The sequence below is a fragment of the Paenibacillus sp. FSL A5-0031 genome (assembly GCF_001956295.1).
Classification (GTDB): domain Bacteria; phylum Bacillota; class Bacilli; order Paenibacillales; family Paenibacillaceae; genus Pristimantibacillus.
This window is the reverse complement of record NZ_MRTD01000002.1, coordinates 290,857-348,527: the sequence shown is the minus strand read 5'-3', so window position 1 is coordinate 348,527 and position 57,671 is coordinate 290,857. Positions and strand designations below refer to the sequence as shown.

Genomic DNA, 57,671 nt, shown 5'->3' with positions numbered 1-57,671 from the left:
GTCGAAATGGGGCGAGCAGCATCAAGAAAGAACGGCTGAGCTGCACGAAAAATGATAGAAATGGCTGCTCATAGTTCCCAAATGGGTACTACGTTACATAAAAGTGCGTACTTTTTTTTTCATCCGTAACTCTCTAGAATAGGCCTTGTCAGTGAAATAAACAGAACCTATGAGGAGTGAATATAGATGAAATTGCAATTAGCGCTGGATCTTGTTGATATTCAAGGGGCTATTGAAGTTGTGAAGCAGGTTGAATCTTTTGTTGATGTCGTGGAAATTGGTACGCCAATCGTAATCAATGAAGGCTTGCATGCGGTCAAAGCGCTTAAGGAAGCTTTTCCTAACCTGACCGTACTTGCGGATTTGAAAATCATGGACGCAGGCGGCTACGAAGTGATGAAAGCTTCTGAAGCTGGCGCGGATATCGTAACGATTCTTGGTGTTGCAGAGGATGCGAGCATCAAGGGTGCCGTCGATGAAGCGAAGAAACAAGGAAAACAAATATTGGTTGATATGATTGCCGTTAAAAACTTGGCGGAGCGTGCGGCTGAAGTCGATGCACTCGGCGTTGATTATATTTGTGTTCATACGGGCTACGATCTGCAAGCGGCTGGTCAAAACTCCTTCGAGGACTTGCGCACTATTAAAGCAGTGGTCAAAAATGCAAAGGTAGCTGTGGCAGGCGGCATTAAGCTGAACACCTTGCCGGAAGTTATCGCTGCTGGTCCAGATCTTGTCATCGTAGGCGGCGGCATTACGGGACAAGCCGATATTAAAGCAGCAGCTGCCGAAATGCAGCAATTGATTAAACAAGGTTAATTCGAATGATGCCAAAAGAGAATAATCTAGCTGCTATTATGCAAGAGCTGAATCAAGCCTCGGGTCAGCTGGCAGAGGAACAATTGGAGCTGCTCACTGAGGCTGTTGGCTCGGCAAGACGCGTATTTGTGGCAGGAGCAGGCCGCTCGGGACTGATGATGCGGGCGTTCGCGATGAGACTGATGCATCTCGGCTTGGATGTGTATGTCGTTGGTGAGACGGTTACGCGCAGCCTTAGCAAAGGAGATCTACTTCTGATTGGCTCCGGCTCTGGCGAGACAAAATCGCTGGTGCCGATGGCGGAGAAAGCGCGAAGCTTGGAAGCTGCGGTAGGCGCATTAACCCTCTCGCCGGCATCGACGATCGGCAATTTGGCTGACATCGTCGTCAAGCTGCCAGGAGCCCCGAAGGATCAGGCAGCGAATGAAGCGGCTACGATTCAGCCGATGGGCTCATTATTTGAGCAAATGCTGCTGATTGTATGCGACGCTATTGTTTTGCGATTGATGGAGAAGCAGGCGTTGAGCGGACAAGCGATGTATGGCAATCATGCGAATTTAGAATAGCTGTAGTTTAGAAGGGACTTTCTCTAGGGCGCAATGCGGCCGGGGATCGTCCCTTTTTTTATTTCTAACTTTCTAACGACTAGGATCTATTCGTAATAACGGCTCGATAGCGAAGGCGATACGCAAGCGAAGGCTTTCAGTGGGATCTTTGAGCTTAATGCCCATCAGCTTCTCGCATTTGTCCAATCGATAAATAACCGTATTGCGGTGCACAAAAAGCCGCTTGGACGTTTCGACGAGCTGGCATTGTGTATCGTAATACATATTCAGCGTCCGCATCAGCTCCTTTTGCTCGGTTTCATCAATAGAAGAGAAGCACTGAAACGTTTCCTCGTAAAACTGCTTCAGCTCATCATCGGGAATCATACGGAAGAGATAGCTGATATCCTTGGATTGATAGGACTGAACAAACCTCGTTTTTTTCATCTGGTAACCGATTTGCAGCGCTTTGACTGCCTCATTATACGACAGTCCGATATCTAATACGTTAGTGACCGGATTGCCGACGCCAAGCGAGATGCTAAGCTGGGATTGCTCAAACAGCTGAGACGTCATAGCGGATAAATGCTTGAGGAACGTACCCTCCTCCCACTTGGACTCTTGAATGAACAAGAGCATCCCGAACAAATCATTTTTGGTAAACATAACGAACACTTCACCCAGCAAGGAAAAATAGCGCTTAATCAGCTCATATTGCACATCACGCTCAGAGATCAGGCGCTCGTCGAACAGAGCCGCAGCATTAGTTGTTTGGCTCTCTCTAGGATTTGTCTGCTCATCCTTCTTTGCCGCTAAAAGCAGATATTTCCCTTTTTGCTTGAGACCGTATTTTTTGCCGCGATGCAAAGCCTCTTGCTCAGAACCGATAAAACCATCAATTAAATCGGAGAAAAATTCATTTTTGTACCGACGTGAACGCTCCTTTACCGCCTGTAGCTTCGACATCTCCATGCCTATGACATTCGACGCCTGCTCTAGCGTTAAGTCATGTTGGTTTGATGGTGCTTGTTTTGGCTGAAAGGTAATCAAATAACCCTCATGCCTATACGTGAATATCGGATAGATCGCTACATGGCGGTATTCGTGTAAAGCGGGATCAAGCAAGCAGTGGTGTGCTGCAGTTTGAAGAGAGGGCTGGCTGCTTAGAACGGTTTCGACTGCTGACACGAGAGGCAGAAACTTAGGCAGCTTGAAGTGATGCGAGTGAGACGTAACCTGGAGTTTGCTGCTAAGCAGCACAACAGGCGAGTGAAGCAGCTGCGTAAGGGCAGTTACAATTTCGGGAATACCGTTTCCTTTCATGATCATTGAAGCAAATTGTTTGTGGACGGTCAGCGAATGCTGCAGTTCATCATTTTTATTATCTAAAATAACGCTCGTTGAGCGCTGCAAGATTTCTCCGAGCGAATGCTCAACCGAAGAGATTTCGATAATCGGAAACGGGATACGATTAGCCGCATCCTTGATCTTTTGGGGAATGTCGAGGGCAAAACGTCTCGTCTTTACCGCTAGGCCAGAGCATTTCAATTGATTCATCTTCAATATCAGATCGAGTAGAGCTTCAGGATTTTCCTTCATAAAATAGCCGTTTGTAAGCAGCAGCTCGCCAGGCTTTAAAAAATGAATGATGTCGGGGGCATCCATTATATTAACGGTTTCAACGACACGGGATAAGCCGCTGTGGCCTGCAATGACCGTTGATCCAGAAAATATTGGGTGTAACAGCAATTGTTCGAGCAGCATTCTTATTCATCCCTCTCCGGTTTAGTTCCTGATATAAAAGCTAGCAGTAATCAAGAATGCTGTAAAGAATAGGTTAGACGTTTCATCTAAAAATATAAATAAGATTTGTATTGAACGTACAATGACAGTTCGTAGGCAAGCAGGTATGCTCTTTTCAAGGGTTTATATGCCAAATAACAATTGAAGGGTGAGCCTCTCCGTAAGGTTTGTCTCATCGTCCACATGATAATCGGAGGTGAGGACATTGCTGGATTTACTCCTTACACAAGTTCGTTTACAGAATGAAACAAGGCTCATGGATATTGGAGTGCGGCAGGGAAAGATCGAGTACCTAGCGCCAAGCGGGAGCGAATTTGTACCCGAAGCACAGCTCATAGAGCTCGCTGCTGGCGGGATGCTGCTGCCGGGTTTTGTAGAGCCGCATATTCATTTGGAGAAATCTTATCTGCTCTCGCGAATGACTCAGGAAGCAGCCTCTTTATCTGAGGCGATTCGCATGACCGCGGATATGAAGCATGACTTCACCCCGGCAGATATGAAGTCGCGCTCGCTTGCTGTTATTCGTGAAGCGATTCGCAGCGGTGCCACGCATATGCGCTGCCATGTGGAGGTTGATCCTATCCTTGGTTTGACAGCCTTTGAGGCTGTACTTGAGCTGAAGGAGAAGGTTAAACACGCCCTTGATATACAAATTGTAGTGTTTCCTCAAGAGGGCATATTCAAAAGTCCAGGTACGGCTGAACTCATGGATGAGGCCATGCGTTCCGGAGGCGATGTGGTAGGCGGCATTACGTATCAGGATGATAACCTTGAAGCGCACCTGCAGTATGTATTCGAACTTGCGGAGAAATACGGCAAACCGATCGATTTTCACGCTGATTTCTCGGATAACCCCGAACAGCTTGCAATTAATAAAATTGCTGACAGAACGATTGCAGCAGGGATGCAAGGCCTTGTCTCCGCAGGGCATGTAACCTCGCTCGGTTCGCTGGAACGCAGGCAAGCGGAAGTTGTTGCTGATCTGATTAAGGAAGCCGATCTTCATATCATGACACTGCCGGCCACCGACCTGTTTATTGGCGGCAGAGGTGATCAGGAGAAGCAGCGGCGCGGGCTAACGCCGGTAGGTATGCTGCTTGAGAAGGGGGTGAACGTTGTTGTCGGCGTTAACAATATACGCAATCCGTTTACTCCGTTTGGCAAAGCAGATCCGCTGGAGATCGCATGGCTGCTTGCAGTAACCGCATATATGGGCGGTGAAGGCGATGCTCGCCAATTGATTAAGATGCTGACAGTGGGAGCCGCAAGAGCGCTTGGGATCAAGAGCTATGGACTGCAGCTGGGCTCAGAAGCTGATATGGTGTTATTTGCAGAACCGTCTGAACGGGACATTCTGCTCGGTAAGCCGGAGCACAGAACGGTATGGAAACGTGGTGTTAAGGTGGCAGAGACTCGTGTCACGAGCAGCTTGCAAGGTTTTTTACAAGCCTAAGCGTTGATATAGAATGTCCGTATAATTACAAGATGCTCGTATGATAACAGCCTAACTAGGCACATATTAATCCAATAAAATGGCAGAGGGTGGAAAAGTTGAACATCACACAACTAAATCGAGTTCTTATTAATGATCAATTATTTGATATGACATTAGACTTACAGAAGGGTACGATTTCAGAAATAACGTCATGCAATAATGATTCTGCTGGCGTGAATACAGGAAGCGTAAGGGATGCTGAGGGATTGCAGTATTTGCCTGCGACGACCGATATGCATATCCATTTGGACAAACATTTTTTGGGCGAGCCGTGGAAGCCGCTGCAGCCCTTTATCACATTGCCTGGACAACTGGCGTTTGAGAAGTCCATGCTGGCTTCACTGCCGACTACGGCAGCCGAACGTGCGCGTCGTCTAATCGATTTGCTCCTCAGCCATGGCACCACCAAAATTCGGACGCATGTAGATGTTGATCCAGAGCTCGGCATCTCGCATTTGGAGGATGTGCTAACCGTGCGGGAAGAGTACCGTGGAGTTATGGAAATGGAGATCGTTGCATTCCCGCAGCAGGGTTTGCTTCGATCCGATTCCTTGCAGGTGATGAAGGAAGCTATGCGTGCTGGAGCCGAATATGTCGGCGGCGTTGATCCGGCGGGGCTTGATCGCAAAGTCGATCGGAGTCTTGAAGCTATGTTTGAGCTTAGTGCAGAGTTTAATGCGGGCGTTGACCTTCACTTGCATGATCCCGGCCACTTAGGTCTATATACGATAAGCCGCTTTGCTGAACTGACGGCACAAGCGAATAAAGGCGGAAGAACAGCAGTTAGCCATGCGTATTGCTTAGGGCAAGTGAACGAAGGAGAGTCTAAAGAGCTCGCTCAGCAGCTTAAGGCAAATGACGTAGCGATCATTACGAGCGTTCCACTCGATAGACCAATGCCTCGCGTAGATCAGCTTGTAGCAGAAGGCGTTCGCGTACACGTCGGCTCGGATAATATTCTCGATGCTTGGAGCCCATTCGGCAACGGCGATTTGCTAGCAAGAGGTGCGAAGCTGGCAGAAAAATTCGGCTGGATACTTGATGACGAGCTGCTGCAAACCTATCCGCTTATTTCAGCGGGGACACTTGCGCCCAAAGCAGGCGATCCTGCCAGCTTTATGCTGGTAGCTGCGCTGAATGCGAAGCATGCACTGGCTTATGCTCCGGCTCGCACCGCGGCTTTCTCTAACGGGAAGCTGGTAGGCGGCAAATGGGCGGAAGCGATGACGAAGGCATAAGCACAAAAAGTGAAACAATTCAGTACTGCCGCTTGTTCAAATGGTGTTCATTATTTTTCTGTATGTCAGCGCAGTGGCGCCAAAAGTTTCGATAGGGCAAGTGGCAAATTCGGATCGGACGTTTGATATGCGTGTTTAGCTTAAAGTAAGCAGTCGTTTGGCGCACTTCACTAATGAGGCAGGTTCTATAATACGATATGAAATAAGGGAAGAGTCAAATGGGTAAACTAGCGATTGGCTTGGTTTACCTATTTGACGTGCAACCAAAAGGTGTTATATAATCTCGTTACGAAACCAAATGGTTTCATATTGTTGTCTATAAACTGCCAAGATACATTAAATGGAGGTCATGAGTTGGAAAACAATAATACACAAGGTACGCTGTCTGATATTAGACAAACGCTGATACTTAACGCGCCGATTCAAAAAGTATGGGATGCTGTTGCAACATCCGAGGGTATTGCCGCATGGTTTATGCCGAACAATTTTCAAGCGGAGCTTGGTTATGAATTTCATTTGGAAGCGGGACCTTTCGGAAATTCCCCCTGCAAAGTAACCGTGCTTGAACCGCCGACTCGCCTAACCTTTGAATGGGGCAAGGATTGGTCACTCAGCTTCGAACTGTCTGATTTGCAAGGTAAAACGGAATTCACCCTTGTTCACTCTGGCTGGGATGCGAACAAAGTTACTGAGTTCGGACAGTCGCATGCAGAGGTTCGTGATCGCATGTCAGGCGGCTGGGTTGGTCTTGTTCAGAAACTTAGCGCTTATGTAGAGGCCTAATATGGCTGAGCCCGCACCAAAGCATGATGTGTTTCAGGCTATTGCTGACCCAACGCGTCGCAAGCTGCTGCATTTGCTTGGGGATGAGGAGCTGCCGGTTACCGTTATAAGCGGTCATTTCACGATGAGCCGTACGGCGGTTTCGAAGCATTTGCGTGTTTTGGCGGATGCTGGACTCGTTAAGGATAGGAAGGTTGGACGGGAAACGCGTTACCGGCTCGACCCTGAGCCTCTCCTTGAGCTGAAGCGATGGCTGGCCTATTATGAGCGTTATTGGGAAAATAAACTGTTTGCGCTTAAGCGCTTTGTCGAAGCAGATGAAGATTCATCTGCGGACCCGTTTGGCCCGCTTACGGTCATAGAAAAGGATTCCAGCAAGTGAGGTCAGAGTGCAGCTGTGATAGAAGAGGGTGCGCCTTATGTAGATTTATCTACTTTAGGCGCACCCTCTTCTTTTTGGGTGCGGACTAAACAGATCGGTTTGCGTGTGAAAACAAGGCTAGTGAAAAGTAAGGCAGCGCTTTTGCTCTGTTGAAGCCATTATAATAGAAATCCCCCAATTCGTCGGAATTGGGGGTATTGTTGTTAATCTTGCTGCAAAAAACGCAGCTCACAAGCAGTCGTCTGATGAGTCGCTACATTGCAGGTAAGTGCAGTGTAGATGGGAGCGGGTCTGCTGCGAGGCCTTCGTTTTTAAATAGCTTTGCGCTAGCGCAGCAGTGACAAGTCAAAGCTTGGGACGAGCCCTTCTTCAGCAGCACGGCCAAGCAGTGCAGTTATCGCGGCATACCCGTCGTCACCAAGATTTCCAGTAAACTCATTGACGTATAAATCGATGTGCGCCTGCGCAACGTCTGGTGAGAGCTCCTGCGCATGCATCATAATATAGGGGCGAGACTCCTCGGGATTAGCCCATGCATATTCAACAGATTCGCGAACCCAATTGGTAATGGCATCTGTGTCCAGCGAGCGCTTGGCAATGATGGCTCCAAGCGGAATTGCCAAGCCTGTATCTGATTCCCACCAGCTGCCCAGATCAGTCAGCATGCTGAGCCCATATGTGGGATAAGTGAAGCGGGCTTCATGAATAACGAGTCCCGCATCGATTTGACCATCGCGAACGGCAGGCATAATTTCGTGGAAGGGCATGACGACAATTTCGAGATCCCCGTTCGGAATATGCTGAGCCGCCCATAATCGGAATAAAAGATAAGCGGTTGAGCGCTCACTTGGTACAGCTACTCGTTTGCCTGCTAGATCAGAAGCATTTTTTATTTCTCCGGCAGTTAATACGAGCGGTCCGCAGCCTCTGCCCAGTGCGCCTCCACAAGGTAGAAGCTTATAATCTTCCAACACCCAAGGGAGTGCAGCGTAAGATATTTTCATGACTTCGGGTCCTTTGCCTTTTGCGGCCCAATTGTTCGTAATATCGATATCGGCATAGGTAACGTCCAGCTCAGGTGCACCCGGAATAAGCCCGTGCGCCCAAGCATGGAAAACGAAAGTATCATTTGGACAGGGTGAATAAGCGATATTCATTTTAAAAAACCTCCCGTATGGCTTTACTAGCTGCTTCTAATGAGGCTAATGCTTCTCCAATGCGCCATGCGGAGCGATCCCGCGGTCCAACCGCATTGGATATCGCGCGAATTTCAGTAACTGGAATACCAAGTGCGGATGCAGCTACTGCTACGCCATGGCCTTCCATTCCTTCCGCAGACGCGCCGCTGATCCGCTTGCTTAGCGCAGCAGTGGTCTCAGCCGTACCTGTTGCTGTTGTAACGGTAAGAATAGCGCCGCTGCAAACCGATAAGCCGGCTGATTGAATAGCAGCATACAAACGATCATTCCAAGTCGTGCTTACAGCAATACGTGCTGAACCGAACCCCAGCTCGTCCAAGCTAAGGAAACCATCCTGCGTCTCGGCACCTAGGTCAGCAGCAACAATGAGGTCGGCAACGACTAATGAGCCTATCTCTGCTTTTCCGACAAAACCGCCGCCAATGCCAGCGCTTATAACCAAATCGTAGGATTCAGCTGCCGCCGTTAAGTACGCCGCTGTGCGTGCTGCCGCCGACGCTGCGCCTACTCCAGCCGTTATGACGTCGACACGGTTTAATTCATCTAGCCCGCGAAGAACCGCATCGCGCTCGGCATCAACCGCAGTCACGATCAGCACTCGTTTACTGCTATTGCGCCATTCCTCACGAAATTTCAGTATCGAATCGTTATGTGAATTTTTAATCATGATGACGTTAACTCCTTTAGTAGCCTTCCGGAACGACTAGCCTTTAGCTATCGTATCATTCACTAGATTATCGATGCAAATGCGAGCCTACCCAATCGTGATTTTGCCTTCAGGGTAGCGGTAGAGCTCTTTTTTGGTACGCGTGTTAAGCGCAAAGGCCAACGTGACAGGCCCTAGCCGTCCGACAAACATAAGCAAAATAATAATAATTTTTCCGATTTCACTCAAGTGGCTCGTTAGTCCTGCTGACATGCCGACCGTACAGTAGGCCGAGGTCGCTTCAAACAATATGGCAAGAAAAGACCCTGTCTCTGTGATGGAGAGAAGCATGGTCGCCCCGCAAATAATCGAGAACGCAATCATAGTGAACATAATCGCTTGATGAATTTGGGTTTTGGAAATGCGATAACGGAACAAGACAACATCTTCTTTTCCCCTCATCATCGCTACGATTGCTCCAATGAGAATAGCGAAGGTCGTTACACGAATACCGCCGCCCGTTGAGCCGGGGCCCGCGCCGATAAACATAAGCAGAATGATGAAAAACTGAGTGACCTCTCGCAGCATGCTGGGATCAACCGTACTTAAACCAGCTGAACGAGCTGTAACCGATTGGAACAAGGCGCCAAGAATTTTTCCGATTGCGGTTAGCGGGTGAAGCGTACTGGAATTGGAAAACTCCAAGGCAAAAATAACAATCGCGCCAACTACGGTGAGAAGGCCGGTAACTGACAAGACAACCTTGCTATGTAAGCTGAGCTTTCTGTTTTTTGGATAGTTCACGAGCTCTGATATGACGATAAACCCGATTCCGCCAAAAAAGATCAGCAGCATCGATACGATATTTACAAACGGGTCCTCTACGTAATGGATGAGACTGCTTGCCCGTTCGGGAAATTGGGAAAACAAATCAAAGCCAGCATTGTTGAAAAAAGAAATACTATGGAAAATGCCAAAATAAATCGACTTCCCGACCGGCATTTCCAGCATGAAATAGCTGCTAAGCAGTAGCGCCCCGGTTAACTCGATGACTAGAGCGTAGAGTAGAACTTTACGAATCATGCGTACGATGCCTTCTGTTGAGCCATAGTTCATGGATTCTTGCAGCACGAGCCGCTCCCGAAACGAAATGCGCTTGCGAAACAGCAAAGCAAATAAGGTTGCCATCGTCATAAAACCTAATCCGCCGATTTGGGCTAATGCGATGATGACAACCTGACCGAATGTGGAAAAATGAGTGCCGGGATTTAATACAGTAAGTCCTGTTACGCAAATTGCGCTGGTGGACATAAACAAAGCGTCCAGATAAGAAAGCGAAACGTCATTCGAATAAGATATAGGCTGCGATAAGAGCTCGGCGCCAATCAATATGAGAAATATAAAGCCGAAGGTCATCACTTGCGGAGGACTTGGCCGAAAACGCAATATGTCGCGCAAGGCGGCAAATTTAAACATGAAGTCATCCCACCTATCTCTTTCATGCTAGTATGGTTATTTTTGTTGATTTGCATGTACACGGTCCTGATTGGACAAATGCACAGCGTTTCTTCCGCTATGCTTGGATTGGTAGAGTGCCACGTCTGCTTCACTTAATAACGCTTCAAGCGGAACATCGGCGGTTTTTGCCTCAGCGACCCCGAAGCTAGCGGTTATGGATATCGCTCTAGCCGCGCTGTAGAGCGGATTTCCGGCAATGGCTGCACGGAGCTGCTCAGCGATTTGACCAGCTTGTACAAGTGATGTATTCGGCAAGCTTATAGCGAACTCTTCTCCGCCATAACGTCCGAATAAGGCATCAGCCGGGAGCGTTTGCTGGCAAATCATAACGACATGCTGCAATGCAAAATCGCCTAAGCTATGCCCATAACGGTCGTTGATTTGTTTGAAATAATCGATATCAAACAAAATAAACGAAAGCGGCTGCTTCGTTTCATGGGCAGAGGAAAGCAGCTGTCTGCTTTTTTCCATAAAGAAGGTTCGATTATAAATAGAAGTAAGCCCATCAATTTCCGCGAGATGGCGCAGCTTATTCTGAAGCAGCGTGTATTCCGTCACATCGATCATCACGATGGTTCTGCCAGCAAGCTGGCCATTTGGCTTTAATAAGTTGGAGGCTCTTATCCGGTAGTAGAACGTTTCCCCGCCTCGAATCCATTTGAACTCCTGCTCGTACTCTCCGGTTTCGTCCATTCCGAAGGAAAAGGCCCCTGATTCGGCTCCGCGCTTCCAGATGTGATCCAGCTTCTGGCCAATCGCTAAAGGAGTAAGCGCAGGAATAATCGTTGTGGCTGCGCCATTAAAGTCCATGATTTGGTTTTCTAAATTAAGAACGAGAACGCCGTCGCGCATGCTCTCAAAAATATGTTCCCGCGCGATAGGCGCAACGGTCAGCAGCGCAGTCGAGAATATGGATGTAACATACAATATGGATGTCACACACATAAGAATCGGAACAGGGTCCATCCCAAGCGGAGTTTGACCAAGCACATACATAAGCGCACCTAGCATAGGGAGCGAAATGCCTACTGCCAGTGTGAGCATTTGCTTGCGATAAATGGATTTTGTCTTCTGCCAATGGCGCGCTAATATAAACAAGCTGGCGAGCATAGATCCAAAAGTGTATCCGCCATGCACGTAATACCAGATGCCAGGCACTACATCCACCACTGTTGTAGCAACATGAGGCCGCAAATATAAGTTTTTATAAAAGAGATTATGATATTCGTTGGTAGTAACCATGAGCAGCGTTATGGCAGGAATAACGAATAAGACCCATGATTTTTTGAACGTATTGAATTTATTTAGCCCAACATAGTGCATGATGAGCAGGAGGCTGCAAGGAGCGATAAAGGGCATGCCTATATATTCAATGTTTAACCAAAAGCGGATTTCTTGAAGCGAATCGCTGGCAAGCTCAAATGCGAAAGCAAAGGTGTATACGGCTGATAGAGCGGTCATCCACATAAACACGCTCATGCCCGAAAATTTAGTCTTGTTGTAATAAGCATATATGGCAAGCAGCACGCTAAGAACGCCTGAAATAATGACAATAATAATATACTGTGACATAGGGGAATTCATAGTCATGACATAAGCGACTCCCAATGTAGCGGAATGATAATACGTACTTATTAAAAAAAACTATGGATGGGTAATAGGCTACGGACACATTTTACCATAGTAGCTTAATTTTCTACAAAATAATATAAAACCGGACAGCAAGGTCGTTATCCTAGCTGTCCGTTGGCAATGATATTTCAACGCAGGTGCCTGAGCCAAGCTCGCTGTGGAACACAATGGTGCCCTTATGCGCAGCGATAATCTGTTGGCTTACCATAAGGCCGAGACCATTTCCGCTCGTTTTATTCGTAAAGAAAGGCTCTCCTAGGCGAAGCAAATCACTCTCGGCAATTCCGCAGCCTTGATCGATAAATTGCAGGATGATTACCTTATTAGCATCACACGCCACTTTTACGGAAAGCACACCGCCGCTGGTCATCGATTCAATGCCGTTTTTCATAATATTTACGAAAACCTGCTTCAGCTGATTAGCCTCGCCAATCACCTCAGGAAGCTCGGCTTCCGCGAGCAGGGCAAGCTGCACATTGCTCATCTTTGCCTCTGAATCGAGCAGCATCATAATATCGCCAACGAGGCGGATGATATTCACAGGCTGATAGATCGTGGCCTGCGGCTTAGCGAATACGAGAAACTCGCTCACGATCATATTAATCTGATCGAGCTCGCCAAGCATAATCTCAAGATGAGCTGGCGATAACGAGCCGGTCTGCTTGTGCAGCTGTACAAAGCCACGCAGTGTCGTAAGCGGATTGCGAACCTCATGCGCCACGCCCGCAGCGATTTGACCAACGACCGATAGCTTCTCAGAGCGCCTAATAATTTCTTCTGTTTGTTTGCGTGAAGTAATATTCCGAGATATAGTGGCAATCGCAATAATGGTGCCCAGCTCGTCGCGAATAGGAGAAATCGTAATGCTGAGATCGATGAGATTGCCGGATTTACTGTAACGCACAGTTTCATAGTCTGTTACAGAGCCGCCTCGCAGTACAGTGGCCTCAAGCTCTTGGTGTGAGCTTAAGTAGCCTCGCGGAACGTTATCAAGCGTGATGCCAAGCGCTTCTTCTTGGCTCCAGCCGTACATTTTTTCAAAAGCGATATTGACCTGTATGACATGGCCTTCCAAATCAGTGACATGAATGGCGTCCGATGTATGATTGACGAAGGATTCCAAATACTGCTTCGTGCTTTGCAGCTCTTCCGCAGCAGCTTTAAGCTGAGTTGTATAATGATTTAGATTATTGCCCATCGTGTCGACACGAGAGGCAAGCAAGCCTAACTCATCCTCGCTGCGTATCGTAATGACTTCCCCAAAATCTCCTGCAGCAATCGCGTTTACTTTACGAATAACTTGATTCAGACCGCGCAGCATGAAGCCGGCTATGAAATAGCTCGCAATCATCGTAATAAGCACGAGCCCAAGTGAAATGACAAATTGCATAACCAGCAGCTGATTAACGGGTTTTTGAATCGCTTTCTGATCAAAAACAACGCTAAACACATAGTTTTTGTTCGTCTTAATCGGGATAAAGTTTTTGATAACCGGAACGCCGTTGATGTTTCTTTTGACAGTAAGGCTCTTACCGGTTTTATTGACTTGTTGAATATTTAAAAAATCGTTTGATTGATCCTGATAGTTATAGTCGCCAAACGGGATGGCTCGAACGTCGAGGTTGTAAACGGGAATGCCTTGTTTGTATTTAATAATTTTGTCCTTGCCGTAAAACTCAAGGTCGAATCCGGTAACTTCTAGAATATCGGATTGGTCGGCAATGATCTTGTTAACGATTGCATCTGTCCCAATGGTATAGTCGAAATCAAGCAGCACCTGAGCGTTGACGTATGGATTGATGATATAGTTTGTTGAACCGTCATGGTAATAGCCCCATTTGCGAATTTCGGACGGATCCGACGTTGAGAAATTAAACGGGCCTGACCAGAAGTTTTTGAGCTTCTGACCTTGTACAATGTTTACTTCATGTTTGTCGAAAAGCTGTAAAAAGGCAACATGCCAATAATCCCAGGTTTTTGAGCTCATATTAATTTCATTGGGATCTGAGGAACGTTTCGCAACAACATCGTTTCCAAAGCGCTGCCATAATGTAATATGATCGACGCCAAGCTGAGCGCTAAGCTTGACGAGCTGCTCATTTGTTACATTTTTAATTTCGGGATCCAGCTGTGACTTTGCCGCTAGAGAGGCAATGCGCAGCTTGTCGCCAAGCGTGTCCTCCATGTACTGGCGGGCGTTCTCTGACGCTTCGACCGTACTGCTTATTTGCTTTGCAATATTAGTAAACTGAACTTCTAGATTAGCCTCAGCTTCAGTTTTTGTTGTGTAGTAATAGAGCAAGGTGCTTAGTGTCAGTATGACAGCTACTATTATGGATATGGAGAAGGATAGCTTAGCTTTAATCGACAAAAATAATTCCTCCCACGGTCTAAGATGCTCCTACTTACAATTAGACACGGAATGACAAAAATCCTGTTTAGGCGCACAGAAAAAAGGAGAAACAGCGATCGTTTCTCCTTTTATGAAGCAATACGGATTTTGGTACCTATGAACAAACATTCGTTGCCATGTATCGGCTAGGCGCGTGAGAATTGCTCTTCTTCTAAGTACTGCTCAGCTTCCTCGTAGGTCTCGAAAGCGGATTCCAGATTCAAATCGGCATATAGATACCAAAGATCTTCTTCAAACAGCAGTGTTAGCACAGCATTGTCCGGTCCGATCCAGCGCTCTTCTTGCGGTGCCTTTTGCTTTTTCTTTTTCTTCGATTCCGGTTTCTCTGGCGGTGCGATGGATAGAGAATGGATCGATTTCTCAATAAGCGAGCGAAGCTCTTCCTCGTTGAAATCGCGAATGTTGACTAGGCCTTTGTCATCGGTTGCTACACCCTTAACTAAGCCAGCGAAAACATAACCGTTTCCGTTCGGATGTAGATGGTGCACGACCGACTTTTTCTCATGTGCGCTTTCTTCGTAATGGAAGTTCGTGCGGCCAAGTGAAACATCCTTCCGTTCTAATTCAGGAAAGCCTTCAATTATTGCAAGCTTTTGTTCAAAAGACAACATCTTTTATTTCCTCCTAAAGGTTTGCGCAGCAAACCACTTCGTAAGCATAATCCTAGGTTTGCGAAGCAAACCACTTCGTAAGCATAATCCTAGGTTTGCGAAGCAAACCACTTCGTAAGCATAATCTTAGGTTTGCGAAGCAAACCACCTCGTAAGCAGCATGTGCTTAGGTTCGCGATGCATGTGATTATACCATACCATAGGAGGGAGTTGTTAAATGTCTTTCTTCTTCGTCAGCAGGATGACAGCGCCGCAGAGAATAAGGATGATCGCAATAATCGGCTGGCTGAGCAAAAACTTGCTGTAGAGGGAGCCAATGGAGAAGACGGCGAAGAAGAGAATTGACAACACAGTCAAAATGTTAATGGGAATAAGCAGCCATTTGTTCCGATTGCCGAACCAATAAAATTCGAACAAGCCAACGGCGACGGCGAGAATAAAGCCCGGCCACATGTACCCCCAATTGTTGAATAACATAGCGATCTGACAAACGACACCTGCAGTGAACAAAATGCCTCCCGGAATTAATAGGCCTGATCCACGTCTGCCAATCATAGAAAAATACAGCCAGTGAAAGAAAAGCCCAACGGGTATGACGAATAACGATGGCCAGAAGTAGGCAAATATTTTGCCTGGGCCGAATTCTTCGCCTTGGTTTAGAAATAACACAGCTCCGAGCAGCAGGAGGACAAACCCGCTAATGGTTTTTAGCTTCATTGTTTTATTGCACCCCAATCAACGTTTTATTAAAATATAAGAAAGTATATTAATTGCTCCTACTTTTCTTATATTTCTCTGTCAAAGCTGCTTCAGTATCCAGAGGATGCTGAAGGCGTTTTTGCTTGGCTGAATTCAGCATAGCATACAATGAAATTAACTGTCCTCCTGCTGTAGGTAAAATGGTTAGCTGGACTAAAGTCTAGTACTCACTCCTCCTCTGCATAGGGGTTGTCAGTGCTGGATGACAATTTGGCGCTCCGAGGGATGCAGAGAAAAGGATTCATCTATTCCGTCGGGGATAATGCTTAGCCGCTCAGACAGGCGATTGCCCTCAAAGGCCATCATAAAGGGAATGCCCAGTATGGCTATAACAACGAGTAGAACGCCAGTATGGCGCAATTTGCGCAGCCAAGGGCGGTAAACGGGTGGTGCCTCCGCTGCAAGCTGGTTGCGGTGAGTTTGAAGCATCCAGACGATGCAAGCAATAAACAAAAAGAAGGTGGTCGTCATTGTCACGAAAGACCAGCGGAATGAATGAGGCGGAATAAAAGCAAAATAAAGCATGGCAAATGAGCAAAGCGGTGCTAGCTGAAAGGGAACAATAAGTACGGGATCGGATGCTTGGCGGCGCCGTGCTACATCATTAGCCTTCTCAGTCCGGGCGTTCGTTCGCCGTATGAGCCTGCGCATTTTTGGGTATGAACCAAGCCAAATGAGCAGCACTGGAATGATGGCAAACGGCGTGTGAATGAGCAGCCGATGTGTCCAAAACTGAGGATGCGTCATCGAAGCCAGTATTAAATCCGCTCCAGCAATTCCCACCGTAAGAAAGCTTAAGCAAACAGACCAAAATAACAGCTTTCGTGTTTTGTAATTAAGCTGCTGCTCGGTTTGGCTATAAGCAAGTTTTGATGCTTTGGCAGCAACGATTAATGAAAAAATGACAAAGAGCATTAACGTGCCGAGTTCAAAATAAATGAATAAATAATGCATGGAATGAGCCCCCTGAAAGTAATGATAGCACCATATACAGTTATATTATAGAAGCGATTTTACTAGTCGTTATACATCTTATCTAGTTCATCTGTTATGCAAAACCGCCGTAAGTCGGAACGAAGTACTAGACCTCTGGCGGGGAAAAAAAGTCGAAGAAACGCAAATGGAATCGAACAATACAAAATGCGAAAATAGTTCCTATGAAACGACATTTTACACCTCTTGTTTAGTTCTATGAAAGCGCTACAATTAAGGTAATAAGAAGTAGGAGGTGAATAAACATGAGCCAAGAAGAAGAAGTAGTTCAAGAAGGCGTGGAAGAAACCGCTGAACTGATTTCGGAAGAGGCTCCAGCTGAAGAAGTAGTAGAAGCTGTTGAGGCTGAACTGGAAGAAGAAGTGGAAGAAGCTGCTGCAGCTACGGAGGAAGAAGCCTCTGAGGAAGCAGAAGAAGAGTCAGCTGAAGAAGAAGCAGCTGAGGAAGAGTCTGAAGAGCAATAATGATATCTATCATTTTATATTATAAAGAGAAAGACTGTACTTAGGTTGCTATGGCGACCCAAGCACAGTCTTTTTTTATTGTAAAGAAGGCTAGCTTATACTTATTTCTTAGCTCTATTTTTAAAAACCACGATTAAACCGCCAATAGAAATGCCAACTATAGCCCACGCTGCAATAAACAATATTGAATTCATGAGGTACACTCCTTATTTGTTACTGTATCGCTGAATAAAATTAGACACCTATTATAACATGTTTAATAGTTGATTTTTCTTTCTAACTGTGAATCTTCTGCTTCTAAAAAGGTAACGACTCGGCATCATAGGAAGGTTGTTTTAGTAGAAGAAATACAAAAAAATTATTTATGTAAAGGTACGATTCTAACGTGCAATAAGCTATTTTATATGCTACGATACCTTGTGTTTTACTTTTTATATTAGAAGAAGGTGACAGCATGACAACAGCAGAGGCTGGTAATGGAACAGGGCAAAAGGATCAGAAGGGCTTAAGCTTATTTTTTCTGACATGGCCCATATTTTTAGAAATCTTTTTGTTTATGCTGATGGGTATTGCAGATACGCTGATGCTGAGTGCAATTTCGGATAATGCTGTATCCGGCGTTGGTGCATCAAATCAATATTTGCATATAGCAATCTTACTATTAGAGGTAATCGGCAACGGGGCATCCATAGTAGTTGCGCAATATATCGGTTCTCGCAAGTATGTAGAAGCTGCCAAAATATCAGCGCTCGCAATCTCGCTCAATCTAGTAGTCGGGATATTTATAAGCCTTATGTTCGTGTTGTTCGGCGGACATTTGCTGCAAACGTTAAATTTGCAAGGTGAAATACTTGAACATGCGAAAAGCTATTTAGCCATTGTAGGCGGCATGATTTTCCTTCAAGCTATCATCAACTCGATATCGGCCATTATTCGTGTACATGGTTTTACAAAGGAAGCGATGTTCGTATCGCTTGGCATGAATATCGTTCATATTATCGGAAACTATTTGCTTATTTTTGGGAAATTCGGATTTCCGGAGATGGGAGTTCAAGGTGCAGCGCTGTCATCGGTCATTAGTCGTGGTTTAGCGCTCATCGTCTTCTTCTGGATGCTGTACCGGATTATGTCAGTACGGATTGAAATCAAGTATTATATTGCATTGTCCAAGGAGTATATCCTCAAAATACTGAGAATCGGCATACCGTCTGCACTGGAGCAGGTGATGTATCAGGCATGCCAAATCGTATTTTTGTATTATGCTACGTATCTTGGCGCGGCCTCCTTGGCGGCGAAAAACTATGCGAATAACATTTCGATGTTTACGTATCTGTTTGCTTTCGCAATTGGCATGGGTACTGCGATTATCGTAGGCAGGATGGTTGGTGCAGGCGAGCAAACGATTGCCTACCGTCAAGTATGGAAAAGCGTGCGCGGGGCAAGTGCGGTAACCTTGCTTGCCGTGTTGCTCGTTATTTTGTTCCGCGAGCCGCTCATGCGAATGTTTACGGACGATGAGGAAATTGTTCGGCTAGGCATAAATGTGCTCCTGCTGAGCATCGTGCTGGAGACTGGCCGTACGATTAATATCGTGCTTATCAACTCACTGCGTGCATCAGGCGATGCAAAGTACCCTCTGTATATCGGAATGGGTTCTATGGTCGCAATGAGCTTGCCGCTTGGCTACTTCTTCGTATTCCAGCTTGATCTGGGCCTCGCTGGTATTTGGCTGGCGATTGCAGCAGATGAATGGCTGCGAGCCGTTATTATGTTCTTCCGATGGAAGAGTAGAAAATGGGAGAAATATGGGCTTGTTAAGCGTGATAATAAGGAGAAATCCGCAGTTTTGGAGGGTTAAGATGAGCTAAGGCAATGCTGCTTGCTCAAATCATAATGAATAATTGACATCAGAGAAGTTTAACTACTTCACTGGTGTCTTTTTTTTGTAAATGCAATTGACATAAATAGGATTACGCAATAATATATAAATATACATAATATAAGTTAGTAAGTTTTAAAAAGTAAGTTAATAATTTTTATTGGAGGAATTTTAAAATGGCAAAATCACAATGGACGGTTGATTCCACGCACAGCAGCATCGATTTCTCGGTAAAGCATATGATGATCGCAAAAGTAAAAGGTACTTTTCATGCGTTTGAAGCCAATATTTCCGCTGATGCGCATGACCTGACTTCAGCTGATATCCAGCTTACGATTGATCTTGATAGCGTGGACACACGAAACAAGGATCGTGACGCACATTTGCGCAACAATGATTTTTTTGATATCGAGCAGTTTCCGAAGCTTGTATTTACTGCAACGGCAATCACAAAAACAGACGACGGCGAATATTCCGTTGTTGGCGATGTGAGCCTTCATGGTGTGACACGTTCCGAGAAATTTGCAGTCAGCTTCGAAGGCGCAGGCAAAGACCCTTGGGGCAACGATAAAGTAGGCTTTAGCGCGACGGGCAGCCTGAAACGCAGCGACTACGGCTTAACGTATAATGCTGCTCTTGAAACGGGCGGCGTGCTCATTGGCGACGAAGTGAAGATTTCAATCGATATTGAAGCGATTCATCAAGGCTAATGGATTAAGAAGCATATTTATTAACGGCTCATCGGGCATTTGCCCGGCGGGTCGTTTTTTGTTGCTGTAAAACGCTTTCAGCGGTAGGATAAGTAAAGGAACAGCTAGTGAGAGTAAGGGGATATGCAATATGGAGCCAAATGCATCAACACATATAAGGAACATCGGAATATTTGCTCACGTTGATGCGGGGAAGACGACTACAACAGAGCAGATTTTATTCCATAGCGGTCGCATTCGTTCGCTTGGCAGTGTGGATGCAGGCACGTCACAGACGGATTTTCTAGAAGTGGAACGCTCAAGAGGCATATCGGTACGTGCAGCAGCAACTCGTTTTACTTGGCAAGGAGTAACGATTAATCTGGTCGATACACCGGGGCACGTCGATTTCCTATCTGAGGTCGAACGTTCACTGCGCGTCATGGATGGAGCGGTGCTTATTCTGTCGGCAGTCGAGGGTGTGCAGGCACAGACAGAAGTCATATGGCATGCGCTGCGCGAACGAAACATTCCAACTCTTATTTACGTGAACAAGCTGGACCGAATCGGTGCAGATCCAATAGGAACGATCCAGCAAATTAAGCGTTTGTTATCCAATCAAGCAGCGCCAGTTCAGGCTCCGCTTGGTATCGAGGATCGTTTCAGCGGTGCGGTTAGCCTGCTCGTTTCGGGAATATCAGGGAGTGAGACGGAGGAAGCGCAGCTTTATTTGCAGCAGCTGGAGGAGACCGTAGCAGAGCAAGATGAATCGCTGCTTGTTCAATATTTGGACAGCGGCACACTGCCCAAAGCAGAACTGAATCAACTGCTGCCTGAGCTCACGCAGCGCGGTGAATTATTTCCAATTCTTTTTGGCGCATCGAATCGTGGGATAGGCATCGAGCCTCTCATGCAAGCGATGATTACGCTGCTGCCGCCGCCCCAAATCGTCTCAGATGGTCCGGTGTCGGGCGTCGTCTTCCGTATTGAGCGCGATGCAGCGATGGGCAGAATCGCCTATGTCCGCCTGTACAGCGGGGTGATTCGCAATCGTGATTCCGTCCGCAACGAGACGCAGCAGATCGAAGAGAAAATTACGCAGATACGCAAAATCGATGGGCAAAAGGCCGAGGATGTAGGGCTGCTCGCGGCAGGCGATATTGCAGCAGTCTGCGGCTGGACTCAGGCGCGCATTGGCGACATTATAGGCAGCGCTGAGTTTGTGCCCGGTGAGACGCGGATGGCTGTTCCGCTGCTGACGGTACAGGTGCGCTGGAGCAACGAAGCCGAATATCCGGCTGTCGTTGCAGCGCTGCATGAGCTGGCGGATGAAGATCCGCTGCTCGATTTGCAATGGCTGCAGGAGCAGCGCGAGCTGCACCTGAAAGTCATGGGGCCGATTCAGATTGAGGTGCTCACGCATGTGCTGAACAATCGGTACGGCTTAAAGGCTGAATTCGATCAGCCATCGGTTATCTATAAAGAGACGCCTGCTCAATCAGGCGAGGGTTTCATTGCCTATACGATGCCGAAGCCATGCTGGGCAATTCTGCGGTTTCATATTGAGCCTGGTGAGCGCGGGAGCGGGATAACGTTCAGCTCCGTTGTCCGATCAGAGCGGCTGCTTGACCGCTATCAGAACGAGGTGGCAAGAAGCGTGCCCGAAGCGCTTCAGCAGGGGCTCTTTGGCTGGGAGGTAACGGATATAAAGGTTACTCTCGTTGAGGGTGAACATCATGTATGGCATACGCATCCGCTAGATTTTGCAGTCGCAACACCGATGGGCATTATGGATGGCTTGTCGCGTATTGGAGTAAAGCTGCTGGAGCCAATGCTGTCCTTCCGCCTCTCTGCCCCAGAAGAGACGGGCGGCAAGCTGATGAACGAGCTCATTCTAATGCGAGGTGAGTTTGATACGCCAGTTGTCAGGCAGGAGAGAATGGAAATTGAAGGGATTATTCCCGTTGCTACGTCGCTTGAGTTTCCTGCGAGATTTGGATCATTAACCAAGGGCAGAGGTGCGCTTGCAACCTTCTTCGCAGGATACCGCGAATGTCCGCCTGATGTAAAGGCGGAACGGGTAAGGCGAGGCGTCAATCCGCTGGATCAGTCAAAATATATATTAGCTGTTCGAAATGCGCTATCCAGCTCATAGCCGCAAGAAGTAGAAGGAGAGGGTTTTATGTTGAAGAGAGTGAATGAGCTTCCGACGGATAAAAGAATCGCTGGCATACATAGTATTCCTTTGCTCGAGGATGGCTCTATCGTGATGGTGTGGGATCGCAATGAGCAGGCGCTGACGACGGTTGGCGGAAGAATTGAACCGGGCGAGAGCATTGACGAGGCGCTAGATCGGGAGACGGTGGAGGAAGCCGGACTGCTGCTGATGCCGGAGAGAATACCTGTTGCCTGCTGGTATTGGACGGAAACAGATACGTATACCGTATTTGTTGTTGCGAAGGTACATAGCTTCGTTCCGATGCCGGAAGGTTTCGAGACCACTGGGCGCGTCACCTTTAATTTCGAGACGGCTAAACAAGTCGTGAATCGATTAGAGGGGCATGGTCAACGTATACTTATATTAAATTATGCGGAAGAAGCTGCCTCTCAGTTATTTACAACCGAAAACCCATGATCTTTACTCTAACGAACTGTACTATGCTTATTATGCAAAAAACTACGTTTGTTTTATTTTAACGAACCTAATTGACGCTATAGCATGCCATGTATGGTGTTACGAGCTATTTTTCTCAAAATAACGATTCTGGAGTTCGTTACAATTTTAATTCCTTACGAATGGTTTAAATAAGAGTGATTAGGTTCGTAAGCTATAGGAATGATAGGAGAAGGGCATCGCTATGCTTGAGCCCCTTCAAGCTCCTTCAAAAAAACAAAGCAGGGTCTGTTTCAAGCGTAGGTAATCCTACTTCTGAGACAGCCCTTTATTTGTTTATTATGATTCTCATGCAACTCTGTCTCTATCTTTTCGTCATAATAAGATACAATATAGGAAGGTGGAGCCAAATGAGGAAGTTTGTGTTTTTAATGAGCATTTTTTTCGCGGTAAGTTCATTTATTACGTTAGGGACTGCTCATGCGGATTGGGCGCATCGTTTCGTTGTGAACGACGGCAAGTCTTACATAGTTTCAGATACTCAAGTGGAATCCACACAGATAGGCGCTAAAATCGGTAAGGTTACTTCCTATTCAGACGAAGAAGGAACGTACTCTGGCAATTTCTCAAACGTTTATCCGAAAGGAACGGAATACTACGCAATCAAGGAAATATCGATAAATGAGGCCATTGCGATAAAGCAGGACGATGGTTCTTTCATTAAGGCAGCGTATGGGAGCGAATATGAAGGAAAAGCAATTAATTTAAAAACAGTGCTGTTTTATATAGGCGGCCTATTTTTGTTGATTATCGTTTTTATGCTTGTGAAAAATAATTGGAAGCGAAAAAGAGGCTGATACGATGAGCACAAAACACTATTTTGCTATATGGTTAGTTATCCTGTTTTTCGAATTAGGGTATCTGTTCGATTTAACCCATCGTGTGCACGATACAGAGGATACTCTAGTTATTATTGTTGTTATCGCCGTTACGCTTGTTGTGGGCAATACCTTCATAAGAAGCGTGAAAAAATAATGGCTCTGTCCGAATAGAGGGAATTGTATGATAACCAAGGTAGTATCAGTGCTGCTGGGACTTCTATTTTATCGCTCCCCTGTATTTAAGTTCACAGAGGACGAGGTTAATGAATATGAAAGATTGTATTCCGATGCTGTCCGCAATAAATCTGGAATAATGTACGCCAGCACATTTCCCAAATTCCGTTTTATTCAGTATATTGCAATGACGAAACCAGTCATAATGCACGGGTCAAATCATAAAAATATTGAACAATTCGAGTTAAGAAAGCAGACGCTTTTTAACGGTAAATATGTAGAAGCCATATTTGGCACAAAAGATGGCATTTGGCCATTGTTTTATGCGGTTTTTGATCGGAGTAAGGTGGTAGGCAACTTTCGAAATGCTTGTTTAAAAGTAAAGGCATCTCAGAGCTATTATTTCTTCTCAATCACAAGCGAGACTAAGAATAAAGTACCTTGGACGAGCGGAATGGTTTACATTTTACCACAGGATACGTTCAAAATGGTTAGTCATTCAGTCGTATCTTTTGACGAGTGGATTAGTGAATCACCGTTGCTGCCCATTACAAAAATAGAGGTAGATCCCCAAGATTTTTACTTTATAGATAAGGTTGCAACCCATAAAGCAGAGGAATCGCTATTCATTTCATGGATTTTCTATAAACGCAGAATTAAGCGGAATGTGAAGGTGCTTTCATGACGATTATACATATGGAAGGTGCGAGTGCAGTTGGCAAGACGACCACCTCAAGCGCGTTAGCATTAAAATACGGCGGTTATCATATTCCCGAAGTAAATACGTTGTGGAAACGTCCAGAAATCGAGTATCCTGAATGGTTTTTTGAGCGTCAACTTGATCGCTTTAGAATAGCGCAGGAAAAGAGTAAGGACCATCGTTTCGTTGTTATTGACATCGATCTATTTCAGCCTTTCTGGTACAACTGGGCTTTTGGGTTTACTCTCTTTGGCGGACAGTCGCTTGAGTTCCTAACGGATTATTTCCGTAAGCAATTGCTTGCCCGCAAGCTTGGCTTTCCAGATAAGTATTACCTATTGAACATAAATGAGGCTGAGCTGCGTAAACGCAAAGAGGGTGATGCAACTAGAAGGCGAAGCGGGTTTGAAATGAATTTAACATTTATTGAACCGCAAAGGCACTATTTTGAAGCTTTAAATTCATTTATTCCGGGTTTGGTCAGTTTCATTGAATCCGTATCGATTGAAAATAATGTACAACAAATTGTTGAGACAATGCCCTCAAGACCCCAAGAACACACGTATTCTGTAGAGTTGTTTGATTTTATGATCAGTTGGCTTCGCGAAAATAAGGCTTCTGATTTACTAAAAGGATAAGAGAGGTTGGGTGTTAATATGGAGCTATTGTATGACCGGTTTGTAATAAGCGATGATAAATCAATGCTTAAGATCGACACCATATGCGGCTTCTTGGCTAGAAGCTATTGGGCGAATAAAAGGTCATTAGAAATGATAGAAGAATCTATAAATAACTCGGTCTGCTTTGGCGTTTATGATGGGGACAAGCAGGTTGGTTTTGCTCGTGTAGTGACGGACTTTGCGACTATGTATTACCTATGCGACGTTTTTGTCGATGAGGAATATAGAGGCGCCGGGCTAGGAAAGAAATTAGTAGAAGTGATAACCGAGCAGTTTGAAGGAATGATGGGTCTGCTTGGTACGCTCGATGGTCATGGACTATACGAAAAGTATGGCTTTATGAAAAACACGGAACGTTTTATGAATAGAAGGCCTCGTTAACAAATGGATACTCTATAAATACAGAATTAAGCGGAGCGCGAAGGTGCTTTCATGACGATTATTTACGGTATGCAACAACACGCCATTTGAGGGAGCCCATAAGGGCTCTTTTTTTCACTGGGCGCAAACACCGCAAGTTAGGTCAATCCATTGGCTTATGTCATGATGAAGGAGAGTTATCAGCTTTATTTTCAAGCTTGCTCCTACGGACTATTCGCGTTATCTTGAGAGGTATGTCGAATCAATTTTTAAACAGATGAGAGCACTTGGGGGGCATATCGCGTGAACAAATGGATTAGAGGCTTAACTCCAGAAACGTTCAAAAACAGAATATTGATGGCTTTTTTGCTGTTAGTGCTAGCTCCATTCGTTTTATTAGTTATTTATAATTTCAGTGAAACGGAAAGAGTTCTACAGGAGGAAGCCTCCGCCAAAAACGAGGATCAGCTTCTCGATATCGAGAAGTCTTTCCTAGATGTGCTCGGGCTTGTTATGAAGACAGGTCTGCTATTAGAACAGGATGACACCATCCGCTCGGTTATGAAAAATCCGGAACAGAAAGATCCGCTAACTCGGAAGGAACTGGTGGAGAATAAGTTCGCAAGCATTGAGAACAGCTTCTTCCTGACTGGTGCAACGGTGTATTATACGCTGGTAGATAAACAAGGTTATGCCTATACCTCCTTTGCTCCTCGTGAGCCACTGAATTACTCCTCGATTACGAATGAAGCATGGGTAAAGATGCTTTCCTCCAATGAAGGGGAAAGCTCCATTTGGAATGCAAGCGATACCAATTATGTGAGTTCGGTTATTAAACCCAATCAAAATATGCTTAGTCTCTATCAGATGCTCCGCGATGAGAATCTCAAAGAGTACGCCTATGCCCGTATCAGCATCGATTATGAGCAATGGTTCAACAAGGTGATGAGAGATAGGCAGCGCGAAGGCATTTATTATTTATTGGATCATACAGGAAAATCAATGGTGCAGTCTGATGCCGATGAAGCGATTGATCCTGCCATTTTATCAGCGATGCTCGAAGTAAAAGAGCCCTCTGCATCTGCTTCCATTGTTAGCCAAGATGAGAAGGTATTGTATACGTTCAGCCGTATTGCTCAGTTAAATGGGTTTATTGTGAAAAAAGTACCCTTGTCCTTGCTGTTTGAAGAAGTGGAAACGTTGAAAAAACGCTTTTTCGCTATCTTCGGTTTGATTACGCTTGTGTTTGTCATGATGACCTATTTTATTTCTTCAACGATTACCGTTCCTCTAAAAACGCTGCAGCGAAAGATGGAGATATCGGTCAAGACCAACCTCAAAGTAAAGCTGCCAGAACAAGGGCGAGGTGAAATTCTTGCACTCACGCGAAGCTTCAATACTATGATTGACGATATAAATGGCTTAATGGAACGGCTTCAATTAGAGGAACGTCAGAGGCAAGTCGTCCGCTTTCAGGTTCTTTTATCTCAAATGAACCCGCATTTTCTCTTGAATACGCTTAATGTTATTAAAAGCATAGCGCTTGAGAAGGATGAGGATGACATTTATGAAATTTGTGTTTCGCTCGGAAAAATATTAGAGACGACATTGAATGTAGAGGTTGATCTTATCCTGCTGAAAGATGAGATTGCGCTTATCGATTCCTATATGCGCATACAAAGCGCGCGCTTCGGTGGGCATATTACAGTCAGCTATGAACTAAGTGACGAGCTAAACTTTGCACTGGTTCCGAAATTCTGTCTTCAGCCTTTGGTAGAAAACGCCATTATACATGGGTTTGGAGGGAGACGGAGTGACGGCCGAATTGAAATCAAAGCAGAGGCGAGACATGATCTTTTGTATCTTGAAGTGGCGGACAATGGAGTAGGGGTAGAACGTGCCAAAGAGAAGAAGGTGTTCCGTAAGCGGAAGAGCATCGGTATTCAAAATATTCGAGAAAGCTTGGAGCTTCTTTTCAAAAATCAGAGTACAGGCTTGTCCCTTGCCTCATCAGAAGAGGGAACAAAGGTTATGATGCATCTCCCTCTATTATTATCGAAACCCTATTTGAAGGAGGCTGACAGCGATGTGGACCGTATTGATCGTTGATGATGAACAGCATGCAAGAGCGAGTCTCAGCAAGCTGATGAGCAAAGCCAATCTTCCTTTTGAAATTATAGCCACTGCTAATGACGGCGAGGAAGCGTTGCAGGCGATTCGAGAATTGCAGCCGGACGTGGTCATTTCCGATATTGATATGCCCATGATGGATGGAGTAGAGCTGCTGAAATCTGTCAGGAAAGAAGGGCTTGATTGCCGATTCGTTATGCTTACCTGTATGAACGAATTCGAGTATGCAAGGCAGTCGCTGGAGTTCGGGGCATCCAGCTATTTACTTAAGCTTTCAATGGATGTGAGCGGGTTGAAGCAGGCGCTTGAGAAGGTAACCCTTGAACTAGAGCAGCGAGAGCAATTAAGAAAAGCAGCCAAGTGGTTTCCGAAGAAGAATACGTCTGAACCTACGGATCATCCGGAGATGAATAAAATTATTCGCCATATTGAGGAGCATTACGCTGAGGAAATCACATTAAAACGTGCAGCTGAGCTCATCTCTATGGATGCAAGCTATGTGAGTGACTTGTTTAAGAAAAAAACGAGCCAAACCTTTATTCACTATGTACAGAACCGCCGAATCGAGGCAGCAAAGATGCTGCTTGAGGAAACAAGCCAATCGATAGGTGAGATTGCAAGGCAAGTAGGATTCGAGAATGACAACTATTTTATTAAAATATTTAAGCGATGGTGCGGCATGACGCCAAGTGAATATCGCAAAGAGCAAAATAAATGATCCAAAGAATGTATCATGAATCGCCAAATATCGTTCCTTACCCCGTGAAATGCCCGGTGATAAGATTTAACTAAGCAATTAAACAAGTTTGTAGGGGGCAAAGAAATGAAAAAAAACAGAATGTTGATCAGTGCTCTTTCTCTTATTCTTGTCATGGTTCTGATCGCTGGATGCGGTGGGAACAACAAAAATAATGTTTCGGGGACACCAACAAACAGCGGCGCCACAACAACCAAAAAGATTAAGCTTACGCTATGGGGCGGCGTGCCTCCTGAAGCGGGACCTCAAGCGGTTGTTGACGCATGGAATGCCGAGAATCCCAATGTACAAGTGGAATATGTTCGGTTCGTTAATGATGATGCCGGCAACTTAAAGCTGGATACCGCTTTGCTTGCTGGGCAAGATGCAGATATTTATATGAACTACACCCTCTCTCGTCTTCAAAAGAGAATAGATGCTGGCGTAGCCGTAGATATGAGCGCAAAGACAGACTACAACATTGACGAGCAAATGGGTCCTGAAGCAAAGCAATGGATGATTAACGACAAGTATTACGGCATGCCTACAAAGAAAAACATGGCGTTCATTTGGTTGAACAAAGATATGCTTGATGCGGCAGGTTTGCCTATTCCTCCGCTAGATTGGACGTGGTCCGATTTACAGGATTATGCACTCAAATTGAAACAACCTAATGTATGGGGCCTGCTCCAGCATGATGCTGCATTCACTACGCAATTCGACGGTACGATTGGTGGAGACGGTTATGTGAAAGCAGACGGCACATCGAACTTCGACAATGCTTATTGGAAACAAGGGTTTGAAATTTTGCACAACATGATGTTCAAGGATAAATCAACTCCGGAATATGGCGAGCAGCTGACCAGCAAGATGCCGGTGGATACGATGTTCCTAAAAGGCGAGACAGCGATGCTGACAGCTGGTGAATTTATTTTCCGTAATGCGAACAATCTAGTCGATTTCCCGCATGATTTCAAAATTGCTTTTGCACCAATTCCGCGTATCTCCAAGGATCAAACCAACTTCAAATATCCAGGCGGATTGGGCGACGTGATTTCGGTTAACGCGAAATCCAAAAATCAAGAAGCGGCTTGGGAATTTGTGAAATGGTACGCTGATGGCGGAATGCTGCCAATGGCTCCGGGCGGACGCATTCCGTCATCCAAAAGTGTAGACAGCACGGAAGCGATCGATTTGCTCCTAAAAGGGTATGAAGAAAATTATGATCGGGATTCTCTAAACAAAGTGGTATTCGGCAAATTCGAATCATTCCAGCTTAACGTGCCTCAGCAAGTGATCGATGCGCGCAAAGAAGAATATGAGAAGTATTTCCTCAATAAGCAAGATATCGACACGACGTTGAAAAATATGGCAGAGCGGCACAACGAATTCATCAAGAAATAAGCTGCGTAAAGAAAGTAAGAAGGAGCAGCCTTGTCCTTCTTACTTTTTTTTACGGGTGAACGAAGAAAGGCGGGTTGTTATGAGTAAAACGAGCTGGATGCGCAAGCAAAGCTGGTTGGGTTATGTGTTTATTCTTCCGAATATGTTGGGCGTATTATTGTTTTTTGTCGTACCTGCATTATTTTCCTTTGGACTGATTTTTACCGATTATCAATTTTCGAATCCAAATGTCTCGTTTACGGGAATGGACAATATAAAGCGAATGTTCCAGGATGATCAGTTTTATAATGCGATTAAGAATACAGCGATATTCCTTTTTTCTGTTCCAGTATCGCTTGGACTATCCTTTATCGTCGCTCTCGTTCTGAATAAGAATGTATATATGAAAGGGCTGCTGCGGGGGATGTTTTTTCTTCCCTATATTTCTAGCGGGGTAGCTGTTGCATTCGTTTGGATGCTCTTGTTTCAGCCCTCTCAAGGGCCCATCAATGAAATACTTCGCTGGATTGGCATTGTATCGCCGCCAGGCTGGTTCGCTGATACCGAGACTGCGATGTATGCGATTGACATCATACAGATCTGGTTCTTGTTAGGCTACAACATGATTATTTATCTTGCTGCGCTTCAAGAAGTATCGCCTGAGCTGCTGGAAGCAGCGAAGATAGACGGCGCGAAGAGCCGGACGGTCACATGGCGAATTGTATGGCCGCTTGTTAGTCCGACTACCTTTATGCTGCTCATTACGGGCTTAATCATGACGATGAAATCCTTCTCCATCATTCAAGCGATTACACAAGGCGGTCCGAGCGGAAGCACGACGATCTTGTCGCTATACATTTACAAAACAGCCTTCAGCTATTATGAAATGGGTTATGCTTCAGCGATATCATGGTTCTTATTCGCTATTATTATGGGGATAACCGTTATTCAATGGATTAGCCAGAAGCGCTGGGTCCACTATTAGAAAGGGGAGTTTTCAATGAACAATCTAGTCAGCTCTGTCAAAACCAAGATGCCGTTAACTGTACTCATGCTCATTTGCGGCGTGTTCATGATACTTCCGTTTCTATGGATGGTCAGCACGTCCCTGCAGAGTCCAAGCGAAGTATTTACAAGATGGCTGCCCTCTAAGCTTGATTGGAGAAGCCATGAACGAATTTGGACAGGTGACTATAACTTCATCACCTATTATTTGAATTCACTTAAAATCTCCATTATTAGCACAGTTGGCGCAGTGTTTCTATCCGCTTTCGCTGCTTACGGTTTTGCGAGAATCGAGTTTAGAGGCAGGAATGCCATGTTTCTCGTCTACTTGTCCATGATGATGATACCGCCACAGGTTATTTTTGTTCCGAAGTTCATCATGTTCAACTGGATGCATATATACAATACGCATTGGGCGCTTATATTGCCGGGCTTGTTCTCGATTTTTGGCGTGTTTATGCTAAGGCAATTTTTTATGAGCATTCCGAAGGAAATTACGGAATCTGCCTTTATAGACGGCGCCGGTCATTTTCGCATTTTCTTTAAGCTTGTTCTTCCTTTAGCGAAGCCGGCACTAGCTACCTTTACGATTATCGACTTCTCGTGGCACTGGAATGACTTTGAGAACGCGCTCGTATTTTTATCCAGCCCCAATTTATATACGATCCCGCTTGGCTTGCAAAATTTTATTTTGGAAAATAACGTCGATTACAACGGCATGATGGCTGCGGCTACCGCTGCGATTGTCCCTATGATCCTAATTTTTATCATCGGTCAAAAGTATATTATTCAGGGCATATCGGGCTCTGCTGTTAAGGGCTGATCACTCACAAAGAAAAGGAGCGTTATGATATGAGATCTGAAATCATAAAGACAGAAGTAACCGTCATTGGCGGCGGGCTCGCCGGCGTTTGCGCTGCCATTGCAGCGGCAAGAATGGGACAGAGAGTATCCTTGGTACAGAACCGGCCTGTCTTGGGCGGCAACTCCAGCAGCGAGGTGCGCGTTTGGGTATGCGGCGCTACAGGGCATGGCGTGAATCGTTATGCCAGAGAAACGGGTATTATGGGTGAATTGTTTGTAGAAAATCAGTATCGCAATCCTGATGGCAATCCTTATCTTTGGGATCTGATCGTATTAGAGGCCGTTAAAGCGGAGAAAAACATTGAGCTGTTCCTCAACACGGATGTACATGAGGTTGAGGCAACAGGCTCAGAGGTGGATCGTCAGATTCATTCCGTGACAGGCTGGATGATGGGGTCTGAACGCAAAATTCGCTTCGAGAGCAAAATGTTTTTAGATTGCACCGGAGACGGTCTGGTCGGTTTTCTAGCAGGAGCAAAATTTCGAATTGGACGGGAAGCGCATCATGAATTTAAGGAGGATTGGGCTCCTGAAGCTGCGGATGACATCACGCTCGGAAGCACGATTTTATTTTATACAAAGGATGCAGGCCAACCAGTCAAATATATCCCGCCAAGCTTTGCCAAGGATATTTCCCAAACCTCCATACCGGTACGCCGGGTAATGCGAAGCGGAGATTCGGGCTGCCACTACTGGTGGATTGAATGGGGCGGGGAGCTCGATACCGTTCATGAGAACGAGAGAATACGGGATGAGCTGTGGTCCGTTATTTATGGAATCTGGGATTATATTAAAAACTCAGGAAAGTTTGAAGCGGATAATATGACTCTGGAATGGGTAGGATCTCTTCCAGGCAAACGGGAATACAGGAGATTTGTTGGTGATTATATCCTCAATCAGAATGATATCGTGGCGCAGGAGCAATTTGAGGATCGAGTAGCGTTCGGCGGCTGGTCCATCGATTTGCATCCACCAAAGGGAATGTATGCGGAAGAGAGCGGCTCCAAACACTTCCATGCAGATGGTACGTACCATATTCCGTTCCGCTCGCTGTATTCCAGCAACGTTAATAATTTATTGTTCGCTGGCAGAAATGTTAGTGCGACACATGTTGCTTTTGGCACAACTAGAGTGATGGCTACTTGTGCGGTAATGGGTGAAGCGGCTGGGACGGGAGCTGCCCTCTCTGCTATGAAGGGAATAACGCCCAGAGAGCTAAGTCAGTCTCATCTTGCAGAGCTGCAGCAAACACTCCTTAGACAAGATGCTTCCATTATTGGTATTCGCAATGAGGATGCTGGCGATTTAGGGAGAAGCGCCCAAGCAGCTGCTTCGAGTACGATGAGAGACGTGCATATAGATGATGCGTCTAAGGTTTATTCTTTACTGAATCCGGTCGGAATAACGTTCCCAGTCACTTCGGAGCTAAATAAGCTTTCTCTGCTTGTTGATGCTTTGGCGAATACAGAAATGACGATTGAAATTCATTCTACCGGAAAAAAAGAAAACTATATTCCAATGGGACTTATATCCAAGCATACCGTGAAAGTAACGCAGGGAACGAAGCAGTGGGTTGATTTTGCACTTGATTATAAGGCGGAGGAAGCGATCAATTTATTCGTTGTCATTCAGTCGAACCCGGAGCTGCAATTGTATACGTCTGAAACGCCGCTTTACGGTGTGTTGTGCTTCGAGAATAAGATCGATTCATCCGCTGATTTCTCCAGTTTCTTGGATACGCAGCAGACCATGGCTTGGCAAATGAAAGGGCTGCACAGAACACCTTTCTGCTTCAAGGCATTCCCTGAGACTACAGCATACGAAGCGGTATCTGCTATTGATGGCTACACAAGACCTTTTGGCGGTCCTCATACATGGGTGTCTAATCGAATGGATAGCAATAAGCCGGAGTGGCTTTCTCTTGAGTGGGATTCCTCTGTTTCCATATCCAATATTCATATTACCTTCAATGATGATGTGAATGAGGATTTAATCAACCTACATCATCATAGAACGCCATTTGAAGTTATTCCTGAGCTGGTGAAGGATTATCGAATTGAGGCTTTTGTCGATGAGCAGTGGAAGGTATTGCTGCGTGAGACGGATAATAGAAAACGTAAACGGACGCATCAGCTGGAGCCTATCCGTACCAATAAGATCCGCGTTGTAATTGAAGCTACAAATGGATGCCCTTATGCAGAAGTTGTTGAAATACGAGCTTATGAGTAGTTAAGCTGTGGTGCACTTAGCAGGACTTTAATTAAATTTACAAAAAATAAGCTAATTCAAGGCAGCTTTAATCACCGTGAATTAGCTTATTTTTTATTCATATCCGTTCTTTCATAAAATCTTTCTCCAGTACTAGGGTTAAACCATACTTGCTGCTGAACGCCCGTTGTCGGATCAATAAATATTTCATTCGTTTTCTGGAAACCAGCTGGAGGCTGAGGCGTGCGTTGCTTTAGCCGCCTTCGGCGATATATAAACGTACTAATAATAGCGATAATAATAACCAACAATTGAAGGGCGAAGTAAATGCTCATGAAATAGGGCATCGCTAATTTTTCTCAGCTACAACTGCAGTACCATAAGCGACGATTTCAGACATCGTTTGTCCGATTTCACCAGAGTCAAATCGCATCATCACGATTGCATTTGCTCCCATGGCATGTGCATTTTGAATCATACGGTCTATAGCGACCTTACGGGCATCTTCAATCATTTCAGTATATTCTTTTATTTCTCCACCGAATATACTTCGCACAGAGGCTGTAATATTTCCTCCAAGGCCGCGGCTTCTTACTACAACACCAAACGTGTGGCCTAATACTTTATCAATATGATAGCCAGGAATATTTTCTGTAGTGACAACTAACATTTTGGTTCCTCCCATTCTAATTATGTACTGAACATAATATGCTTATTTCAACATAATCAATATTGCATCCATCTTGCGATATAGAAGTCATATCAACTAAAATCATAGTATCACTCATTCCAATAATATCCAATGAAAATATATATAAAATGACGAGGCTAGTACTATGATTTATGTTGTTAGACATGGGCAAACCGATTTATAAAGTGTATTCATTCCATTTGCGCGATTAGAAAAGAGGATCATATGCGGATTCGACTGGCGACGATTGACGATGTACCTGAAATCGCTCATGTTCACGTAGAGAGCTGGAAATCCACCTACAAAGGGATAATCTCGGATGATTATTTGTCCAAGCTTAGCATCGAAAGTGGTATTAAAAAATGGTTATGGGTATTTAATCGCTCGAACCCTGATGAAGTGATTTACGTTGTTGAAAATGATGAAGGTACGATAGTAGGATTCGCAAACGGTGGGAAGTGCAGAAGTGAGCAATACGACTACGACGCAGAGCTTTACTCCATATACTTACTGGAGGAGTACCAGGGGCTCGGGTTCGGAAAAGCACTATTTTCCGCTGTGGTCGATCATTTGAGAATACATCATTATCAAACCTTAATGGTATGGGTGCTGGAGAAAAATAGTGCAATCAACTTTTACTATCGATTAGGAGCGAAGGCTTTTACGAAAAAAGATATCCAAATAGGCCATGATACCGTTACCGAATTAGGGCTGGGCTGGGATGACCTACTGTAACTTTTTTCCTTATTTACACGTCATAGCAGTCAAAGGGGTGATGTTATGAGGAAAATGATTATGATCGTTTGTATGATTTGTTTAGCCGTTACAGGCTGTGCTTATGGCGGCGGTTCGAACGAAAGAAACGAAGAAACGATAACATTGGATCAAATAAAGAGTGTATTTGAAAGCCATGGCATCCCGTTAACCGCAAAAACCGATATAAACCCGGGTGCTGTATTTTCTAGAGCCTATAACGATATTAATCCGGAGCAATTCAACTATAATACGAGTCAAAGTATTAGTATTTATATTTATTCATCAAGCAAAGAGGCTAAAAAAGGCTTAGAGGATTTTGCTAATAGCTGGGCAGCGGCGGATTTGGCGCCTTATCGTTCCCACCATGTAGCCAATGTATTGTTTTTTTACGGAGCGGAAACGACATTGGGAGAGGAACATGTCACGATGGCGATCGAGGAGTTAAAAGCTCTGACGAAGAAATAGGTTAGAATGCATATAAAACAGCCCACCATAGGTTAAGAAGGTGGACTGTTTTTTTGTGCATTCCGTTCATTTTCATCTATTTCGTCGCACTATCAACCTCTAGATTAACGGCAATAATACCGTATGCTTGAGGCTCCTCGGCCGATGCGCCAAACCAAATCTCACCGTCTCCGACCATCACGCCAAGATCGCGAACGAACAAATCATCCACCTTCTGTGCGGCCAGCGCATCCTTCACAGGTTTTGTCATAATGGCATCATATTTCTCTATAAACTCTGCTTTGGTTGTAATCTCCATCGATGTTTTTCCATTTACTCGAAGCGGCAGCAGCACTAGGTCTGCAACTGCAGCTTTATCATTAGCGGCAACAGCTGTCTTAACCGCTTCAAACATTTTGATAAAAGCTTTAGGATCCGTAATGCCAGCAGCGGCGAAGGGGTTATCCTTCTCTGATGCAGCATTTGTTTCTTCGGTTTGATTAGCGGGAGCGATTGCAGCGGAATCTGGATTAGGCTGAGCACCCATTTCACTCGTTCCTGTTTGACTGCAGCCAGCTAATAAAGTCATCGTTATGCCAAAAGCGGCGAAAGCCGCAAAACCTTTCCGCTTTCTATTTGTGCGCGGTATTGTTGTTATCTCATTCAGCATGAGAAGCCTCCTTCATGAAGGGCTTGTATAATCGGGCCCATCAGTTATGTCTCCTTGTTATTTTAAACGAGTTGTCCTAATCTCAATCATAAATCCCCAAAATAATGCATCAGCGTCGTCCTAGTTTCCCTTTGCGTTTCAATAGAAGGAATACGGTGACGATAACAGCGGCAGCAACGATGGGAATAATAATAAAATAAACCATGTTAGTCATCTTCTTATATTCATCTATCGCTTCAAGATCGTAACTCGCAAGCGATAATGGTTTTGTTCCGCCGCACCAAGTATCAGTCGCTATTTCGCCTGCTTCATACTTGTATAAGTAATTTTTCTTTGTTGTTTGATAAGCATAGACAAGATAGTCTGTGCCTTCAGTAAATTCGCTGCCAGCCGTCGTGACAATGGTTACTTTATCGCTGGAGGTGCCTTTTAATGTTGATTTCACCTCAAAGGTTGTCCTGCTTTTGGGATTCATACCGGCTGATTCCTCATAGGAGGTTTCCATAGCTTTAGCGATATATACAAAATCATGTTTTTTAAACAATTGCTTGGGTGCATCGCTCTCGGCACATGACCATGCGAAGCTTTTGGACGGTGCTATCGTTAGAGATAGGGATATGAATACGATTATAAGGAGAAGAGAACGGATTATTTTCATTACGCTATGCCTCATTTCTTTCTAATCCATCCGTTATTTTAAAATAGTACCCAGCGTTTCTGCATCCTCATGCGACGTTTTTTTATAAGAATGAATGCCGCTTATATAAATTTCAGCGATGTCGTTCGTAAACCAAACCTCATATAATACCGCTTTTGCTTCTGACCCATCGGTAGGTTGGAAATGAACTTTATAATCGGCTGGTCTTGTCATTAGGAATTTAACTTCTTCCCATTCGCCTTCGTTTAAAATATTCCTCACAGTAGAAACAGACTTCTCGTCGTTTATTTCTTTATGATCTTCGTAATGGTTTTCCATGCTAACTCTTTTGGCAATGATTAATTTATCGCTAGATTTGGACAACGATTCCGTCAGGTGATCTTTGTTCACCTGCTCTGTATGAGTGGTTAAGCCGTTGTTCGCTCCAGAGCTTTCACAGCTTGCCAGCCCAAACATGATGAGTACGAATGTTAGTAGAAGACCATATCTCAACAGATGCACCCCCTCTTCATATAACCTACTGACTGTTAATAAGTGGATAAAGTTGCATATGAGGCACACTAAAAAGATAATTTGGAATTTTATTTCCACAATGACACTTGTGTTGGCCTTATATAATGTGTTATATTACTACAAAATTAATTATCGGATCACGCCAGTGAAGAGAATCCAACTCGGAGGCGTTCTCGTCAAGGGGAGGGAAGCACCTTCCCCCTAAGTTTACCGGGCCCGCCCGTTATCGCGGAACAAAGAGGATTAGACAGTGCGTCTGTTTAATCAATTTGGGTGGCACCGCGAGTAAAAAACGCTCCTCGTCCCATTGGGACGAAGGGCGTTTTTTGTGTTTTTCAAATGAAAAGGAGCGCGGTTAGCATGTTGGACATGAAATGGGTTAGGCAAAATCAAGAGCAAGTACAGACGGTTGCGAATAAGAAGGGGATTCAGATTTCTATTGCAGAGCTGATGCTCTGGGACGAGAAGAAACGTCAGCTAATGCAGGAATCGGAAGCTTTACGGGAAATTCGCAACAAGCTCTCGAATCTTATCGGCACGCTTGTGAGGCAGAATGCTCAAGCTGAAGTGGAAGAAACGAAGCAAAAGGTCAAGGAAACGAATGAGAAGCTGGGCACAGTGGAAGCAGAGCTTGCGACAGTAGAGCAGCATGCAGCTGAGCTCATGGCGTTGGTACCTAATATCGTATCGCCAGACACGCCAGATGGACGATCGGACGCGGACAATATAGAGCAAAAGCGTGTTGGCGAAGCCCCGAGTTTTCCTTTTGAACCAAAGGATCATATGGCGCTTGGTGATCTGCATCATATGATTGATGTGCAGCGAGGCGTGAAGGCAGCAGGCAGCCGCAATTATTACTTGAAGGGGGCAGGCGTTTTGCTCCATCGCGCCGTGCAGCAGCTGGCTGTCGATTTGCTGTTGAGAAAAGGCTTCACACTGCTGGAAGTACCATTAATGGTCCGCACCGAAGCGATGAGGCATACTGGCTTTTTCCCGCTTGGCGAGGATCAGACCTACCGGATTGCAGGCGAGGATAAATGGCTGGTAGGCACCTCGGAGGTGCCTATGGTTACCTATTACGCGGACGAAATTATAGAGGTAGGAGAGCCAATCAAGCTGGCTGCTGCATCGGTATGCTTCCGCAGCGAGGTCGGCTCGGCGGGCAGAGATGTTCATGGTCTATACCGTGTACATCAGTTTGCCAAGGTCGAGCAGGTTATTTTGTGCGAGGCTGATCCGGCGTTGTCGGAGTCGCTGCTGCAGGAAATAACGGCTAATGCCGAGGAACTGCTTCAATGCCTTGAGCTGCCCTATAGAGTCATGGCAGTATGTACTGGCGATATGTCGCAAAAAACGTATAAGCAATACGATATTGAGACATGGATGCCAAGCAGGCAGGCCTACGGGGAGACGCATTCGTCGTCGAACCTGCATGATTTTCAAGCACGCCGCTCGAATATACGGTACCGTGCAGAGGATGGCTCGTTAAAATATTGCCATACGCTCAACAACACAGCAGTGGCTAGCCCGCGTATCCTCATTCCACTCATCGAGAATCATCAGGAGGAAGACGGCTCGATTCGTATCCCAGCCGCGCTTCAGCCTTATATGAACGGCATGCAGCGACTGACAACTGGAGTTAACCAATAAAATATTCTGTCATGCGGGTAATTGGCAGATCGAGCAAGGAGCCGAATAGATGAAAGAAGGCTGGGAACGAACGGAACAGCATATTTCTCTAGATTTCAAGCAATTAAATGAATTAATTAAACCTGTACTTTCAGGAAAAAGGGTTATTGCTGCGGAAAGATTGAGTACGGGCTACAGCAATTCGAATTACAAAATATTTTTGGAGGGCAGCGAGACTCCCTATGTGGTTCGTTTGTTCCGTGGAGGCGGAGAGATTGCACAAAAAGAAGCTGCCATTGCTAAGCTTGTACGAGAAACCGTCCCTGTAGCTGACTATATCTACCTTGATACAAGCTGCTGCACATTCGATAAAGCTTGGGCAGTGCTGGAGTGGAAAGAAGGTTTTCTTCTACGTGATGTGTTGAAAACGGGATCGATTGAGGATGCGGCAGCTGCTGCATCTTCTGTCGGCAGCGTGCTGGCACGTATTCATAGCTTCACGTTTACGGAATCCGGATTTCTGGAAAAAGATTTATCCATTGTTCATCCTCTCGCAATGGACGATGGTCCGTTTATTTCCTTCATTGAAAAATGTCTCTTTCACAGTCCCTGCGGTAAATGGCTGGGAGACGAACTTACCGAGCAGGTAAGGTCATTCTGCCAAACACATCGCTCCATATTGCTTGAAAGCATGGATACACCGGTGCTTGTACATTCAGATTTCAATGGTCTAAATATATTGATGCGAAATGAAAGGGACGGCTATTCTGTATCGGCTGTCCTCGACTGGGAGTTCGCCTTCTCGTGGAGAAGGCATGTTGATATTGCCAATATGCTGCGGTACGAGGAGGACGGCTCTGTATTTGAACAACATTTTATTCGAGCCTATCAGGAGAACGGAGGAGTTCTTAATGGTAACTGGAAGCTTCTCTCTAGGCTTGAGGACCTTGTTGCCCTTTGCGACATGCTGAGTCATTCAACCGTTGATTCCCCTAATCGGATTCGTGATCTAAAGCACTTAATTGCCAGAACTGTTCAGCCCGATTAACGGTACAGGTTTAATTGTTATAAAAAAATGAGGCAAGGAGCGCTAAGATAGCAGCTCCTTGCCTCATTTTTTGTTACGCACCTAATTTAGGCAGCGGCTTGCCTTCAACAAGCAATCCGACTCCCTCCGCACAGACGCCATATTTTTCCCAAGGGCAGGTCGTGCATAGATGACTGATGTCCTCAGGCACCATCGTTTCTGCTACGCGGTCACATATGGACTGCCAGCTTCCTCGCTCAGATACTTCAAGCCCAAGCTTTGCGAGTATCGCTGCATCCAAGCTGTAGACGGTTCCCTCGCAATGATAGGCTTTGTCCGGCGGATACGCTTTGCAAACATCGTCTGGGCCTAAAATAATTTCAATTTCAGTTTCAGGCTTTGCGAGCAGCAATTCGTAAATAGCAGTCATATTGACGCAGAAATCATCCGAATAACCCATACCTCGGTAGCCTAGTAAACATAGCAGATGGTGTCCTCGTAATCGAATCGTCATAGAAGTACCGCTCCTCATGCAAAAAATCCTATATGTTAACCATTTTATCATAATAAAAGGTTTACATATAGGATTTTATCTAGCTTCTCATTTGGTTAACGAGCGAATTAGCGAATACGATTTATTTTCCTAAATACTTATCCTGAACGATGTTCAAATGATGAATCTCATGTCCAGCAATAATGTAAGCGAGAGCTCTAGCGGAGATATTGCCGCCATTTGCTACACCTATGCGAAGCCATGCTTCATCCGACAAGCCGCGCAACAAAGCGAGAGTAGCCCGGCGAACCGAGATGTAATCCTCGATTATTTGTGATAGAGACCATTCTTGAAAGGTGGCGCCGTTCATAAATTCGTCCTGATCATAGCCAGCAAGAGGTGTCTTGTCACCCCGTGCGATTCGAAGCAAACGGTAGCTCATGACGCGCTCATTATCCGAGATGTGACCGATGACTTCCTTAAGCGTCCATTTTCCTTCCGCATAGCGGTAATTAGCCTGCTCCTCGGGAATATCGGAAAGCAATTCAGTTGTGCTTGCGAGCTGTTTTGTCAGCCATTCCGTAACAGATCCTTCGCCTACTAGGCCGATATACTGTTCATAATAATCAAAGTATTCATCCCGTGACGGTCGTTGTGTCATGCGTAAAGCCTCCCATTCATATTGAAGAGCATTTATTTTCCAAAAGCTTTCATTATTTTTATCGGCTATCCGCTGCGTTTTTTATAGCGGTATTGCCCTGGAGTAATTCCCTCTTGTTTGCGGAAGGAACGGATGAAGTTTTGCGGATTATTGTAACACAGCTTTGCCGCGATGTCTTTAATTGGCAGCTCGCTATCGGCGAGCCATTGTTTTGCCATTTTGAAACGGTACATCGATAAATACTCGCTAAACGAATAATTCGTCTCCTTACGGAAAACGCTGCTTAAATAATTGGCATTATAGTGGAGCCGCGATGCACATTCTTCTAGCGTAAGGTCGGTGTCGTACAGATGCTGCACGAGGTCGATGATCTTCTCGGAAATGTTATGGTACTGCGCCTCCTGACGATCCTTGAATATGTTGATCATCGGATAAACAACGCTAGTCCAGAACCAATCATCGATCTCGGCAGAGGTATGCAGCTCAAGCAGCTCCTCAAGCAGCGATCCCTTTAATGGATGGATTTGATTTAAGCTTACGCCTGATTCCTGCATAACAATCAACAGATTATTGAGCAGCCGGGCAAGCGGAATTTGATATTCCTGCGGCGATAGCTCCACGACAAATACTGCCTGCAAAAAAGCTCGCAGCAGCTCCTTCGATTTATCCTTCTCGGCCAGCTTAATCGCATCGATAAGCTCATTCTCGATATGCCCTGGGTAGTTGAGATTCAAATAATGTTTGCCGGCATTTACATTCTCATACTGAATAATGATGCCTTCGCCTAATTTCATGCGCTGCTTCAGTGCCTCAAGGCCTTCTTTATAAGCTGTCGCCAGCGATGAGAAGGAGTCGAACGGCAAGCTCATGCCAATGCTGACCTGCACGTTTAAGTAGCTTGCGATCTGCTGCTGCAGATGCTCCGTTAACGCGTATTTTGCATTGTGGAAAGCGTCCCTGCCCACTTCTGCGCTGCCGATAATCGTCACAATCGTTTGATCCATAATGATCGGGGCGAGTCGCTGCTCAAAGGGAATAAGCTCCTCGATGATGTTATGGACAGCGAATAGGAGCAGCTCCAAATCACTTTTGGAGTATCGGCTGTTGCTTTGAAAATCAATTTGCAGCGTAATCGCGGCCATCATTTTCCACTCTTTTAGCTGAGAGTCGTAGCCGAATTGAGCCAGCTTCTCCGGAATTTCACTTGACTTGATGTTGCCTTGGAAGGCTTTCATGAAGAAGAAGGTGCGCACTTGATGAATATGCTGTCTAACCTCTTTTTCAAGCTCAGTTTTGGACTGGAATAAATGGGTGACGCGTTCGCCAATCGCTTGAAATTCATTTGTTTTCCGCTTCTGAATGTCGGTCAGTCGCTCGCCGATTTGATTCAGCAGCAATTGAATTGGCGAATACATATGCCGTGAGCCGATCCAAGCGAGCAGCATGGATAGCGTGAGCATAAATAGACATACATAAAGTGTATACGTGCCAATTTTATTTGATTCCTTCGTCATGCCGGCAATGGACGTGGCTGAGAGATAGGTCCAGCCGTTTAGATCGGAACGGTAATAGGTGACGGAATAATCCTTCTGTTCAATCGATTGTGTAAACTGCCCAGAGGGCTCAGTGAGCTGTCCCATATGCAGTCCGCTCTCAAGCACAGGCTTGCCGATCAATGCTTGGTCGGGATGGAGTAGAATGCGGTATTGATCATCCAAAATCATAATCGTCGAATAAGGATCCTCATCACTCTTAAGCAGCTCCTGCAAGCTGCAGGTCGGAATGTTGGCAAGCGCCAAGCCGTATTTTTCAAGCCCATTCGTCGGCAGCTTCTTCACGAGGCTGATGCTGTAGCTGCAAGCAGCACTTTCCGCGGCTTCCTCACTATAAAACCAGCTGGATGGGTTAAGCACCCATGAGGTTCCTTCAGGCATTTGCATAAGGCTGGACAGCTCATCGAAATAAGCATATTGTTCAAACGAATATAGTCCGGAATTTTTGATCATCCAGTTATGGCGCTCATTGATCAGGATGACATCCTCAAGCTTGGTGTCAAAGGACTGCATATGGCGGATCTCGTTCCGCAGGTCATCATACATCACAAAATCGTTGACGGTTAGCGGCTGATTCATCGCTTTTTTGAGCACGGTCGAGTTAATAACCTGATTCAGCGTGTGGTTGACAGTCGTCAATTTCTGCTCTACATTGGAGTTGATTTGCATGATAAGCTGCATTTTCCCGCGGTTTACATTTTTCTGAATTTCACTGGAAGAGGTCGCGTAAGAGAATGCGCCGATAAAAATGACGGGAAGCGTGCTGAGCAAAAAGCCGAAGATCGTCATCTTGCTTAAAAAGGTTAAAGATCGCACAGCTATCAACACCTTGTCTAGTAATGAGCGAGCATTAGTTTTATTTTAGTAAACGCATACATTTTGAGCAATAATCATCTATCGCACAAATAATCATTTCCTTAGATTATGAAGAGAAAAGGCTGATAAGACAAGGGGGATTAAGGTGGTAATCCATTCAAGGAACATAGGAATACGCGCAGGCTGTCGCTTTTTTGTCGTGCTGCTTATCCTTTTCATTTGCGCTTCATGCACCGCTTCTTCTGCTCCAAATGAGCGAAAAGGCGCAAACACAAAAACGACGATCTCCATTATGGCACCGCTGCACTTTCCCCATCCGCCAAGTGAAGAGATCATTGCGCTCATCGAGGATTTAACAGATGTGAAGCTTGATATTAACTGGGTACCGGACGGCATCTACACAGATAAAATGAACACAGCCCTCTCCACAAATTCGCTGAAGAAGGCGACTTTCGTGAAGCATACCGATTATATTTTTGTGAAAAATGCAATTCGCTCGAGCTCATTCTGGGAGATCGGCCCTTATTTGGAGCGGTTTCCGAATTTAAGGCATTTGAATAGCGGCATTTTGGGACAATCCGCAATTGATGGCGGCATATACGGGCTTTATACGGAGCGGCCATCGTCTAGACAAGGCGTTATTATAAGGGAAGACTGGCTGGATAATCTCAAGCTGGACAAGCCGGCAACGATTGAGGAGCTGTATGAGGTCATTCGGCAGTTTACGCTCGGTGACCCGGACCGCAATGGAAAAAAGGATACCGTCGGGCTGGCTGACCGTAATGATTTGGTATTTGGGGCCTTTAAGACGCTGAGCTCTTATTTCGGCACGCCGAACAACTGGGGTATCGTCGATAAGAAGGTAGTTCCTGAATTCGAAACGGCAGCCTACATGGATACGATGAATTTCATGAAGAAGCTGTATGATGAGCAGCTCATAAACGCAGATTTTGCGGTAACGAGCAAGGAGATGCAGCGGGCTAACATTATACGAGGCGCAGCAGGCGTATATATCGGCAGCATGACCGACGTGCAGCGGCTCTCGGATGAAGCGAAGCAGATCAATCCTGCTGCACGCTTCACCTTGGTGAATCGCATTCAAGGACCGGAAGGGTATCGCGTATGGTCGATTCCGAATTATAACGGCCTTTATTTATTTTCCAAAAAGGCGATTCGGACGGAGGAGGAGCTGCTGGAGCAGCTTGCGTTCTTTGACCGTACGATGGATAAGGATGTTGCCAATCTTATGCGTTACGGGATAGAAGGCAAGCACTATCTTCTGGAGGGTGAAGAGGTTCAACTGCCTGAAGAGACGTCGCAGCTGCGCGTAACAGAGGTCAACGCGCTTTATCCGCTTATGATTGCCGATCTAAGCAATCCGAATGTACTTAAGGTAGCAGAGAAAGAAACGATGTGGGAGATGGCGGAGCGTCTCAGCGCAGATAACGATAAGTTTCTCGTGACGGACAAGGTCATTGGCCTTGAATCGAAGACGTACGATGAGAAGAGCATGGAGCTGTACAAAATCATTTCCGACGCGACATACAAATATATTCTCGGACAGATTAGTATGGAAGGATTTTATCAGGAGGTCGAACGCTGGAAGCGCAGCGGCGGCAGCTTAATGATTAGCGAGTATACGGATGCTTATTTCAAGAAGCAATGAGCGGGTTGAATTCCAAGTGACAGCATAGTAAAAGAGCAGTAGGCAATATCATTATTCATAGAGCGGCTAAGCAGGCTATTTATTCCCTGCATAGCTGCTATTTTTTTGCTTATAAAAAATAGCAGAGCGTTCATATGAGTACAAAGAACTAGGTATAAATATCGATTTTAAAATAAAAAAGATATATAATTGTCGAAAAATCCCGTAATTTGTTTAGAAATTGCATAGAACAGCAGTATATAATAAGAATCTGCTTAAGTGTTGGCAGAAGTGAATAAGACGACATGGAGTGTGACGTATGATGAAACCTGATTTTTTCCAAGAAGTACATAAACTCGGATATGATAACGAATGGAGATACCAGCTGCTTATACGAGGTCTGCGCAACATACAAGAAGAGAAAAAGACCCAAGGTTTTTTTAAGAAGCTGGAGAGAAGATTCGTGAACAAATATAAGAAGATCAAGGTTTCTGCTTGGAAGTAAAGGGCGCCATGAAATAAGTGCCATTTCATATAAAATACATGATTTGAGGGTGAAGAGCGATCTTCACCCTTTTTGTGTTGCGGTATTTAGTCAAAAGTGTCACCAGAAGCGGCGATAATCATTAGCTCAGATGCCTCTAAAACGATATGCCATATGAACAAATGATTGTTTCGGCACTCTTCTTCCGGGTGGTAGCTTGAAGAGGTAGCAACCAAAACGATATATGGAGGTCAACGCTGTATGAAGAAAAAATCGTTTTCGATTCTGATGGGCGTAGTTTTGACATTTAGTTTATTGCTCGCAGCTTGTTCTAGCGGCAGCAATAATGGAAAAAATAATACGCCGCCAGCAGCAACCAATGACAGCCCAGCAAAGACGGAAGAGACAGACAAACCGGCAGAACCGGAGAAGCCGACTGAAATTACGATCATGCTGCCTCTTAACATCGCAGAGACACCGCCAGATACAATCAAAAACGAGCTGGAGAAGCTGACGAACACAAAACTAACGTATCAATTTTTTCCGGCAGACACGTATGAGGAGAAGCTAAACGCATCCTTTGCGACGGGTTCGCTGCCGCAGGTTACTTATTTGAAGAACCAAGCGACCTTCGTTCAAATGAAGGAAGCGATCAGAGACGGTCAGTTTTGGGAGATTGGCCCTTATTTCAGCGAGTTTCCTAACCTGAGCAAGCTGAAGGAAGAGATTTTGAACAATACGAAAGTGGACGGCAAGCTATATTCGTTATACATCGGCAGACCGCTTGCTCGCCAAGGCATCATTTATCGCAAGGACTGGGCAGATAAGCTTGGCCTCGCCGCACCGGCTAACGTGGATGAGCTGTTTGCGATGATGGAGAAATTTACGACAGGCGACCCGGATGGCAACAACAAGCCGGACACGATTGGTTTAGCTGATCGAAACGATCTTGTATATGGTGCGTTCAAAACGGCCTCCGCATGGTTCGGCACGCCGAACAACTGGGGTGAGCGGGACGGCCAGCTTGTTCCAGAGTTTACGACGCCTGAATATGCAGCCACGATGGATTTTATCAAAAAAATTCGTGACGCCAAAGCGATGAACGTAGACTTTGCAGCGACAAGCAAAACAGATCAAGTCAATATGTTCACAAGCGGCAAGGCAGGCGTATACATCGGCTCCATGCAGGATGTGGACTCACTAGTGAAGGACCTTGTTAAAAACGTGCCGACCGCAGTCGTTGATACACACAGCATGATCGCCGGACCAGACGGGAAGCTGGCATCTTGGTCCATTCCGGGCTACAACAACGTAGCGTTATTCCCGAAATCTGCGATTAAAGATGAAGCCGAGCTGAAGAAGATTTTGGCTTACTTCGATAAGCTGATGACGCCGGAAGTGGCGAACATGATGTTCTGGGGCATTGAAGGCACTCATTATACGGTAGTGGATGGCAAGGCAAAAGCATCGGCAGATAAAGAGCTTACGGAGCGCGAGGTCAAAGGCTTTAAGGACAGCGTAATTGGAGAGCCGGAAACAAACGGTATGTACGATGGTTTCCACGAGCTTCCAGCGAGAATTCATGCGGAGCAGCTCATTATCGAGAACGAGAAGATCGCCATTGCCGATCCTACTGCGCCGCTTGATTCGAAAACGTATACCGAGAAGGGCACGGAGCTTCAGGAGATTATAAAGGATGCCACTTACAAATATATTTATGGATCGATTGATAAGGCTGGATTCGACAAAGCGGTTGAGGATTGGAAGAAGCGCGGCGGGGCTCAGATTATCGAGGAATACAATGCTGCTTACAAAAAATAAAGAATAGCCCATAGAGGCTGCTCGCATGCTCGAGCAGTCTCTATAACCTCCCGTGGAAAGGAAGAACCCATATGCAAGAAGCTCATCAGGAAAACGCGGTTCAACTGGCAAGGGTACCTCAGCCTAGAACGAGCGAGCTTAAGAAGCGGCTTTGGAAAAACAAATGGCTCTATGTCATGCTGCTGCCGGGCGTGCTTTTCTTCATTATTTTTAAATATATTCCGATGTTTGGGCTTGCTATTGCCTTTCAAGACTATAAGCCGTTCAAGGGTATTGGCGGGAGTGAGTGGGTTGGCTTCAAGCATTTTGAACGTTTGTTCACGGAGCCTGATTTTTTGAACATTTTAACGAATACACTGCTGCTGTTTGGCATGAATTTATTATTTTATTTTCCGATTCCGATCCTGCTGGCGCTTATGCTGAATGAGGTTCGATTCTCTTTTTTTAAACGGACGTTTCAGACGCTTGTGTATTTGCCGCATTTTATGTCTTGGGTCATTATTGTGTCGATCAGCTTCGTCATGCTAACGTCGGACGGCGGTATCGTGAACGAGCTGCTTGCGTACTTTGGATTCGAAAAAGTCAATTTCCTGCTCAGCCCCGAGTGGTTCAGACCAACCTATATCATTCAGGTAATCTGGCGGGAAGCGGGTTGGGGAACGATTATATATTTGGCGGCCATCGCCTCCGTCGATCCTGGCCTCTATGAGGCAGCACGCATGGATGGAGCGGGCCGGCTTAGACAGGTATGGCATATTACACTGCCTGCCATTCGGAGCGTTATTATTATTTTGCTCATTCTAAAGATCGGCGATGTGCTTGAGCTTGGCTTTGAGCATGTGTACCTGCTGCTGAACTCGATGAATCGTGAGGTCGCTGAGATTATCGACACCTATGTCTATACAGCTGGACTTAGACAGGGGAAATTCAGCTACAGCACGGCGATTGGCTTCTTCAAATCCTTTATCGGGCTTGTGCTTGTAATGACGGCCAATAGGCTCGCGAAGAAGATGGGCGAGGAAGGCATCTATTAGGATAAGATACTCGAAGGTTGAAATCGCCAGAAGCTTCACTACAAAAACTTAAGGAGGATTCAGCATGGTAGAGGATAAAACGTTTAGCGGGCGGCTATTTTCCATTGTGAATTTCACGCTCCTTGCCATTATCGCGCTCGTTACGGTGCTTCCGTTTCTGCATGTTGTTGCCGGTTCTTTCACCACAAGCGCCGAGATGGCGATGAAGAAGTTCATCCTCGTGCCGACGATTTGGAGCTTTGATGCCTATAAATTCATTTTCTCGACCAATACGATTTTCCGCGCCATGACGGTATCGACCGGCGTTACGATCGTCGGCACCCTGTTCAGCATGTTCACAACAGCGTTGATGGCCTATGGCTTGTCGCGAAGAGATCTCGACGGACGCAAGGGAATTATGTTTCTCGTCGTATTTACGATGCTCTTCAGCGGCGGACTCATTCCGACATTTCTCGTTGTGCGCGAGATGGGGCTGATCGACAGCTATGCAGCGCTTATTATTCCGTCGGCAATCAGCGCGTTCAACCTTATTATTTTGAAAAACTTTTTCCAAAATATACCCGAAGGGCTTGAGGAATCGGCCAAAATCGACGGCTGCAACGACTTCGGCATCTTGTTCCGTATCGTGCTTCCGCTATCGATGCCCGCGATCGCTACCATTTCATTATTTTACGCGGTCACCTATTGGAATACGTATCTCAGCGCGATTCTGTACTTGGATGACAGCGCCAAATGGCCGATTCAAGTGCTGCTCCGCCAAATCGTCGTGCTGGCCAGCGGCCTAGACTACAGCTCCGACCTGGATGCAGCGGTTCCGCCGCCGGATCAGACGGTGAAGATGGCTGTCATCGTTGTAGCGACGCTGCCTATTCTGATCGTATATCCGTTTTTGCAAAAGCATTTCGCTAAGGGTGCGATGCTGGGCTCGATTAAAGGTTGATTTTGTTTGAGCTTGAACTGGAACATTGGAAAATGGAGAGGAGTACTGTTTGGATGCGAAATGATGTGAAAATGACACCTATCGAGTGGGCGAGAGCCGCTAGTGATTCATTAATGGACACCTATTTGCCAGAAAAGCTTCCTCCTGCTGGCCGCTGGCATTATCACCAAGGTGTGTTTCTTTGCGGGATGGAGATGCTGTGGCAGGCGGAGGGGGATGACCGTTACGCTGCTTATATTAAGCGTTACGTAGACAAGCTGGTGGATGAATGCGGCAACTTTGATTTTGCTCGTGACGAGCTGGATGCTATCCAAGTGGGGCTGTTATTGTTCCGTTTAGATGAACAAGGAGATGAGCGCAAATACCGAATCGCAGCCGAGAAGCTGCGCGGCCTGTTCGAGACGCTGCACCGCACCTCGGAGGGCGGCTTCTGGCACAAGGATAAATATGCCTACAATATGTGGCTGGACGGCTTGTATATGGGCGGAGTATTTGCGCTAAAATATGCGAACGCCTACGGAGACATAGGGCTGCGCGAAATGGTGCTGCATCAAGAGCGGCTGATGCGCCGCTATATGAGGGATGAGAAGACGGGGCTGCTCTATCACGCTTGGGATGAGAGCAAGCAGATGCCTTGGGCAGATCCTGAGACCGGCTGTTCGCCAGAGTTTTGGGGTCGGTCACTCGGCTGGTACGGTCTTGCCGTCGCTCAGTTTCTTGATGAAATAGCGGAAGGCGAAGCGGGACGTGCTGAGCTGGAAGCCGTGCTGGCTGAGTTCTCCCAGTCGTTGATTAAGTATCAGGATGGAGAGAGCGGGCTCTGGTATCAGGTCGTGGACAAAGGCCATTTGGCTGATAATTGGCTGGAAACTTCTTGTACTTGTTTGTTCGTTTATACGCTAGCAAGAGCCTATAAGCTTGGCCTTGTTGGAGATGAGTGCTTGGATGCGGCAAGGCGCGGGTTTGAAGGGCTTGTTCGAGTGGTGCAGGCAGACGAGCAGGGGCGTTTCATCCTGCCGGATATTTGCATTGGCACCTCGGCTGGCGATTATGAGAACTACGTCACGCGCCCAACGAGTCAGAACGATCTGCACGGCGTCGGCGCTTTTATTATGGCATGTGTTGAGATGGAGTCGCTTGTTGATCGGATGGGGTAGCGGATAAAAGAGAAAGCTCTGCGGCAGAATGAGCCGCAGAGCTTTGTTTAAATGTGCGTTTAGCACCTGTTATCCTTAATAAGCTTTTTTAAAGCACCTGTTCCAGAAAACGTGCAGCTCTCTCGCTTTGCGGCTTAGTGAAAAACTGCTCAGGCTTTGTTTTTTCAACAAGCTTGCCGTTATCTAGGAAATAAATCGTGTCCGCGGCTTCGCGGGCAAACTTCATCTCATGCGTAACAATAAGCATCGTCATGCCGCTGTCGGCAAGGCTGCGAATAACATTAAGCACCTCTTTGACCATCTCTGGATCAAGCGCTGAGGTTGGCTCATCGAACAGCAGGATGTCGGGCTCCATCGCTAAGCTTCTTGCGATCGCAACGCGCTGCTTCTGACCGCCGGATAAGCGGGAAGGATAACTATCTGCTTTGTCCGAGAGACCTACGCGAGCTAGCAGCTCCATCGCTTTCTTACGCGCTTCATCCTGCGATACTCCTTTGACCTGAATGGGTGCGAACGTAATATTGTCGATCACGGTCATATGCGGGAATAGGTGAAAATGCTGGAATACCATGCCGATTCGCTGCCGCACGCGGGCAATATTTGTTTTGGGATCGGTAATAGCTGTTCCATCTATTGTAATCTCGCCGGAAGTCGGTGTCTCCAGCATATTTAAACAACGTAGAAAGGTGGATTTCCCTGAGCCGGATGGTCCGATTAGAGCAACGACCTCTCCTTTTTCAACGGTTGTTGTAATTCCTTTTAGCACTTGGTTTTTGCCGAAGGTTTTTGTTAAGTCGGTTACATTAATCACTGCGGCGCAGCCTCCTTTCAAGCATTCGAGCAAACGATGTTAAGACAAGCACAAGCACGTAATAGATTGCAGCAATAAATAATAATACTTCGATGGAGCGGAACTCAGTGGAGCGCACCACATCTGCACGGCGCATCAAATCAGATACCCCGATGACAGACACGAGTGACGATTCCTTAAGCAAAGCAACACATTCGTTCACGAGCGCCGGCAAAATATTACGAAGCGCCTGCGGGAATATAATGCGAAGCATCATCTTCCGGTACGGAATGCCGAGTGCAATAGCAGCCTCACGCTGCCCTTTGTCTACGGCCATAATGCCGCCGCGGATCGTTTCTGACAAATAGGCAGCTGAATTGAGTCCGAAGGCAAGGCCAGCAGCCATTAACGCAGGTATATCGTAATTGAATAGCTGTGGCGTTGCATAATAAATAATGGTCAGCTGTACAAGCAGCGGCGTGCCGCGGAATATAGATGTATAAGCGGTTGCGAACCACTCGAGCGGCTTAATGCCGGATATTTTGAATAGGGAAAGCACTGTACCCCACACAAGCCCGAACAATGCGGAGACAAGGGTGAAGAGCAGCGTGACATATACACCCTTCAGAATATAAGGAGTGTATCCCTTCAGTATACTGAAGTCGATGTTCAAATTAAGAAGAGAATTGGATTCTTCCTTCTCAGCAGTAAACCATTTCTGCACGATTTCATCGAGCTTGCCGTCGTCCTTCATTTCGGAGAGGACACCGTTAAACTCGTTCACAATAGTGGACTTCTTAGGAAATGCAATGGCGTAACCATTTTCCGCCGATTCAGCTGGCAGGAAATGCATCGCCAAACCCGGGTTAAGGTTGGTCATCTCAATGGCGACAGCGTCTTCTACGATAGCCGCATCGACACGGCCGGAGTTCAGCTCTTGAATAAGATCCGGAATCTTATTAAGTTTCTTAAGCGTGGCTCCTTCAATCGTTTCTGCGTAAAGATCCTGTGTGGAGCCAAGCTGCGTCGCGACTAGTTTACCCGATAAAGAAGCTTCTGTTTCGAGCGGTGCAGACTTCTTTGAGACAATCGTATTGCGGGCAGCGTAATACGTATCAGAGAAATCGACATTTTGCCTGCGCTCATCCGTGGCGGACATTGCGGACATGACGAAGTCGACTCGGCCGGTCTGAAGCGCAGCAACAAGCCCATTGAAATCCATGTGTGTGATTTCCAGTTCGTATCCTAGCTGACTAGTGATATACTTGGCTATATCGATATCCAATCCAACGAATTCGCCGTTGTTTTTGGCATCGACGCTTTCGTAAGGTGGATAATCGGCAGATGTGCCCATTATGAGCTTCTTTTTTTGACCATTAACTGGAGCGCTCGATGCACTCTCTGCACTAACGGAATAAGTGCTGTTTTTCCCCATAGGGAAGGCTTGTCCGAGTCCGATTAGCAGAACCGTAAAGACGATAAGCGATAAATAAATGACTTTAAGCTTTTTTCGATTCATGGTGTCCTCTTTCTTCTAAGGTGATAGGTTTAACAGGCTTATCTGTCATCACGAGATGAGTGTATATTGATAAAATAGCTCCGTTTCAGCCGTATGCGCCTGCAACATTAGAAATTATATGGTGTTCACTATCCTTTGTAAATAACCAATGGTCCACTTTTGTGAAAATTTCAGCATATTTATTAATACCCACTTATATTTATGCTGAATAATTTATGCGAAAAGACTGCATTTATTGAAGAAATGAGTGCCTGCCATTTTTGTTTGCATATTCGAGATTTTGACAGTCGTAATTTGATCAGAATTACTGTTATAATATCCAGATAGAAAGAAAACTATTTTCAGATGAAGGGAGGTGAGTACATTGTTCGAGCTTGAACTGCATGACATCATACCGTATCTCATTTCAATCAGCCTGCTTTGTTCATTAGCGTATGCTTACGCTTCGCATCTGCATTCTGGTGCCTATGAGTACTGGGAACGGAATCAGGTTGTAAGTATAATGTATAGTTTGCTGCCGCAGGTATTGATTCGTTCAATTCCGCTGCATCATTGGTTAGTTCGCAAGGTAAAGCGGAAAGAATCGCCAGATGATGACATAGCAGACTGTTCCAACTCGTTTGTTCAGCTATTTTCAAACAAACGAGGAGGATTTTTATGCAAACGAACAATGTATTCACTTCTTTAAAATACGGACGTGTATTAATGGCCGGTTTGATGCTGGCAGGGCTGCTTCTAGTTAGCGGCTGTAGTACGGCTAGTGGTACGATTGATGGAAATACACCGGGTATTTTTAACCACTATGTCATTTACCCATTATCAGCGGTGCTTCAATATTTGGCTGATATGTTTGGCGGAAATTACGGCTTTGCGATTATTGGCATTACACTTATGATCAGACTTGTTCTACTGCCGCTCATGATGCGCCAGTATCGCTCTCAGAACCAGATGAAAACAAAGATGGCTATCCTTCAGCCGGAGCTCAAGCAGCTCCAAGATAAGTACAAAAACAAGTCAGATGCAGCATCAAAGCAGAAGCTGCAGCAGGAAACGATGCAGCTTTACCAGAAGCATCAGGTGAATCCGCTCGCTATCGGGTGTTTGCCAATGCTCATTCAGATGCCGATATTGATGGGTCTATATTCCGCAATCAAGCTTACGCCAGAGCTGGCGGATCATTCGTTTCTTTGGTTTAAGCTAGGCTCGCCAGATATTGTGCTGCCGATTATCGCAGCGCTCGTTTATTTTGTACAATTCAAGGTTTCGCAGACGACGCAGCCAAATGCGAATGCTGCACAGCAGAAGCAGATGGCTTTCATGGGTTACCTGTCTCCGATACTGATGGGCGTATTCGCTCTATCGGCACCGGCAGCGATCTCACTTTACTGGGTAACAGGTGGGTTGTTCATGATTGCGCAATCTTATTTAGCCAAAAAAGTGTACGCGCCGAAGGTGGATGTCGCACTCGAGGGCAGCGCCTAAATTTGAAGGAGACGATCAGATGTCAGTCGGTGTACTCGCTCATTTATTCGGAAGCTTGCCGTACAAGGAGCTTGCTCCTAAGGTTGCGGAGAGCGGCTTCAGCCATGTGCAGCTAGCTTTGTGGAAGGGCATTAGCGATGTCGATTTCAGCAAGCCTGGGAACTTAAGCCCAGGTCTTGCGAATGCCATCGGCGAGCAGTTCGATAAGTATGGCGTTTCGATTTCAGTGCTTGGCTGCTATGTTCATTTATTTGAACGTGACGAGCAGCTGCGCCGTGCCAATGTGAATCGATTCAAGGAGCTGCTGCGTTATGCGAAGTATTTCGGAGCGCCAATGGTAGCTGCGGAAACGGGACGGAATGAAGGCGGAGACTACACAGACCGAGATTGGTCCGTGATGAAGGCGACATTAGAGGAGTTAGTAGAGGAAGCGGAGAAGTGGGGCGTCTTTGTCGGTTTAGAGGCGGCAAACGACCATTTGATTGGAACGGCTCCTGAGCTGGCTCGGATGCTGGGGGAGGTTCCTTCCTCCAATATCGGTGTCGTTATTGATCCTGGCAATCTGCTGACATCTTCTAATTTTGCGAGGCAGGATGAGGTCATTGAGCAAGCGTTCGAGCTGCTCGGTGATCGTATTATCGCGGCTCATGCGAAGGATCGCATGCTGCTCGGGAGTGGCGAACTGGCTACCGTAACTGCTGGCCTCGGACAGATGAATTATGAGCTGTATATGAAGCTTTTGAATCAATATAAGCCGCATGTACACATCATCATGGAAGAAGCGAAAGAGCATCAAATGGCGGAGTCAAAGGCTTATATAGATGGAATTCGCGCGCGGGTATAAGGACATAAAACCGAAAAAACAGTAGACCATGGGATTCCCGTGGGCTGCTGTTTTTGTTTTTTTATATTGGCAAATAGCCCGTCCTATTCAGTTGGGATTTCAACTACATTACTTGAAGTCGGAACATTTCGAAGCAGCACAAGTAATTTTTTTTTTGAATCAGCATGAACTACTCCGCGAAAAACCTGATGTTTTGTATGGATGTCGAGTGAAAATTTTGTATGAAAAGGATCTGTTTCCGTCAATTGATAATAAACAACATCCTCCCAAGGGATGACTGTTTTTGCATGGTACACGCCATCTTCACCAATTGAATAATTGATTTTACCACCAGAGAATATAGTGGTGAGCATAATGGGAAAAACATACGCAAACCAGTGCTTATAAACGATATCCGTTAAACCAAAGATAAGCAGTATCCATAAGGTCGTAACCATAACTACATACAACAGCACCGTGAGAGTGAATTTTTTGTCGGGAATAAGGAAAGATGGATTATATACTTGAACATTTTTTTTGGATTTTTTAAATATCAGATATTGTTTATGCTCATTGTAGAAGGACCAAATGAGGATCAAGCAGCTGAGGATGTTCAATAATAATGTAAACAAAAAATCGATGTGCAATTCGGTCGCTCCTCGTATATTTGCTGTAGTTGTTAGTATAAAGGGAAATATCCGATAAGGTAGAGGAGATACTGAAAGCAGTTGAATAAGAATTGTTACTCTTCCATTGATTATAGGGATAACAATACTTTTGTACCAAGGGACTAAATTCCTATTTCATTTAAATTATATTTGATTTAAAAGAGCGCAAGCAACGAAATATAGTTTGGTAATTTCCGAAAGAGGTTTTGCGTGCATTAACTAAACGCAGAGAAAATACTACTAGAAGATGAGTTTGTTACAGAGAATCATGGAATTATGATGTACGAGCCTCTACTGGGTGATGAAGCGTATTCTATTAACAGTAAAGGATAAGTTGGCAAAATAAATCGTTGTACAAAGAACTAATACTCACGATAATAAACATGAAGCCCTTCGCATAAAGGGCTTATTTGCATTGTTAATTGATAATGATTATCACCACTGATATACTGAAAATAATAATATTTAAGTAGAGTCCTGCGTAAATAATGAATCTATTTGTTTTAGGGCAGGCTTAGGGGGAATATGATGGACTCAGATAACAGTCTTCTAGAGGAGGAGCGCATTCGGTCGCCCCGGGTGGATTTGTTGAATATCCGAAGCTTTATGGAGGAGCATTACCATGAGCCTTTATCCGTTGACCAACTGGCTAAACTGGCCAACATCAGTCCTAAATATTTTGTAGACTTGTTCAAAAAAACGTACGGTCAGAGCGCAATCGATTATTTGACGAATCTTCGCATCAATCGTGCCAAAAGATATTTGACCGAGTCGGATTTGCGGCTGAGGGAAATTGCATTGAAGGTAGGATATAGCGATGAGTTTTATTTTAGCCGGAAGTTTAAGAAAGAGGTTGGCGTCTCTCCCTCTGCTTTTATAAAAAATCCTAGGCGGCGCATCGCCGCTTATTCGCCTGCCATCATGGGGCAATTGCTAGCGCTGAATTTGATACCTGCAGCTGCTCCGCTTGATTCAAAGTGGACGCCATATTACTACAATGTCTATCAAAACGAGATTAAGCTGCATATGAGCTATGGCGAGGAGAACAGCGGGACAGAATTAAATAAGTTAATAACAGCCAGACCGGATGCCATTGTTGCAGGAGATGTTTTGCTGGAAGAGGAGAAGCAGAAGCTTGCTGGCATTGCCCCGACGTTATTTGTGCCTGCAAAGCAGACAAGCTGGCAAGAACAGCTTCATCAAATAGCATTATTTGTTGGGCGAGACCGTCAAGCCAAAGCATGGATAGAAGACTATAATCGGAAAGCGGCTTTTGCTAAACAAAAAATGGAAGAAGCAGTAGGCAAAGAAACTTTTGCCGTAATCCGCATTAATGGCAATGGCCTTCATATGTACTGCAACAGGGCAATTCATGATGTGCTTTATGAGGATTTGAGACTGAATCCCGCTTATAAGGGAGAGAAGCTCTACAATAAAGAAATATCCTTGAAGCAGCTTGAAGAGATTAATCCGGATCACTTACTGTTATTGGTCTGTCCAGAGAGGGCTTCACGTACGTATTGGCTAACGCTTCAACATCAAGTAGAATGGCGCAAGCTGAAAGCAGTAGAGAAAGGCAGCAGTTATCTTATTCCGTCTGATCCATGGTGTGAATACTCTGCTTTTGCCATTAATCGAATGCTGGATGAGATGCTGCTTCTATTCACAGGATATTGTCCAAACTCATATGCGGATAAAGTCCATGGAAGCACCCGTGCGCATGAAATATAATCTTCTTAAATGAGAAACGTTATCACAGGAGGAGATTATTTTTATGCAGGCCAGAGACTATTC

58 protein-coding genes (2 of these 58 only partly in view) are annotated in these 57,671 nt (G+C 45.6%); 38 read left to right on the top strand and 20 right to left on the bottom strand.

Features of this window, described 5'->3' with window-relative positions; translation table 11 throughout:
- The 3 genes from BK120_RS05045 to hxlB form a co-directional block, all read left to right on the top strand.
- Window positions 1–55, top strand: partial view of a winged helix-turn-helix transcriptional regulator gene (locus tag BK120_RS05045; protein WP_076266388.1) — the final stretch only. Its footprint begins 281 nt before the window's first position; the window shows 55 of its 336 coding nt (coding positions 282–336); the start codon falls outside the window, past its left edge; the stop codon is at window positions 53–55.
- Between the two features lie 131 nt (window positions 56–186).
- A complete protein-coding gene (gene hxlA / locus BK120_RS05040; protein WP_076266387.1) occupies window positions 187–819 on the top strand; it encodes a 3-hexulose-6-phosphate synthase in 633 nt (210 codons plus the stop codon).
- Between the two features lie 8 nt (window positions 820–827).
- Entirely contained in the window at window positions 828–1,385 is a 558-nt protein-coding gene (gene hxlB / locus BK120_RS05035; protein WP_076266631.1) for a 6-phospho-3-hexuloisomerase, read from the top strand.
- Window positions 1,386–1,457: 72 nt separating this feature from the next.
- Here hxlB and BK120_RS05030 read toward each other — a convergent pair whose 3' ends face one another.
- Complete coding sequence (locus BK120_RS05030; RefSeq protein ID WP_076266386.1) at window positions 1,458–3,128, bottom strand: PucR family transcriptional regulator; 1,671 nt, start codon at window positions 3,126–3,128, stop codon at window positions 1,458–1,460.
- A 244-nt stretch (window positions 3,129–3,372) separates the two neighbouring features.
- Here BK120_RS05030 and BK120_RS05025 point away from each other — a divergent pair, with 244 nt between their 5' ends.
- From BK120_RS05025 to BK120_RS05010, 4 genes are all read left to right on the top strand, one after another.
- Complete coding sequence (locus BK120_RS05025; protein WP_076266385.1) at window positions 3,373–4,620, top strand: amidohydrolase family protein; 1,248 nt, start codon at window positions 3,373–3,375, stop codon at window positions 4,618–4,620.
- A gap of 98 nt (window positions 4,621–4,718) precedes the next feature.
- Window positions 4,719–5,900, top strand: a complete 1,182-nt coding sequence (locus tag BK120_RS05020; RefSeq protein WP_256710801.1) for an amidohydrolase family protein — start codon at window positions 4,719–4,721, stop codon at window positions 5,898–5,900.
- A 354-nt stretch (window positions 5,901–6,254) separates the two neighbouring features.
- Window positions 6,255–6,683 carry an SRPBCC family protein gene (locus BK120_RS05015; protein WP_076266384.1) on the top strand — a complete coding sequence of 143 codons (429 nt, stop codon included), beginning with the start codon at window positions 6,255–6,257 and terminating at the stop codon, window positions 6,681–6,683.
- A 1-nt stretch (window position 6,684) separates the two neighbouring features.
- A complete protein-coding gene (locus BK120_RS05010) occupies window positions 6,685–7,065 on the top strand; it encodes an ArsR/SmtB family transcription factor (protein WP_076266383.1) in 381 nt (126 codons plus the stop codon).
- A gap of 326 nt (window positions 7,066–7,391) precedes the next feature.
- On the opposite strand, the gene BK120_RS05005 is transcribed toward BK120_RS05010, so the two are convergent.
- The 8 genes from BK120_RS05005 to BK120_RS04970 form a co-directional block, all read right to left on the bottom strand.
- Entirely contained in the window at window positions 7,392–8,222 is an 831-nt protein-coding gene (locus tag BK120_RS05005) for a 1,4-dihydroxy-6-naphtoate synthase (RefSeq protein WP_076266382.1), read from the bottom strand.
- 1 nt (window position 8,223) lies between these two features.
- On the bottom strand, window positions 8,224–8,931 hold the full coding sequence (locus tag BK120_RS05000; protein ID WP_083681630.1) for a futalosine hydrolase: 708 nt from the start codon (window positions 8,929–8,931) through the stop codon (window positions 8,224–8,226).
- An 87-nt stretch (window positions 8,932–9,018) separates the two neighbouring features.
- Complete coding sequence (locus tag BK120_RS04995) at window positions 9,019–10,386, bottom strand: TrkH family potassium uptake protein (RefSeq protein ID WP_076266381.1); 1,368 nt, start codon at window positions 10,384–10,386, stop codon at window positions 9,019–9,021.
- A 36-nt stretch (window positions 10,387–10,422) separates the two neighbouring features.
- The gene (locus BK120_RS04990; RefSeq protein ID WP_083681628.1) at window positions 10,423–12,018 is read right to left on the bottom strand and encodes a histidine kinase N-terminal 7TM domain-containing diguanylate cyclase; all 1,596 of its coding nucleotides are present in this window, start codon (window positions 12,016–12,018) and stop codon (window positions 10,423–10,425) included.
- Window positions 12,019–12,163: 145 nt separating this feature from the next.
- Window positions 12,164–14,431, bottom strand: coding sequence for a PAS domain S-box protein (locus tag BK120_RS04985; protein WP_076266380.1), 2,268 nt, complete (start codon window positions 14,429–14,431; stop codon window positions 12,164–12,166).
- Between the two features lie 167 nt (window positions 14,432–14,598).
- Window positions 14,599–15,084 (bottom strand): hypothetical protein, encoded by a 486-nt coding sequence (locus BK120_RS04980; protein WP_076266379.1) that lies wholly within the window; start codon window positions 15,082–15,084, stop codon window positions 14,599–14,601.
- Window positions 15,085–15,297: 213 nt separating this feature from the next.
- A complete protein-coding gene (locus BK120_RS04975; RefSeq protein WP_076266378.1) occupies window positions 15,298–15,801 on the bottom strand; it encodes a hypothetical protein in 504 nt (167 codons plus the stop codon).
- Window positions 15,802–16,035: 234 nt separating this feature from the next.
- Window positions 16,036–16,797, bottom strand: coding sequence for a hypothetical protein (locus BK120_RS04970; RefSeq protein ID WP_076266377.1), 762 nt, complete (start codon window positions 16,795–16,797; stop codon window positions 16,036–16,038).
- A 284-nt stretch (window positions 16,798–17,081) separates the two neighbouring features.
- On the opposite strand from BK120_RS04970, the gene BK120_RS04965 reads away from it, so the two are divergent.
- The 16 genes from BK120_RS04965 to BK120_RS04895 all read left to right on the top strand — a co-directional run bounded on the left by BK120_RS04965 (window position 17,082) and on the right by BK120_RS04895 (window position 33,624).
- Window positions 17,082–17,300 (top strand): hypothetical protein, encoded by a 219-nt coding sequence (locus tag BK120_RS04965; protein WP_076266376.1) that lies wholly within the window; start codon window positions 17,082–17,084, stop codon window positions 17,298–17,300.
- 454 nt (window positions 17,301–17,754) lie between these two features.
- Complete coding sequence (locus tag BK120_RS04960; protein ID WP_372238953.1) at window positions 17,755–19,158, top strand: MATE family efflux transporter; 1,404 nt, start codon at window positions 17,755–17,757, stop codon at window positions 19,156–19,158.
- Between the two features lie 197 nt (window positions 19,159–19,355).
- On the top strand, window positions 19,356–19,889 hold the full coding sequence (locus tag BK120_RS04955) for a YceI family protein (protein WP_076266374.1): 534 nt from the start codon (window positions 19,356–19,358) through the stop codon (window positions 19,887–19,889).
- A 130-nt stretch (window positions 19,890–20,019) separates the two neighbouring features.
- Window positions 20,020–22,023 (top strand): GTP-binding protein, encoded by a 2,004-nt coding sequence (locus BK120_RS04950; RefSeq protein ID WP_076266373.1) that lies wholly within the window; start codon window positions 20,020–20,022, stop codon window positions 22,021–22,023.
- 27 nt (window positions 22,024–22,050) lie between these two features.
- The gene (locus tag BK120_RS04945; RefSeq protein ID WP_076266372.1) at window positions 22,051–22,503 is read left to right on the top strand and encodes an NUDIX domain-containing protein; all 453 of its coding nucleotides are present in this window, start codon (window positions 22,051–22,053) and stop codon (window positions 22,501–22,503) included.
- Window positions 22,504–22,892: 389 nt separating this feature from the next.
- Window positions 22,893–23,339: a hypothetical protein gene (locus BK120_RS04940; protein ID WP_256710800.1), complete on the top strand. Its 447-nt coding sequence runs from the start codon at window positions 22,893–22,895 to the stop codon at window positions 23,337–23,339.
- A gap of 4 nt (window positions 23,340–23,343) precedes the next feature.
- Window positions 23,344–23,517 (top strand): hypothetical protein, encoded by a 174-nt coding sequence (locus BK120_RS35155; RefSeq protein WP_179089745.1) that lies wholly within the window; start codon window positions 23,344–23,346, stop codon window positions 23,515–23,517.
- A gap of 27 nt (window positions 23,518–23,544) precedes the next feature.
- On the top strand, window positions 23,545–24,222 hold the full coding sequence (locus BK120_RS04935; protein ID WP_076266371.1) for a hypothetical protein: 678 nt from the start codon (window positions 23,545–23,547) through the stop codon (window positions 24,220–24,222).
- Entirely contained in the window at window positions 24,219–24,875 is a 657-nt protein-coding gene (locus BK120_RS04930; protein WP_076266370.1) for an ATP-binding protein, read from the top strand. The genes BK120_RS04935 and BK120_RS04930 overlap by 4 nt, the downstream gene beginning before the upstream one ends.
- 18 nt (window positions 24,876–24,893) lie before the next feature.
- On the top strand, window positions 24,894–25,298 hold the full coding sequence (locus tag BK120_RS04925) for a GNAT family N-acetyltransferase (RefSeq protein ID WP_076266369.1): 405 nt from the start codon (window positions 24,894–24,896) through the stop codon (window positions 25,296–25,298).
- Between the two features lie 282 nt (window positions 25,299–25,580).
- A complete protein-coding gene (locus BK120_RS04920) occupies window positions 25,581–27,386 on the top strand; it encodes a sensor histidine kinase (RefSeq protein ID WP_256710799.1) in 1,806 nt (601 codons plus the stop codon).
- On the top strand, window positions 27,364–28,125 hold the full coding sequence (locus BK120_RS04915; RefSeq protein ID WP_076266368.1) for a response regulator transcription factor: 762 nt from the start codon (window positions 27,364–27,366) through the stop codon (window positions 28,123–28,125). Before BK120_RS04920 ends, BK120_RS04915 begins: the two co-directional genes overlap by 23 nt.
- Window positions 28,126–28,230: 105 nt before the next feature.
- The gene (locus tag BK120_RS04910) at window positions 28,231–29,547 is read left to right on the top strand and encodes an ABC transporter substrate-binding protein (protein WP_076266367.1); all 1,317 of its coding nucleotides are present in this window, start codon (window positions 28,231–28,233) and stop codon (window positions 29,545–29,547) included.
- A gap of 79 nt (window positions 29,548–29,626) precedes the next feature.
- Window positions 29,627–30,511, top strand: coding sequence for a carbohydrate ABC transporter permease (locus BK120_RS04905; protein WP_076266366.1), 885 nt, complete (start codon window positions 29,627–29,629; stop codon window positions 30,509–30,511).
- A gap of 15 nt (window positions 30,512–30,526) precedes the next feature.
- Entirely contained in the window at window positions 30,527–31,354 is an 828-nt protein-coding gene (locus BK120_RS04900) for a carbohydrate ABC transporter permease (protein ID WP_076266365.1), read from the top strand.
- Window positions 31,355–31,383: 29 nt separating this feature from the next.
- Window positions 31,384–33,624 (top strand): FAD-dependent oxidoreductase, encoded by a 2,241-nt coding sequence (locus BK120_RS04895; RefSeq protein WP_076266364.1) that lies wholly within the window; start codon window positions 31,384–31,386, stop codon window positions 33,622–33,624.
- 86 nt (window positions 33,625–33,710) lie between these two features.
- Here BK120_RS04895 and BK120_RS04890 read toward each other — a convergent pair whose 3' ends face one another.
- Together BK120_RS04890 and BK120_RS04885 are read right to left on the bottom strand one after the other, a co-directional pair.
- Entirely contained in the window at window positions 33,711–33,938 is a 228-nt protein-coding gene (locus tag BK120_RS04890; RefSeq protein WP_144376688.1) for a hypothetical protein, read from the bottom strand.
- Between the two features lie 14 nt (window positions 33,939–33,952).
- Window positions 33,953–34,273: a heavy metal-binding domain-containing protein gene (locus BK120_RS04885; protein WP_076266362.1), complete on the bottom strand. Its 321-nt coding sequence runs from the start codon at window positions 34,271–34,273 to the stop codon at window positions 33,953–33,955.
- A 246-nt stretch (window positions 34,274–34,519) separates the two neighbouring features.
- Here BK120_RS04885 and BK120_RS04880 point away from each other — a divergent pair, with 246 nt between their 5' ends.
- Together BK120_RS04880 and BK120_RS04875 are read left to right on the top strand one after the other, a co-directional pair.
- Window positions 34,520–35,029, top strand: coding sequence for a GNAT family N-acetyltransferase (locus BK120_RS04880; protein WP_076266361.1), 510 nt, complete (start codon window positions 34,520–34,522; stop codon window positions 35,027–35,029).
- A gap of 45 nt (window positions 35,030–35,074) precedes the next feature.
- Window positions 35,075–35,515, top strand: a complete 441-nt coding sequence (locus tag BK120_RS04875) for a hypothetical protein (protein ID WP_083681626.1) — start codon at window positions 35,075–35,077, stop codon at window positions 35,513–35,515.
- A 76-nt stretch (window positions 35,516–35,591) separates the two neighbouring features.
- On the opposite strand, the gene BK120_RS04870 is transcribed toward BK120_RS04875, so the two are convergent.
- The 3 genes from BK120_RS04870 to BK120_RS04860 all read right to left on the bottom strand — a co-directional run bounded on the left by BK120_RS04870 (window position 35,592) and on the right by BK120_RS04860 (window position 37,314).
- Window positions 35,592–36,164, bottom strand: coding sequence for a hypothetical protein (locus BK120_RS04870; RefSeq protein WP_076266360.1), 573 nt, complete (start codon window positions 36,162–36,164; stop codon window positions 35,592–35,594).
- Between the two features lie 109 nt (window positions 36,165–36,273).
- Entirely contained in the window at window positions 36,274–36,822 is a 549-nt protein-coding gene (locus BK120_RS04865) for a hypothetical protein (protein ID WP_076266359.1), read from the bottom strand.
- Between the two features lie 33 nt (window positions 36,823–36,855).
- Window positions 36,856–37,314 (bottom strand): hypothetical protein, encoded by a 459-nt coding sequence (locus tag BK120_RS04860; RefSeq protein ID WP_076266358.1) that lies wholly within the window; start codon window positions 37,312–37,314, stop codon window positions 36,856–36,858.
- A gap of 381 nt (window positions 37,315–37,695) precedes the next feature.
- Between BK120_RS04860 and serS the strand changes: the two genes are divergently transcribed.
- Together serS and BK120_RS04850 are read left to right on the top strand one after the other, a co-directional pair.
- Window positions 37,696–38,985: a serine--tRNA ligase gene (serS, locus tag BK120_RS04855; RefSeq protein WP_076266357.1), complete on the top strand. Its 1,290-nt coding sequence runs from the start codon at window positions 37,696–37,698 to the stop codon at window positions 38,983–38,985.
- Between the two features lie 49 nt (window positions 38,986–39,034).
- Window positions 39,035–40,012 (top strand): phosphotransferase family protein, encoded by a 978-nt coding sequence (locus BK120_RS04850; protein WP_076266356.1) that lies wholly within the window; start codon window positions 39,035–39,037, stop codon window positions 40,010–40,012.
- Between the two features lie 73 nt (window positions 40,013–40,085).
- On the opposite strand, the gene BK120_RS04845 is transcribed toward BK120_RS04850, so the two are convergent.
- The 3 genes from BK120_RS04845 to BK120_RS04835 all read right to left on the bottom strand — a co-directional run bounded on the left by BK120_RS04845 (window position 40,086) and on the right by BK120_RS04835 (window position 43,514).
- Window positions 40,086–40,505: a DUF1284 domain-containing protein gene (locus BK120_RS04845; RefSeq protein ID WP_076266355.1), complete on the bottom strand. Its 420-nt coding sequence runs from the start codon at window positions 40,503–40,505 to the stop codon at window positions 40,086–40,088.
- Window positions 40,506–40,626: 121 nt separating this feature from the next.
- The gene (locus BK120_RS04840) at window positions 40,627–41,145 is read right to left on the bottom strand and encodes a DinB family protein (protein ID WP_076266354.1); all 519 of its coding nucleotides are present in this window, start codon (window positions 41,143–41,145) and stop codon (window positions 40,627–40,629) included.
- A 65-nt stretch (window positions 41,146–41,210) separates the two neighbouring features.
- Complete coding sequence (locus BK120_RS04835) at window positions 41,211–43,514, bottom strand: AraC family transcriptional regulator (RefSeq protein WP_076266353.1); 2,304 nt, start codon at window positions 43,512–43,514, stop codon at window positions 41,211–41,213.
- 145 nt (window positions 43,515–43,659) lie between these two features.
- On the opposite strand from BK120_RS04835, the gene BK120_RS04830 reads away from it, so the two are divergent.
- From BK120_RS04830 to BK120_RS04805, 6 genes are all read left to right on the top strand, one after another.
- Window positions 43,660–45,180 carry an extracellular solute-binding protein gene (locus BK120_RS04830; RefSeq protein ID WP_256710798.1) on the top strand — a complete coding sequence of 507 codons (1,521 nt, stop codon included), beginning with the start codon at window positions 43,660–43,662 and terminating at the stop codon, window positions 45,178–45,180.
- A 298-nt stretch (window positions 45,181–45,478) separates the two neighbouring features.
- A complete protein-coding gene (locus BK120_RS04825) occupies window positions 45,479–45,664 on the top strand; it encodes a hypothetical protein (protein ID WP_076266352.1) in 186 nt (61 codons plus the stop codon).
- Window positions 45,665–45,904: 240 nt separating this feature from the next.
- On the top strand, window positions 45,905–47,464 hold the full coding sequence (locus BK120_RS04820; RefSeq protein WP_076266351.1) for an extracellular solute-binding protein: 1,560 nt from the start codon (window positions 45,905–45,907) through the stop codon (window positions 47,462–47,464).
- Between the two features lie 71 nt (window positions 47,465–47,535).
- Window positions 47,536–48,498 carry an ABC transporter permease gene (locus BK120_RS04815; RefSeq protein WP_076266350.1) on the top strand — a complete coding sequence of 321 codons (963 nt, stop codon included), beginning with the start codon at window positions 47,536–47,538 and terminating at the stop codon, window positions 48,496–48,498.
- A 64-nt stretch (window positions 48,499–48,562) separates the two neighbouring features.
- On the top strand, window positions 48,563–49,438 hold the full coding sequence (locus BK120_RS04810) for a carbohydrate ABC transporter permease (protein ID WP_076266349.1): 876 nt from the start codon (window positions 48,563–48,565) through the stop codon (window positions 49,436–49,438).
- Between the two features lie 53 nt (window positions 49,439–49,491).
- Entirely contained in the window at window positions 49,492–50,595 is a 1,104-nt protein-coding gene (locus BK120_RS04805; protein WP_076266348.1) for a glycoside hydrolase family 88/105 protein, read from the top strand.
- Window positions 50,596–50,683: 88 nt separating this feature from the next.
- Here BK120_RS04805 and BK120_RS04800 read toward each other — a convergent pair whose 3' ends face one another.
- Together BK120_RS04800 and BK120_RS04795 are read right to left on the bottom strand one after the other, a co-directional pair.
- The gene (locus BK120_RS04800) at window positions 50,684–51,406 is read right to left on the bottom strand and encodes an amino acid ABC transporter ATP-binding protein (protein ID WP_076266347.1); all 723 of its coding nucleotides are present in this window, start codon (window positions 51,404–51,406) and stop codon (window positions 50,684–50,686) included.
- A complete protein-coding gene (locus BK120_RS04795) occupies window positions 51,399–52,904 on the bottom strand; it encodes an ABC transporter substrate-binding protein/permease (protein WP_076266346.1) in 1,506 nt (501 codons plus the stop codon). Before BK120_RS04795 ends, BK120_RS04800 begins: the two co-directional genes overlap by 8 nt.
- Before the next feature lie 364 nt (window positions 52,905–53,268).
- On the opposite strand from BK120_RS04795, the gene BK120_RS04790 reads away from it, so the two are divergent.
- From BK120_RS04790 to BK120_RS04780, 3 genes are read left to right on the top strand one after another with little or no spacing between them, the layout of a single operon-like run.
- Window positions 53,269–53,592: a hypothetical protein gene (locus tag BK120_RS04790; protein WP_076266345.1), complete on the top strand. Its 324-nt coding sequence runs from the start codon at window positions 53,269–53,271 to the stop codon at window positions 53,590–53,592.
- Complete coding sequence (yidC, locus tag BK120_RS04785; protein WP_076266344.1) at window positions 53,562–54,386, top strand: membrane protein insertase YidC; 825 nt, start codon at window positions 53,562–53,564, stop codon at window positions 54,384–54,386. Before BK120_RS04790 ends, yidC begins: the two co-directional genes overlap by 31 nt.
- 19 nt (window positions 54,387–54,405) lie before the next feature.
- Complete coding sequence (locus BK120_RS04780) at window positions 54,406–55,230, top strand: sugar phosphate isomerase/epimerase family protein (protein ID WP_076266343.1); 825 nt, start codon at window positions 54,406–54,408, stop codon at window positions 55,228–55,230.
- Between the two features lie 83 nt (window positions 55,231–55,313).
- On the opposite strand, the gene BK120_RS04775 is transcribed toward BK120_RS04780, so the two are convergent.
- Window positions 55,314–55,856, bottom strand: a complete 543-nt coding sequence (locus tag BK120_RS04775) for a DUF5673 domain-containing protein (protein WP_076266342.1) — start codon at window positions 55,854–55,856, stop codon at window positions 55,314–55,316.
- Window positions 55,857–56,402: 546 nt separating this feature from the next.
- Between BK120_RS04775 and BK120_RS04770 the strand changes: the two genes are divergently transcribed.
- Both BK120_RS04770 and BK120_RS04765 read left to right on the top strand, forming a co-directional pair.
- Window positions 56,403–57,608 carry an AraC family transcriptional regulator gene (locus tag BK120_RS04770; protein WP_305953869.1) on the top strand — a complete coding sequence of 402 codons (1,206 nt, stop codon included), beginning with the start codon at window positions 56,403–56,405 and terminating at the stop codon, window positions 57,606–57,608.
- A 43-nt stretch (window positions 57,609–57,651) separates the two neighbouring features.
- On the top strand, window positions 57,652–57,671 hold the 5' portion of the coding sequence (locus BK120_RS04765) for an ABC transporter substrate-binding protein (protein WP_076266340.1). It continues 997 nt past the right edge of the window; the window shows 20 of its 1,017 coding nt (coding positions 1–20); it begins with the start codon at window positions 57,652–57,654; its stop codon lies off the right edge, out of view.

What these genes read in the sequence shown, in the direction of transcription:
- hxlA (WP_076266387.1), top strand. Translation starts at nt 187, where the DNA reads ATGAAATTGCAATTAGCGCTGGATCTTGTTGATATTCAAGGGGCTATT.
- hxlB (WP_076266631.1), top strand. Translation starts at nt 828, where the DNA reads ATGCCAAAAGAGAATAATCTAGCTGCTATTATGCAAGAGCTGAATCAA.
- BK120_RS05030 (WP_076266386.1), bottom strand. Translation starts at nt 3,128, where the DNA reads ATGCTGCTCGAACAATTGCTGTTACACCCAATATTTTCTGGATCAACG.
- BK120_RS05010 (WP_076266383.1), top strand. Translation starts at nt 6,685, where the DNA reads ATGGCTGAGCCCGCACCAAAGCATGATGTGTTTCAGGCTATTGCTGAC.
- BK120_RS05005 (WP_076266382.1), bottom strand. Translation starts at nt 8,222, where the DNA reads ATGAATATCGCTTATTCACCCTGTCCAAATGATACTTTCGTTTTCCAT.
- BK120_RS05000 (WP_083681630.1), bottom strand. Translation starts at nt 8,931, where the DNA reads ATGATTAAAAATTCACATAACGATTCGATACTGAAATTTCGTGAGGAA.
- BK120_RS04995 (WP_076266381.1), bottom strand. Translation starts at nt 10,386, where the DNA reads ATGTTTAAATTTGCCGCCTTGCGCGACATATTGCGTTTTCGGCCAAGT.
- BK120_RS04990 (WP_083681628.1), bottom strand. Translation starts at nt 12,018, where the DNA reads ATGACTATGAATTCCCCTATGTCACAGTATATTATTATTGTCATTATT.
- BK120_RS04980 (WP_076266379.1), bottom strand. Translation starts at nt 15,084, where the DNA reads ATGTTGTCTTTTGAACAAAAGCTTGCAATAATTGAAGGCTTTCCTGAA.
- BK120_RS04975 (WP_076266378.1), bottom strand. Translation starts at nt 15,801, where the DNA reads ATGAAGCTAAAAACCATTAGCGGGTTTGTCCTCCTGCTGCTCGGAGCT.
- BK120_RS04970 (WP_076266377.1), bottom strand. Translation starts at nt 16,797, where the DNA reads ATGCATTATTTATTCATTTATTTTGAACTCGGCACGTTAATGCTCTTT.
- BK120_RS04965 (WP_076266376.1), top strand. Translation starts at nt 17,082, where the DNA reads ATGAGCCAAGAAGAAGAAGTAGTTCAAGAAGGCGTGGAAGAAACCGCT.
- BK120_RS04960 (WP_372238953.1), top strand. Translation starts at nt 17,755, where the DNA reads ATGACAACAGCAGAGGCTGGTAATGGAACAGGGCAAAAGGATCAGAAG.
- BK120_RS04955 (WP_076266374.1), top strand. Translation starts at nt 19,356, where the DNA reads ATGGCAAAATCACAATGGACGGTTGATTCCACGCACAGCAGCATCGAT.
- BK120_RS04950 (WP_076266373.1), top strand. Translation starts at nt 20,020, where the DNA reads ATGGAGCCAAATGCATCAACACATATAAGGAACATCGGAATATTTGCT.
- BK120_RS04945 (WP_076266372.1), top strand. Translation starts at nt 22,051, where the DNA reads ATGTTGAAGAGAGTGAATGAGCTTCCGACGGATAAAAGAATCGCTGGC.
- BK120_RS04940 (WP_256710800.1), top strand. Translation starts at nt 22,893, where the DNA reads ATGAGGAAGTTTGTGTTTTTAATGAGCATTTTTTTCGCGGTAAGTTCA.
- BK120_RS35155 (WP_179089745.1), top strand. Translation starts at nt 23,344, where the DNA reads ATGAGCACAAAACACTATTTTGCTATATGGTTAGTTATCCTGTTTTTC.
- BK120_RS04935 (WP_076266371.1), top strand. Translation starts at nt 23,545, where the DNA reads ATGATAACCAAGGTAGTATCAGTGCTGCTGGGACTTCTATTTTATCGC.
- BK120_RS04930 (WP_076266370.1), top strand. Translation starts at nt 24,219, where the DNA reads ATGACGATTATACATATGGAAGGTGCGAGTGCAGTTGGCAAGACGACC.
- BK120_RS04925 (WP_076266369.1), top strand. Translation starts at nt 24,894, where the DNA reads ATGGAGCTATTGTATGACCGGTTTGTAATAAGCGATGATAAATCAATG.
- BK120_RS04915 (WP_076266368.1), top strand. Translation starts at nt 27,364, where the DNA reads ATGTGGACCGTATTGATCGTTGATGATGAACAGCATGCAAGAGCGAGT.
- BK120_RS04910 (WP_076266367.1), top strand. Translation starts at nt 28,231, where the DNA reads ATGAAAAAAAACAGAATGTTGATCAGTGCTCTTTCTCTTATTCTTGTC.
- BK120_RS04905 (WP_076266366.1), top strand. Translation starts at nt 29,627, where the DNA reads ATGAGTAAAACGAGCTGGATGCGCAAGCAAAGCTGGTTGGGTTATGTG.
- BK120_RS04900 (WP_076266365.1), top strand. Translation starts at nt 30,527, where the DNA reads ATGAACAATCTAGTCAGCTCTGTCAAAACCAAGATGCCGTTAACTGTA.
- BK120_RS04895 (WP_076266364.1), top strand. Translation starts at nt 31,384, where the DNA reads ATGAGATCTGAAATCATAAAGACAGAAGTAACCGTCATTGGCGGCGGG.
- BK120_RS04890 (WP_144376688.1), bottom strand. Translation starts at nt 33,938, where the DNA reads ATGAGCATTTACTTCGCCCTTCAATTGTTGGTTATTATTATCGCTATT.
- BK120_RS04885 (WP_076266362.1), bottom strand. Translation starts at nt 34,273, where the DNA reads ATGTTAGTTGTCACTACAGAAAATATTCCTGGCTATCATATTGATAAA.
- BK120_RS04880 (WP_076266361.1), top strand. Translation starts at nt 34,520, where the DNA reads ATGCGGATTCGACTGGCGACGATTGACGATGTACCTGAAATCGCTCAT.
- BK120_RS04875 (WP_083681626.1), top strand. Translation starts at nt 35,075, where the DNA reads ATGAGGAAAATGATTATGATCGTTTGTATGATTTGTTTAGCCGTTACA.
- BK120_RS04870 (WP_076266360.1), bottom strand. Translation starts at nt 36,164, where the DNA reads ATGCTGAATGAGATAACAACAATACCGCGCACAAATAGAAAGCGGAAA.
- BK120_RS04865 (WP_076266359.1), bottom strand. Translation starts at nt 36,822, where the DNA reads ATGAAAATAATCCGTTCTCTTCTCCTTATAATCGTATTCATATCCCTA.
- serS (WP_076266357.1), top strand. Translation starts at nt 37,696, where the DNA reads ATGTTGGACATGAAATGGGTTAGGCAAAATCAAGAGCAAGTACAGACG.
- BK120_RS04850 (WP_076266356.1), top strand. Translation starts at nt 39,035, where the DNA reads ATGAAAGAAGGCTGGGAACGAACGGAACAGCATATTTCTCTAGATTTC.
- BK120_RS04845 (WP_076266355.1), bottom strand. Translation starts at nt 40,505, where the DNA reads ATGACGATTCGATTACGAGGACACCATCTGCTATGTTTACTAGGCTAC.
- BK120_RS04840 (WP_076266354.1), bottom strand. Translation starts at nt 41,145, where the DNA reads ATGACACAACGACCGTCACGGGATGAATACTTTGATTATTATGAACAG.
- BK120_RS04825 (WP_076266352.1), top strand. Translation starts at nt 45,479, where the DNA reads ATGATGAAACCTGATTTTTTCCAAGAAGTACATAAACTCGGATATGAT.
- BK120_RS04820 (WP_076266351.1), top strand. Translation starts at nt 45,905, where the DNA reads ATGAAGAAAAAATCGTTTTCGATTCTGATGGGCGTAGTTTTGACATTT.
- BK120_RS04815 (WP_076266350.1), top strand. Translation starts at nt 47,536, where the DNA reads ATGCAAGAAGCTCATCAGGAAAACGCGGTTCAACTGGCAAGGGTACCT.
- BK120_RS04810 (WP_076266349.1), top strand. Translation starts at nt 48,563, where the DNA reads ATGGTAGAGGATAAAACGTTTAGCGGGCGGCTATTTTCCATTGTGAAT.
- BK120_RS04805 (WP_076266348.1), top strand. Translation starts at nt 49,492, where the DNA reads ATGCGAAATGATGTGAAAATGACACCTATCGAGTGGGCGAGAGCCGCT.
- BK120_RS04795 (WP_076266346.1), bottom strand. Translation starts at nt 52,904, where the DNA reads ATGAATCGAAAAAAGCTTAAAGTCATTTATTTATCGCTTATCGTCTTT.
- yidC (WP_076266344.1), top strand. Translation starts at nt 53,562, where the DNA reads ATGCAAACGAACAATGTATTCACTTCTTTAAAATACGGACGTGTATTA.
- BK120_RS04780 (WP_076266343.1), top strand. Translation starts at nt 54,406, where the DNA reads ATGTCAGTCGGTGTACTCGCTCATTTATTCGGAAGCTTGCCGTACAAG.
- BK120_RS04770 (WP_305953869.1), top strand. Translation starts at nt 56,403, where the DNA reads ATGATGGACTCAGATAACAGTCTTCTAGAGGAGGAGCGCATTCGGTCG.